The following is a 57292-nucleotide window of genomic DNA, read 5'->3' as shown; positions in this document are numbered from 1 at the left end:
ATGGGCGCCTTGGTCTTTGCCTCGCATTAAACTGTGGTGCGCAGCAACTAACGGATAAAAGTCGTTGCGACAGGCACTAAAGATTAAAATACAGCCCGAACTGGCCAAAGTATCAATGGTATTTAGAAAAACTTTGCGTTCATCATCAGCGAAGGCCGGGGATGAAAGTAAAACTTCTAGACGGTCAATAAACAGAAAGAGTTGAGGTTTAGCATATTGATAAGTTGTAGCGCCGAGCTTGTCTTCTTTGGGCGTGCCAATTGAATCCAGCGCGGCCTCGCATAGGGCTAGTACTTGATTACAGTCTGTTTGTAGTTTGCTAGCGAGCGCTTCTGCACTTAAGCCATCAAACACAGGAATATCGTTTACGTCCCAATCGAGTATTGAAGAGGCGAGATCGACAAAGAGCCTAGACTGGCCTACATCAGCGAAATCTAGGCTGGTAAAGCTGATGACACCAATGCCATCGTAGCCATTTTTATGGGTCAGGCGAGGCAAGACCCCAGCATTTACCAAAGAAGATTTACCGCCGCCACTTGGCCCAAGTATTAAGCAAAAAGCTTGTTTCGCACTCACTAGCTGTGACACCCGAGTGAGCAAGGTGGCGACCTGCTCATTACGACCGAAAAACACCTCGCTTTCATCAGGCTCAAAGGCGCTTAACCCTGGAAAGGGCGAGCCACCTCGCCATTCGTTTGTATTCGACGTATCAGCATTTATTGCATCATCATCGGGAAAATCGAGCTCGGCCACGATACGATAGCCGCGCTTACGTATCGTTTCGATGTATTTGGGGCTACTGGGTTTGTCGCTAAAGGCTTTTCGAAGCTGGGTAATGGCTTTGTGGACTGGGTTGTCACCAATTTCACTGCCCCAACACTTGTCTGCGATATCATCAGCACTTAAGACGCTCTCGTGGCCAAGCTCATGACGCTGCTGACATAGTACTAACAGCACATCCATGGCTTTAGGTTCAAGCTGCTTTACCATCTCACCGCTGCGTAGGCAGTTTGTCTTAGGGGTGACTTGCCAATCGCCGATATAAAATATATGAGTGATTCGATTCAATTTTACGTTCTTTTCGTGACCCATTCCCTTATCGCAAAAACGATAAGTAAATTGAGGTGCCAAAGGAATATGCTTTTGAGCATGACGTTTTAAAAACTGTGGTCAATAAATATACGTTATTTTGCCCGTGCTATCATCCACTAAAGTATAATCGTATGGACAGAAAATCGTTTGTTTAAAACCATCGCACGGTAATAATTCCAATAAATAATTAACCACGCAGCGAGAGTTTATTAATGCGCATTGGTATAACACAGTGTTAAACGTATTTATCAATATAAAAAAAAGCGCCCGAAGGCGCTTTTCATATTGCTCTAATAAGGTCTGAGTTATACCAATCCCATTAAATTTTCGCTAAGTTGTTAATTAATTGAATTGGTATTAACTACTTTTTATTACTTCTTGCTTACCATTTTTTCGATTAAAGAGTCGGCCGATAGCTGAAAATAATGCAACGAATAGACTCTTGATATCTTCAAGTATTAGATACAAACAAGGCACAAGCACCAAGGTGACCATAGTGGCGTACATAACAGCAAAACCTAGTGCGACCGCCATAGGGATAACGAATCTAGCCTGAAGGTTAGTTTCAAACATGATAGGTAACACCCCAGCAAAGGTGGTAATCGATGTCAGGGTGATGGCTCTGAATCGAGCACAACCTGCGTTGATTACTGCGTCTTTAATGCGTATTCCCATCGCGCGTTGCTGGTTAACAAAATCTGTCATGACGAGACTGTCGTTTATGACAACCCCAGCAGCGGCGATAATGCCGAAGGTCGACATCATGCTCAAATCGATACCAAACAGGAAATGCCCCCAAATAGCACCGGTTAAACTAAAGGGAATAACCGACATGATGATCAATGGCTGGCCGTAACTTTTAAGCGGTGCTGCCAGCAATATATAAACCATGATCAAGCCCGCAACCAAAAACATCATTTGCTGGCTTTGTTGTGCTTGCTGCTCTTCAATTGTGCCCCCTAGTTCGGTCTTGACCCCAGGATACTTTTCTTTGAGCAGAGGCAGAAGTTTTTCATCTACAGTGGCGATAACTTCATTCGGTTCAACTTCCTCTTCATCGATTGAGCCGAACACATACACACTGCGATAACCTCCTTCACGACGAATAAAATTAATGCCTGGCTTTTCAGTTAGGCTGACTACGTCACCTAACATCACCTCTCTACCCCCGGGTGTCGTGATGACGGCATATTTTAGCTCTGCAAAACGTTCACGGGTTAGTTTGGGGTAGCGCACCATTACGCGCACTTCATCACCGCCGCGAATAACCCGTTGAGCTTCGCCACCGTAAAAGCTCGCTCCGACTTGGCGCGCAATGTCGGCTAGGTTTAAGCCTAGATCGTAGGCCACAGGCAACAACTGCATCTGTACTTCTTTACTGGCAGGGTCAATTGATGAACTGATATCGAATAACCCGTCAGTTTGCTGAAGCATTGAGATAAATTCGCGTCCAGCAGCATTCAGTGTGCTGATGTCGCTGCCAAATAACATATAGCCGAATTCGCCGTCATCATTACCCCCACCGTTAATGTCATCTATGATGGTAATTGACTTCATGCCAGGAATGTCTGGCATTTGTTCTCGCCAGCGCCGTGCTAGTTCGAAGGCATCGAAATGACGCTCATCTTCATCAACTAATGGTACTTGCACGCGTCCTTCGGTGCGGCCACGGTTAAATACCATGATATCGCGCATCATGCTGCTGCCGTATTCGTCAATGATCTGTTTATCAACGTCAATCACCATGCTTTCTATCGTCACAAGTGCGTTGATTACCGCTTCATCTGATACGTTTTCATTCATCTCAAACTTGATGCCAGGGAAATCATGGGGCACCTTAGGCGACGGGATCATTCGTACATAATTAGCCGATACTAACCCCCAACTTATGGCTAAAACCGCAATGAAGACACAGAAAACAAACCAACGCCATTCGGTACACTTTTCAACAAAGCGCTTATATTTGCCGTTCACGAAGCCAAAAAAGCGCTTGTTGAAGCGAGCCCGCCAGCTAGTTTCTTTTACGGGGTTAAACTTCATGTGAGCGAGGTGAGCAGGTAGAATCAGTTTTGATTCTACTAAGCTAAAAATAAGACACAGAATCACGACACAGGCGATAACGTAAAAGAATTGCCCTTCTGGGCCGGTTGAGAATAGTGCAGGGGCGAATACCGCAATGGTGGTCAGTACCCCAAATGTCGCTGGGGTAGCCACGCGTTTTGCTCCGCGTATCACGCTTTCTGTACCACCCCCTCGTTCTTCTATTTCACTGTAGGCGCTTTCGCCAATGACAATGGCGTCGTCCACCACTATCCCTAGCACCATAATAAACGCGAATAGAGATAAGATATTAATGGTGACACCAAACAGAGGCATCATCATGATCGCGCCTAAAAAGCAGACCGGTAAACCAAGCATCACCCAGAACGCGAGCCTAAAACGCAAGAATATGGTGAGCATAATCGCTACCAAAATGGCTCCTTGGAATAAGTTGCTGAGCATCATATCAAGGCGTGCATTGAGGTAATACGTCATGTCGACCAATATACTGAGCTGCAAACCTGAAGGTAAGGTTTTGTTGCGCATCTCTATATATTCTTTGACGGTTTTAGATACCGGGATTGTGCTTTGATCTTTAGTGGCTTTAACCGACATATAAATGGCGTTCACACCTGAATACTTGTAGTAGCGTTGGCCTTCTTCGAAACCATCTTCAATGGTCGCAACGTCGCCTAAGTAAACCTTAGCACCGGTTTCACTGATCTTTATAGGAATGCGGCGGAACTCATCGCCACTGTACATTTGGTTTTCAACGCGTACCGCAACGATACCCGAGTCTGTGCGAAGCTCACCGGCCGAGATATTGGCTGAGTAGTTACGTATGGCTTGTTGCACGTCAGCTAGGGTCAGGTTGTACTTACGCAATATATCGGGTTTGATTTCAATGGCAATTTCATCTTCTGGTGCATCTACTGCAACCAATGAAATATTGTTAAGTTGCAATAGCTCATCTTCAATTTTTTTGGCAATCGGCTTAAGTTGAGTAATGGGTAAGTCACCCACCAGAGACATTTCGATAACATCTTGCTGGAACTCAATTTGTGAAATATCCGGTGGCTCCATATCGGCAGGGAAGGTCGCTATGCTATCGACCCGAGCTTTGACCTTGTCCAAAACATCTGAAAGCTCTTTGTTTTCTTGTATCTCTAGTGTCACGCGGCCACTGCCACGAAACGCTCGAGAGGTGGATCTTTTGATCTCCGTAATGTCTTTCAACGACTCTTCAATTTTAATCAGAATACTTTCTTCAATTTCTTGAGGCGAAGCACCACGATATACAGCACTGATGCTGATGTAGTTAATTTCGATGTTAGGAAACATCTGACGCTGAATGGTGAAGTAGCTAAACAAGCCCATGATAATTATGAAAATCATCATTAAGTTCGCAGCCACTGAGTTATTGGCGAAAAACGCAATCAGGCCAGTTTGTTTTTGCTCAAATGGATTGGGTAATTCAGGATCTTGATGAGGTACATCAGGACGTGGAGCGGAATCATTTATAGACATAACCCCTCCTACCTGGCTTTTTGAGCGGTTAGCTCATTCGCTTTTTCACCGCTGCTGACTTTAACTTCCATGCCGGTTTGCGGGTACTCAGGTAACGTTGTCACTATGCTGTCGTTGTCTGATAACCCTTTGTTAATAAGTAAAAACTCACCTTCTTCGCGAAGTATTTCCACTTTTTTAGGTTGCAGCTTATTGTCTTTATCTATGATCCAAACAGTTTGGTTGTTTACCAATGCTTGGGGTAGACGATAAATATGTTCTAGGGTGCGACCAGGAAAACTGACTTGCACATAGTTGCCAAATTTAAGGGCTGGCATATTACTTTTAAGACTATAAGGATCGTTTACCCGCACAACTAACTGACTCATGCGGGTAGCTTGGTCTACTACACCTAAGTCACGTGAGATTAATCCAGTGCGCTCAATAGGGTTGTAGCCATTGGTAGTGACTTTCGCTTCTTTTTCGGCCAGATTGTCAGGTAAAAACTCGCGGTCAAAACCGGCCACAGGGAAAATAATTTCAGCCGCTTCAACATTGTAAATCTCACCAACAGTCGTGCCTTGACCTATAAACTGGCCAACACCAATATTGCGGCTAACGACCAATGCGTCGTAAGGCGCAATAACATCACAGTTGTCTAGGTCACGCTGGGCTATTTTTAAGCCTGCTTGGGCTGATTTTAAATTAGCTTGAGCACTGAGTAACTGTGGTTTACGTAAGTATAAGTCAGACACTTTGCTGCTGGGCAGGCTTTTGGCTTCTCGCTCGGCCACATCCGCTCGGGCTTTCTCTTCAATCAATTGTGACTGAGCCAAACTGACATTGGCTTGCGCTTGAAGCAATGCTGCCTCGTAGGCGTCTTTTTCAATGCTGAACAACACGCTGCCTCGCAATACCAAACCACCGGCCACAAAGCTTGGGTGCCAACTGACCACTTCGCCTGATACTTGGGCTGAGATCATGGTGCGTTCGAGAGGCTGGACTTCACCGTGATTGGAGATGACCACTTGGTAGTCTTCTGCTTGAGCTGTTTCAATTGTTACGGTAGGGCGCGTATCGACAATATCTTTTTGTTCGTCTTCTGATGCGCTAACTTCTATCAATGTCATGCCACCAAAGCCGGCGGCAAGAGCTAGAAAGGGGAATAGAACCTTCATCCATCTATTGTTCATTGGGGGGTAAAACCTTATTTGTGTTTCGTTATTATTATAATGTGTTGTTGAATGTGCATCATAGTTGTACATAGCACTCAACAAGTACTGCCAATTGTAAACAAAAGTATATCGGTTAACATCTTTCATTCCCAATTAGTTATCAAATTTTTTCCCTTTGGCTGTGAATCGAATTTACCGGCAAATTCAGTGAAATTAGCATGTTAACTGTGCCAAACTAGCTAAATGTATACGAATGGATATTACCTATGAAGTGTTTAAATTTACGTCACCCGCTTTACAATTATGTTAAGGGCTTTGTCTTTTTTGTATTTGTTAGTGTCTCCGCTGATTTAATGGCAGAGGTTGAGCGAGATGGCACGTCTGAATCTCCGGTGAATTTGTCTGACGTTGCTGAGCATATTAAAACGCTGGCTTCAGATTCATTTCAAGGGCGCGGGCCATTAACTGAGGGAGAAGAGCTGACGGTCACTTATTTAGCCAAACAATATCGCGATATGGGGTTACAAGGCGCAAACCCGAAAAGCGATGACACATCCCCGCTCGGAAAATATCTACAGGCTGTGCCGATGGCGCAAATTACCCCAGATCAAAACATGCGTCTTAATATCGGCGAACTGTCTTTTGCTTCAGGCAAAGATTTCACCGCACGCACAGAGCAAATTAGCACTGAAATAAACTTAACTGACTCTGAGTTGGTCTTTGTGGGTTACGGCATTAATGCCCCTGAATACCAGTGGAACGATTACGCGGATGTTGACGTGAAAGGCAAAACGGTGATCGTGTTGGTGAACGATCCAGGCTTTGCGACCCAAGATAAAGCACTATTTACCGGCAACGCGATGACGTATTACGGACGTTGGACTTACAAATATGAAGAAGCCGCTCGCCAAGGGGCAAAAGCAGTGTTGATTGTGCACGAGACGGCACCAGCAGCTTATCCTTGGGGTGTGGTGGAAAGCTCTAATACCGGCAGCAAATACACCTTGGTCGATAGCGAAAAGAATAAATCTAAACTGCCAATTATGGGCTGGTTGCAATTAGCGGCCACTGAGCAAATTTTCGCACAGGCAGGACTTCAATATCAGCAACTTAAACACAAAGCATTGGAAAAGGACTTTGTGCCCGTGAGCTTAAAACAAACGGCGAATCTCACGCTTAAAAATACCATTAGCCGTGCGACTTCTCGTAACGTTGTGGCGAAAATAGTCGGCAGCAAATATCCAGATGAATATATTCTGGTCGGCGCCCACTGGGATCATTTCGGCACCAAGCAAACGCCTGACGGTGACATTATCTATAATGGCGCGGTTGACAATGCCTCTGGCGTAGCAGGCACGTTAGAAATGGCCCGTATATTAATGGCTAAACATAAGCGCAACCCGTTTGAACGATCTATTTTATTTATCAATTTCACCGCCGAAGAGACGGGATTGATTGGCTCAGAGCAGTTTGCAAAAGGGGAGATTATACCTACTAAAAATATGGTCGCCTTGGTTAACATCGATGGTATGAATGTGTTGGATAAAGTGGATTATATTCTGCAATATGGCGATGGCTTATCTGAAATGGAAGACTATCTCGCCACCGCCGCTAATAAGCAGCAGCGAAGTGTAAAGCTCGATCCTAGACCGCAAAACGGTTTGTTTTTCCGCTCTGATCACTTCTCCATGGCGAAACAGGGTGTACCGAGTTTATTGTTCATGAGCTTGGGGGACACGGATCCTGATTATATTGCCCATAAATACCATAAGGCCGCAGATGATTTTTCAGCAGATTGGTCGCTCGGTGGAGTAGAGCAAGATATTGAGTTAATGGTTGATATTACTGAAACATTAGCGAATTCAAGAGATTGGCCAAAATGGAAAATGTCGTCTGACTTTAAAACCAGTCGCGAAGCAGATTTGACTAAATCCGAAAAAAAATAGGCCAAGTAAGTTGTCAATATGGTCTGGGAAAAGTTAAAAAGAAAAGGGCTAAAAAAGTATGTTAAGAAATAGCGTGAAAACAGGGATGATGAACATGGTCATGCTGCTGTCGTTGACCATGGGGACTAAGGCTTTTGCTGCGGAATTTACCGATGGCCCGATCATTTGGGGTTACGGTAAACATACGCCAGTACAGCAAGATATGAAGGTAGAAAAAAACACTGAACTTAAGGTGGTTTTCGACGTGAGTCAGGCCGGTAAAGACGGTACGCCTAATCGTGGCTACGATAGCGTTGCGCGTTTTTTAAATATGCATGTGGCTAACGGCGTCGAGATTAAAAATATTAACCTCGCCATTGTCGTGCATGGTAGTGCCACTAACGAAATGCGCAGCGCCAAGGCGTACAAAGCCAAATATGGAAAAGAGAACCCCAATATTGAATTACTCTCAATGCTGATGAAAAGCGGGGTGCAAATTGTGCAATGCGGACAATCTGCGGCGTATCATCAAATGGCGAATGAAGACATGATTGACGGCGTAGAAATGGCCTTGTCGGCCATGACGGCGCATGCCTTGCTAGCCCGTGACGGCTTTAGTCAGAATCCGTTTTAGTTATACGGTACCGATGAACAAGCATGCGTTGGTCGTTTAGCTGTGAGCGAAGCCTCTATTCAAGTCGGTTTACCCTGTGCGTATCCGTTGCTGTGCCAATGGATAGGGATTGTATTAGCAGTGGCTTTCGTCGCAGGCTTGATTGCTATCATTTATGGGGTGCTAAAGGATAAAAAGCGTCAAGAAATGAAACGTGAGCAAAGACGACAGCAACGTGCACAACGGAAAAAGCATCGATGAACTATGCTGTTCAAATGAAAGACGCAGAGTTACAACTGCGTATTTATATACAACCAAAAGCCTCTCGTGACGAAATCGTCGGTATGCATGGCGATGCGCTGAAAATCGCTATTACAGCGCCACCTGTTGATGGCAAAGCGAATGCCCATCTGTGCAAATATTTAGCAAAACAGTGTGGTGTGCCAAAATCTAAAGTGGCTATCACTAAGGGGCAATTGAATCGTCATAAAACTGTGGTGGTGTGCGCGCCAGCAGTGATACCCGAAGCCATTCAAGCGTTACTGAATGAATAGCTAAGTTGAATAACCTAATTCACATTTTCAAGCAAAAGGTCACCTCTTTATGAAACGTTGCGCTTTTTTATCCACGGACAACCTTGAAGGGTACTTCGTTTATGACGAGTTACTTTATGCACCATTGAAGCAGGTGGGTTGGGACGTTGAAGCGGTATCTTGGCACGACACAAAAGTCGACTGGAACCGTTTTGATGTTGTTGTGGTGCGCAGCACATGGGATTACCAGCAACACGCAAGCGCATTTATGCAATGTTTAGAGCGTATAGATGAGTCGCAAGCTGTTTTGGCCAATAGCCTGCGCTTGTTGACGTGGAACATCAGTAAAGAATATCTAAAAGACATTGCTAGTCAGGGAATTAGCATTGTGCCGACTATATGGTTAGACACATTCGATTTAGCACAAGTCAGTGCTGGTTTTGAGCGCTTTTCCTGTGAGAAGCTCGTGGTGAAACCCTGTGTTAGTGCTAACGCGGATGATACGTATCTGCTTGATCGTGAACAGTTACTCAATCAAGGAAAGAACCTGAAAACGGTATTCAATGGGCGTGCGTTTATGGTTCAGCCCTTTATCGAGGCAGTCGTTACCCAAGGGGAATATTCGCTATTTTATTTCAATGGCCATTTTAGTCACGCCATTTTAAAGAAGCCTGAACAAGGTGACTTCCGAGTACAAGAAGAGCATGGTGGCAGCTTACAAGCTGTCGAGCCGGATGAGGAAATGCTCACCCAAGCCCGGCATGCCATGGCATCACTTCCGGATGATGCACTCTATGCACGTATCGATTTATTACGCTATAAAAATGAGTATGTAGTGATCGAAATCGAACTGATAGAGCCAAGTTTATATTTTAATATGGATGACAGCTCGCCCGCTAATTTTGTAGAGGCCTTTGTGGAATCATTCGGTAAGGGCGTTGGTGCCTAATACACCTTTGTTAAAACAATTCGTTCAAAACGCTAATTCATTTTTACGGCGCTAAGGCTCACAACATATCTGCATAAGCACCATTGTTTTTAACCATGCGGGTGGAAATGGCGGTGTTAAAGCGTTGTACGCCAGGTAATCGGCTGAGTTGAGCGCGAAGCAACTCGTCGAAAGCATCGATATCTGCGGCCAGTATTTCCAGCACATAATCTGAATCCCCGGTAACGGCGTGGCAAGAGCGCACCGCTTTATGTTCGATAATCGCCTGCTCGAATGCCTGATATTGCTCAAAATCTACCACTACATGCACTAAAGCCCGTATGGTGAGGCCCAGGGCTTTCGGGTCAAGTTGGGCACTGTAACCTTGAATAACCCCAGTATTTTGCAGTTGCTGAACCTTGTTCCAGCAAGGGGTCTTGCTCATGCCTATTTCATCCCCTAAGGCAGCAAACGACATGCGAGCGTCGCTTTCTAATGCTCTGACGATTTTTTTGCTGTTTTTATCTAGCATGCGTTCCTCGTTATTGCTTTTGAAAAGAACATCGTTCTGATCTGGTCTCTTTACGCAGTATAAATAGAACAATGTTCGAAGGCGAGTGTTCTAGCATTTAATCACAATACGTTGAGAACCCACCCAGTTAAAAGCGAGTCTTCTATGAGCCAGCAGCAAACATCGTCCAGTGAAAATACCCAAAGCGTTTTTCGGCAAAAATACCATAACTTACTCGATAACCCAGAGATGCTCGATTACGGGACTTATCTAAATTGCCAGCAGCTGTTGAGCTCGCAAAAGCCTCTCACTGAGCTGTGTAACGGTGACGAACTGCAGTTTCAAATAGTGCATCAAGTAGAAGAGTTGTGGATGAAGCTAATGATCTACACCCTAGTAGACGTACTGGAGTACATGTCACAGGAAAACACGTTACGTGTGGTATCGCTAATGAAGCGGGTGAACTTTATTCAGCGCATGATGAGCCAGCAATTGGACTTGCTGGAAACCATGTCACCTAAAGAGTACCAACAAATTCGCTTGCAACTGGGTAATGGCAGTGGGCAAGAATCGCCGGGCTTTCGTACCCTATTAAAAATGCCAGAAGATCTATGGAAGGTGTTCAATAAGGGATATGTCACCGGGCGGGGTAAAACCATTGAGCAGGTATACGATAGTCAGTATAGCCATGATGAAAGTTACATAGTCGCTGAATGCTTGGCTGAATTTGATGAGCAGTTACAGAAATTTCGTAGTTTACATATCCTCCTTATTCAGCGCTCAATCGGCCTTGAAGCCAAGTCATTGAAAGGCAGGGCCGTGACCTTATTAGAAAATGGAGCAAAACACAGGTTCTTCCCCGAATTGTGGCAGGTGCGCAGCAGCATGACAGACAGTTGGGGCCAAGCATATGGCGAAGTGCGTGACCCAATTCATCGAGAAAAAGGCCAGTCTAGCAGTGGCTGCCCATTTCACCATACCGCGAGCGAGGAGTCATAGTGCAAGACTCAAGTCAGCAGTTTTCATTACCTAAAGGCATGTATTTGCTCAGTCATTCTGTAGGGTGCTTACCTGTTCTTACCCGCAGCGAAGTGGGGCAAACGTATTTTGAACCTTGGCAGCAAAAAGGCGGAGATGCATGGCCAACATGGCTAACCGTGATAGAGCAGTTTTGCCATGAACTGAGTCACTTGTTTAATGCCAATACCGCGGATTTTTGCCCGCAGCCCAGTGTGTCTAGCGGTTTAAGTCAGTATTTACAGGCCTTGCCGACTCACAGCGAGGCATCTGCTACAGGACAAAAAAGACGAAGGGTACTGATGCATGCATCGGCATTTCCTTCTTTAGGATTTGCGGTGCAAGGTCTGCACAATATGGGCTTTGAACTCACTTTGATTGATAAGCGTTACGACCCTAACGATCTCGATGCGTGGCAAAAACACCTGAGCGATGATGTGGCCGTTGCCGTGATCACCCACGTTCATTCGAATACGGGCGTGGTGTCAAACGTGACACAAATTAGCCAGTTATGCCAAACGTATAATGCACGCGTGGTGGTCGATGTAGCTCAGTCAGCGGGTGCAGTACCCGTCGATTTACAAGAGTGGCAAGTTGATGCGCTATTTGGCTCTTGCGTAAAGTGGCTATGCGGAGGGCCTGGGGCTGGTTTTATGTGGGTAAATCCAGCGCATATAGATGAACTTGAGCCAAAACAATTGGGCTGGTTTTCTCATCAAGACCCATTTGAATTCGATATTGAGCACTTTGCATTTGCACAAGGCGCTAAACGTTTTTGGGGAGGCACACCGAGTATTTTGCCTTATGCCTGCGCACTGGTGGGCTTGCAGCAAATAAATCAAATTGGCCCACAGGCTATACACGCACACAGTAAATCGTTACAAAAAACTGTCTTAGCGTCGGCTGAGAAACATCTGTTAACGCCGCTCAACCTTGAACAAGCAGGCGGCACGTTATGCCTGCACTTGAGTCAAAAGAAGAGTGTAGCATTGCAAGATAAGTTAAAGGATGCCCATGCTTATTTTGACCAGCGAGAGGATTGTTTTCGTTTGTCTTGGCATATTTACAACTCTGCACAGGAAGCTGAGCTGGTCGCTGATATGTTTCAGCATTTACCCTAATATGAGCTAGCGACCTTTTAGGGGCAATGAAGGTTTAATTGTTTTACAGGCGGCCGGTTATTTTTCTGCTAACCGGCGCTTACAGCCATTTCAAACTCCGCAAAATGGCTAAACACCCAATCCGCTTGATGAGCAAAACCAGGTAATGCAGTTGGTGCAAAGAGGCAGGCTAACATACCTGCATTTTTGGCCGCTTCAAGGTCATACACATAGTCACCCACATACGCTAATTGACTAGGAGGGAGCTGCCAATCTTGGGCAATAGTTAATAACGCACTGGGATCAGGTTTAGGCGGCGCGTCATGTCTAGTTAATATTGGGGAGAATAAAGTACTGTGATGCTTTAGTTTTAGCTCGGTCGCAGGCAGGCTATTGCGTGTGACGATGGCAGTGGGCAAGCCCTTGTGATGCAAGGCTCGTATAAGTTGCTCAGCGCCTTCTATCCACAATGCGTCGTGGGCATCGTTTAGCTCGTAATCCTCAACAATCTTATTCGCGCTCGCCTGCTCTTTGTTTGGCAACCCGGCAATAAACTGCAAGATATCAATTGACGCAGGGCAACTTAGTTGTGTGCGTAGATATACGAAGTCGAGCTTGGAGGTGACCAAGGTGCCATCTAAATCAAATATAAAGCCGCGGATATGGGCAAGAGGGTGTGAAGTCATAAGATTATCTTTTTTAACTGCATAGCATGGGTACCGCTGTGAACTTGGTATTCAGCATTATTAGTACGCTTGTTGAACAATATAGGGTTACTGCCATGGGGCTCATGTCATTCAACCTTATTCATTGGTTATTCATCGTGTTATTAAAAATAATTTGTTAATCGCTGTAAGAAAACACGTTTAGCTCGGTCTGGTGGTGTATCTACTTTTTGGTAGTAACCATAGCCAAACGTTAATGCAGCAGGCGTGCCGCTTATTTTAAAATTAATACGCCGATTCTAACGGCCAGCTTATCATTGTTAAGCTGAATATAGTGACAATCAAGGAGTTAACATGAGTGACGCGGTATCTAACGACGTGCGTAACCGCTTACAGTGGTCTTTATTCGCCCTACGTTTAGGGGTGTTCATCGTGATGTTTATTTGGACGTTAGACAAGTTCGTCAATCCAGGCCATAGCATTGCTATTTTTGAGAAGTTTTATTCTATTCCTGGGCTAGGTGAAACAACAGCCTACATTATGGGGACGTTGCAGCTTTTATTAGTGCTTGCATTCGTGGCGGGTATCAAAAAGCGTTTAACCTATGGAATTATTTTTATTATGCATGGCGCGTCTACCTTGTCCGCTTTTAATCAATATTTTGATGCGTTTAACCATTTGTTGTTCTTTGCTGCATGGCCCATGTGGGCAGCGTGTTTCGCACTATACCTATTACGTGACCAAGACACTAAGTTCACCTTAAGTAAGTAGTTCATTTTTATCTGGCGCTACCTAGGCTTCTGAGTCAGAAGTAGCGACTCAGAGCGTAATGATGCATTGTGTATAACCGAGGCGTTTTATACCGGTTATATGCACTGTACTTGCCGAGTTAAATCGTTATTTAAGATTTATTAACCCGCGTTTTTCCCCAATAGTTACCTTCGTTTTTATGCCATCAGAGCAATATGTATTTTAAAGTGTATGGGTAAACGCATTGCTTTTGGTCTTTGTCTAAATGTAATAGTAAGAGGGCGAGGGGAGTTTTAAAATCTCCTGCATGATGAGCGTGATCATGGTAGCGTTTCACAGCACTCTTTTTAGATGGAGGTTTTATGGCACAGTGGTTAGATGCGAAAGTGACTAAAAGAATCGATTGGAACGACCATTTGTTTAGTCTGCGTTTTCAGTGCGCTGACTTTCCTGATTATACCCCCGGACAATTTACCAAAGTGGGCATTGAGCAAGACAGTGGCGTTGTGTCACGGCCTTATTCCTTGGTGAGCCACCCGAAAGATAAAGAACTTGAAATCATGGCTGTGCCGGTTGAAGACGGTGTGTTATCGCCAAAGCTGCATGAATTGCAGGAGAATGATGACTTGAAAGTCATGGCACCAGCGACCGGTTTTTTAGTGCTCAATGAGGTGCCTGATAGCGATAATATCTGGCTAATTGGCACAGGGACGGGAATTGGACCATTTCTATCTATTTTAGCCGACTCAGAGATTTGGCTGCGCTATAAAAACGTTATTTTAGTGTACGCAGCCCGTCATCAGAATGATTTAGCCTACAGTGACTTTATTCAACAGTGCCAGAGTCAGTATGCTAGCCAATTCAGCTATGTGCCCATTGTCAGTCGAGACAAGGTTGATGGCATGTTACATGGGCGTATTCCTGCGTTATTACAATCTGGGCAAATCATGCAACAGGCGGCGCAACCCCTTGATGCCGAGCAAAGCCAAGTGATGCTGTGTGGTAACCCGCAGATGATAGAAGATGCCATGGTTGTGCTCAAAAGCATGGGGCTGAAAAAGCATTTGCGTCGTTCTCCTGGGCAAATTAGCCAAGAGCGCTACTGGTAGCTATTTTCTTCAGGTAAGCGCTGCTCAGCTAAAGCTAAACCTTAATAATGTGCTAAAGTGCGCGCCACAAAAGCTTCACACCAGATTAGGCACATTATGACTCCTTGGACTCAGCTCGATAGCGCACAGATCCCCAATAACGGCGGCGAATTAACGCTACATCAGCGCGGGAGAGCGTTTTCTATTCGCATTACGGGCAAACGCGGCGAGTTGATGAATAGTCGCGAGTTTAATTCCGAGAAAGTCTTGTCACAGGTGGGGTGCGCCCATTTAAAATCAGTGGATAACGCCAAGGTGCTGGTGGGCGGTCTGGGAATGGGCTACACCCTAAAAGCAGCGTTGAATATATTAAACGACACAGCAAGCGTGACCGTGGCTGAGCTTATCCCCGAAGTGGTAAAATGGAATCAAGGCCCGTTAGGTGAATGCGCCAAGAAACCATTAGAAGACCCTAGAACGCAGGTTCATCAAGGGGATGTGTGCGATTTACTCAATAGCAAAGTCGCTCGTTATGACGCTATCTTACTGGATATCGATAACGGCCCCGAAGGACTCACCCATACTGACAACAATTGGATTTATTCTGAGCAGGGGCTAAAGGAGATTTACCAAGTGCTTCACCCTCAGGGGGTATTGGCTATTTGGTCTGCGGGCCCAGATTATCTGTTCGAAGTGCGTTTAAAACGTATTGGCTATAAAGTGGATACCCGCACGGCCTCAGCTCGAGCGGATAAAGGCACAAAACACACTATTTTCTTGGCCAAAAAGCCTTAAGCGTCTTTGCCAAACCAGTTAAGTTTGTCTCTTAAGCTAACCACAGAGCCCACAATGATTAACGCGGGTGGCTGTATACCTGCTTCTGCTACGCGTTGCTGAATATTAGCAAGGGTGCCGGTAACGACTTTTTGCTCAGCCGTGGTAGCTGACTGCACTAGGGCTATTTCTGTGCTGTTTGGTAAGCCATGTTCGATTAGTTTTTCACAAATAACGGGTAAGCCGGTTAGCCCCATATAAAAAACGGTGGTTTGTTCCGGTTGAGCCAGCATAGGCCAGTTTAAGTTAATGCTGTTGTCACGTAGGTGGCCAGTGGCGAAAACCACAGATTTGGCATGATCTCTATGAGTCAAAGGTATGCCCGCATAACTAGCGGCACCGCTGGCAGCGGTAATTCCGGGTACAACTTGAAAGCTCACGCCTTTTTCGACTAAGGTTTCTATTTCTTCGCCACCACGACCAAAAATAAAAGGGTCACCGCCTTTTAATCGCACCACGCGATTACCTTTTAAGGCTAAATCGGCTAACAATTCGTTGATTTCTTCTTGTGGTACCGTATGTAGGCTACGCGCTTTACCCACGTAAATTTTTTCTGCGTCTCGGCGTACCAATTCCAAAATTTCTTTTGATACTAGGCGGTCGTAAACTACCACATCGGCTTTTTGCATCAAGCGTAAGGCACGAAAGGTAAGTAGGTCAGGATCGCCCGGGCCCGCGCCCACTAAGTAGACTTCGCCTTTGCCTGAGTCGTGCTCTTCAAGGGCAAGTTTATCGTGCATCATCTGCTCGGCTTTGCCCTCATTGCCTTGTAGTACTTGTTCAGCAACGTCTCCGTCGAGCACGTCTTCCCAGAAATAACGACGTTTGGTGACAGAGTTAAAGCGTGCTTTTACCGTTTCACGAAACTTTTCTGAAAACTGACCCAGTAGACTGACTTTCTGCGGAATAACCGATTCGAGCTTTTGGCGTAAATAACGTAATAGCACCGGGGCCACACCGCCACTGCTCATAGCAATAATAATGGGTGAGCGGTCAACTATTGATGGTGTAATGAATTGGCATAAGGGGGTGTTATCCACCACATTGACCAAGATGTTCAGCGCTTTGGCTTGCTGATGAATATCCACATTCAACGCACTGTCATCGGTTGCGACAAAGACTAACTGCTTAGCGTTGAGGTCGCTTTGTTGGTAAACGCGGTTGTGCAGGCTTATTTTGCCTTCTTCGGCTAAGCGTAAAACAGTGTCACATGCCCACGGGGCGACAACGGTAATCTTGGCAGAGGTTTTAAGGAGTAATTCTACCTTACGGGCAGCCACTTCCCCTGCACCGACAACGAGACAGTTCAGTTCTTTAGTATCAACAAAAATGGGGAAATATTGCATGGTGCCTGTTAATGCTCAAATTGCGAAGTATAGGTGATATTTTGCGTGTTCTTCTTAGTTAAATAAAGCATTGTAATAAGAAAAGATATTCTTTTTAGTTATGAAAAGATAAGTGTTATAGCCTCGTAACGGGCACAAAAAAAGAGGCCAGTGGCCTCTTTTCAAATTTTTCGTCTTTTTATTCTTAGCGCTAGGTTAATAGCATTAAAAAGAAAGTTAACTTAGCAACCTTATTCAGGCTTACCACGACGACGTGGAGGCTGATCTGACCATTCACGCATATTCAAACGCTGACCGGCAACACGGGTTTTTTGCAATGTATCTTGAGTTGCACGAGGCATATTCTTGGGCAAATCAACAGTACTGAAGTTATCGTAAATTTCGATAGCGCCAATATTTTTACTGCTAATGTTCGCTTCGTTTGCGATTGCGCCAACAATGTTACCTGGCTTGGCACCATGAGTGTGGCCCACTTCGATACGATAGCGCTGCATGCCTTCATCTGGCGTGCTGCTTTTACGTGAACGTTGAGGTCTATCACCGCCACGATCACCACCACGCTCACGACCACGTCCACCGCGATCGTCGCGTCCGCCACGGTCACCACGAGGAGGAGCAGCGTTAAGATCTGGTCGGTCGCCTTCTTTAAGAATAAGTGGCTCGTCACCTTGGGCGATTTTAGCTAAAGCAGCCATGATCACTTCTGGTGAAGCTTCTGTTTCTGCTTGAATTGACTCAACGATAGGGATCAATGTTTCGATGCTGCTGTCGCTGATAGCTTCAATCACGCTGCTTTTGAAACGGCTCAAACGCGTTTCGTTCAACTGCGAAATTGACGGAATAGGCATAGGATCAATTGATTGGCGAGTAGCGCGCTCAATTGAGAACAACATGCGTTTTTCACGATGTGAAATAAACAAGATTGCATCACCCTGACGACCAGCACGACCTGTACGACCAATACGGTGTACATATGACTCTGTATCATACGGCACGTCATAGTTGATTACGTGGCTAACACGCTCAACGTCAAGACCACGGGCAACTACGTCTGTTGCAACTAGGATGTCGATTTTGCCGCGCTTCAAACGCTCAACAGTACGCTCACGCGAGTTTTGTGGAATATCACCGTTGAGTGGCTCAACAGCATAACCACGAGCTGACAATTTCTCAGAAAGCTCCATGGTAGCGGTTTTGGTACGTACGAAAATAATGACCGCATCAAACTCTTCCACTTCCATAATGCGGGTAAGGGCTTCAAGTTTGTGATGACCAGCCACCTGACAGTAACGCTGTTTTATGGTGCTAGCGGTGGCAACTTTAGATTCGATTTTAACCTGTTTAGGATCGCTCAAGTAACGCTTAGTAATTTTACGGATTGGATCAGGCATGGTTGCAGAGAACAACGCAGTTTGGCGCTCTGCTGGCGCGTGGCTTAATATCCATTCAACGTCATCGATAAAGCCCATGCGTAGCATTTCATCGGCTTCATCTAATACCAAGAATTTAAGGTTATCTAGTTTTAGTGTGCCTTTTTTGATGTGGTCGATAACACGACCCGGTGTACCTACTACAACCTGCGCGCCACGACGTAATTGGCGAATTTGATTGTCATAAGATGAACCACCGTAGATAGGCAATACGTTTAGTTTACGTGAGAAGCTTGCATAAACCTGAAATGCTTCAGCTACCTGAATCGCTAATTCACGAGTCGGTGCTAATACAAGTAATTGGGTGTTGCTGTTGTTAGCATCCACATTCGCCAACATAGGTAAAGCAAATGCTGCGGTTTTACCCGTACCTGTTTGCGCTGTACCAAGAAGATCGTGACCTTCCATAATAAGCGGAATACATTGGGCTTGGATTGGGGTTGGTTTTTCGTAACCTACTTTTTCTAAAGCTTGAAGCAATTCGGCAGGTAGGTTGAGGTCTTTAAAAGTCATTTCGACAGTGTCAGTCATTAATTATCCCTAGTTAGAAGCACGCAGGATTAACTTAGATTTCACAGTCAAATTCTAAAACAAACCAGCGTGGATACACAAAAGAAGTATTATATGAGAAATTGCTTCTATACACCACGTTAGGCCGCGTTTTATTTGAACTTATCTGTATTTGTTGAATATCTCTGGTGAACTTGTTATCAAGGGGTTAATGCAATGATAATTAAGCTTTAAAAAAGCACTCAATTGTCATGAAATTAAAATAATTCTGACATGTTTCTGTGTGCCACAGATTTCAGATAGTTATTTTTAGAGTATTAAATTGCCCGTGATTTGCTGGGGCAGGATAAAATTGTTCATCAAAGGCGATTCAAGCTAAAAATATTTGAGTGACAATTGCAACGATTGTCCGTTTCACTAGACCAAGTGTTCGAGTAATATATTTTTTATAGCGTATCGATTAGCCGGAAGATATTGGAAATTCGCACTACCCGTAGCGCATTGTTGCACGCTAAAAGGCCGCGCTAAAAAGAGCGAAAAAATAGGATAAGGAAGATGCATAAAATGAAAAAAACGATAATCGCACTATCACTAGGGATGTTGATCAGTTGTGGCCAGCAAACCAGTGAAGAGCATATTCAAGCAGCGCAGAAATTCATCGCGCAAAACGATAACGCTTCAGCCATTATTTCCTTAAAAACCGCTGTGCAGCTAGCGCCGAAATCCCCTGAAGCTCGTTTTGAGTTGGGTAAAGTGTATATCGAAGAAAAGCAATTTGAGAGTGCCGAAAAAGAACTCAGTCGCGCGTTAGAATACGGTTACGATGGGGCGAAAGTACTGCCGTTGCTGACCAGAGCCTACCAGCGAACAGGCGCATATGCTGCGATCAGTGAAATGGAAGATACAAACGTTAATTTGAGCAACGAAGAAAAAGCAGAAATTGGCTTTTTTAAAGTCGTTTCCTTGGTGCGCTTGAATAAGCCTGATGATGCCAGAGCGATCATTGCTGACCAAGGTCAACTGGAAACAGACTCAGTGTTTAAGTCATTGAGCCAAGTCTACAGCGATATTCTGGATAAAGCCTACCCACTTGCTCTGCAAAATATCACTCAGTTGAAAGCTGAGCATCCTGATCATCCAGAAGTGCTTAAGTTGGCGGCACAATTACATTTAAGCCTGCAGGATCCAAAAGCGGCAGCGCAAGAATTTGACCATTATGTGTCCTTATACCCAGACGATCTACAAACCACGTTTGTTCTGGCCAAGCTTTGGGTTGATTTAGGCGAGACGGCAAAAGCAGAGCCTTATGTCGATACTCTGCTAAAGGTAAATGCTAAGAATGGTTTACTCAATCAACTTAAAGCGGCGGCACGAATAGCAGATAATGATTTCCCAGAAGCGCAAAAGTACGCTGAGCTAGGCATTCAAAATGGCGTGAACGACCCTTCGTTACGGTTAATTGCCGGATATGCTGCGTATCAGCAAAAAGACTTTGAATCTGCCCAGCAACACCTCTCTTTGGTGGCCAGCAATTTGCCCGGTAATCACCCAGGTTTGAGATTACTCGCAGCCAGTCAATTACAGTTAGGATTAAACACAGAAGCGGGCGATGTGCTGGAGCGCATTGAGCAAGTGAGCGAACAAGATGCACAATTGTTTTCCAAGGCAAGTTACGAGCTACTACGCCAAGGCAATGTAAAAGAAGCGAAAGAACTAGTGGAAAAATCCTCTGGTATCAGCACCTCAGCAGAAGATTTAACCCGTTTGGGGCTACTGAAACTTTCCCTGAATAACCTAGATGGGATAGTTAATTTAGAAGAAGCGCTGGAAAAATCTCCTGAACTGGAAAGCGCAAAGAAAACCTTAGCCACGGCCTACATAACGACCAAACAGTATGACAAAGCTATAGAGCTGTCTGAACAATGGAAGCGCGAAGATCCTAACGACATCAGCGCTTATTTACTTGCCGGAGAGGTATTTAGTAAGCAGCAAGAGCGAACCAAAGCGAAGGGGGAGTTTCAGCAGGTGCTAGAAATTGATCCTGAGCACAAAGGTGCAGCTCTGGGGTTGGTCAATATCGCTATAGCTGAAAAAGACTACAGCCAAGCACAATCTGGCTTGAGCAATTTACTCAAGCGTTACCCTGATTACACGCCTGCCTTGGCGACCTCTTATTTACTTAGTAAACAACAAGGTAAAACAGAGCAAGGAATTGAGCTCATTAAGCAAGCCGTAGCCAAGGCACCTGATAATCAACAGGTCATCATGCTTTACGCTCGCGTTTTGCTGCTTGAGCAACAATATGATTTAGCCTTGCAACAATTTACTAAAGTCGAGCAAGCGTCACCGTTACCTCCCGCTTATTGGCAGGGGAAAGGCCAAGCGCTCATTCGTTCTGGCGATATGCCAGGGGCGCAAGCGCACTATGACAAGTGGTTGAGTAAAGCACCGAACGATAAACAAGCCGTGATTGGAAAGCTTTTGTTGTTAGACAACACAGGCAAATATGCCGATGGAGTCGAACTGACTGAAGGCTTTTTAGCGCTACGAAATGATACGCAAATGCAGTTGCTACATACGCATTTCTTACTCATGAACAAAGACATGGAAGCTGGCAAAAAAGCGTATGATGCTATTCCCGCTGAGTTAAAGAAAATGCCTATCGTTAAAGGCTTTTTAGCGCGTTTATTGATTGTAGATGGCAATTTTGAACAAGCAGAGCCCAATGCGCATGCGGCCTACCTTGGGCTGCCCAATGGTCGTAATTTAGTGCTTTGGGTATTCACACTTGAGCGTTTGAATAAAAAAGATGAGGCCTTAAGTGCGATTCAAGCGCACTTAGAAAAGGCACCTAATGATGGTGCGGCACTGATGATGTTGGCTGAGCGACAAATCAATAGTGGTGATGACGAGGCTATTGCAAGCTATCAAACATTGCTGCAGAAAAATCCAAATAACTTCGTCGCGTTAAACAATTTAGCTTATTTGTATTTGCAGCAAAATAAGTTAGAAGACGCTCTGCAATATGCTGAAAAAGCGGTAAAGCAGCGCCCAGATAATGCCGCAGCCGTCGACACTTATGCACAAGTACTGGTTGCCAAAAAGGAGTACAAAAAAGCGGTGCAACAATATGATGCAGTAGTGAATGGCGATATGCAGAACGAGGAAATCTATCTAAATTACGTGGAAGCCTTGTTTTTGGATGGCAGCAACTTGTTAGCTAAGCGCAAGCTCGAGCGACGTGAAATGAAAAGCGAGGAAAACATAGCTCGCCAAGCACAGCTGAAAGCGAAATACGCTGATTAGTTTCAGTGTGTAAATACAATAAAAAAGCCCGTGACGCTCAATACGTGACGGGCTTTTTTATGCTATTGGCTAGGCTAACACTTTTGTATCGCCTGCATGATCCATTGTCTCAATTGCGCTTCACCTAAAGCACCTGACACCCTGTCTATTTCTTTGCCTTGATGAAACAAAATCAATGTTGGGATACTGCGTATCCCTGCCTCGCTGCTAATTTGCTGTGCATGTTCAGTATTTAACTGCGCCAACAGGATGCTGTCAGTCTGGCCTGCTAATTTCGCGAAGACCGGGGCAAAATTTTTGCATGGCCCGCACCAACTGGCCCAGAAATCTACCAATACAGGTAAATGGTTACGTTCAATGTACCGGTAAAACTGACCTTGAGTTAATTGACACGGTTGATGGGTGTGCAATTTCTGTTGGCATTTACCGCAATTGGCTTGAGTATGTTCTTTACTCTCAGGGATGTTATTAATGGCATAGCAATGGGGGCAAACGATATGCATCTATTTTTTCTCCTGTTTGGTGGTTTGTGCACCAAGTTGCTCAACTTGTTGTTGCAGCCCCTTGATGTGCACTAACAAGTCGCTGAGTGTGGGTTCTTCCTCCAAGTCGTGTTCCGCGGCATCTTCTTTGGCTTTTTGCTTGCGCGCCAGCTCATTTTCTTGCTCCATCACACTTACGACTATGCCAATCACCATATTTAAGAAGGCAAAGGCGGTAAAGAAAATAAAGGTTAAGTAGAAAACCCAACTCAGAGGGTAGACCTCCATGGTTTCATACATGACATCGGTCCAATCCTCAAAGGTCATCACCCTGAATAGGGTTAACAAGGAAATGGCAATATCGCCCCATAAATCAGGGTTAATATTTTCAAACAAGGTGCTACCTATTGCCGCATAGATATAGAAGATAATGAACATCAGCAGCATGACGTAGCCCAGTTGAGGTAAGGCTTTAACTAAAGACACAAGCAGAATACGTAGCTCTGGAATGATTGAAATCATCCGCAGCACGCGAAATACCCTTACCAAACGGGCGATAACGGCGAGGTCGGCATCTTCTGCCGGAATAAGACTAACGATAACGATTAACGTATCGAAAACATTCCAGAAGTTCTTAAAAAAGTCTTTTTTGCGCTCTTCGGCTAAAAAGCGAATGGTGATTTCAGTTAAGAAAAACGCACTGATAAACCAATCTAAAAATTGGGTGAGGTGATACATAGTGGGAGACATTTCATAGGTTTTTGCCCCCACTAGCAGGGCTGAAAATATGATCACCGAAATCACAAAAATCTCGAACAGTTTGTTCGAGCGAATACGAATAAATTTGGCTTGTAGGGATAACGCGTTCATGGACTCACGAAGTTAGCTAGAAAATCGACGATAGAATATTGAATTCTACACTACTGTCAATTAAGGATTGGTATACAGATGTAAGAAGTGGCGCTTTATATCTATAACAAATTTTAAGCTTGATATATCACTACGATAAAGCTTGAGAGAAAAATTTCTCTGTTAGCATCAGTATTACTCATTCGCGACCAGCACGTTGACAGAGATGCAAGAGATTAATGACTTTGAGTTTAAAACCGTAGGCGATATTCGTTTTGGGGTGAATGCGGCTTTGTCTTTACCTGCACTATTGATATCTCGCTTTGATGCGAAGTCGATTCTCGTCATTACCGATAAGGGTTTACTCAACGCAGGGGTGCTTGATGCTGTATTTGCTGAGCTGGATGTCTCTGGCGTAACATTCTCAGTGTTTGATGGTGTGCAGGCTGACCCGCCAGAAGCGGTGATATTCGCTGCTGCTGAGCAAGCGAAAAATGCCGATGTCGTCATTGGCATTGGGGGCGGCAGCTCAATGGATAGCGCCAAGCTGGCCGCAGTATTAGCGATGGAGCAACAAGCACTCACTGATATGTACGGTGTGGATTTAGTCAGATCCGAGCGTAAGCCATTGGTGCTTATTCCGACGACCGCGGGAACCGGTTCTGAAGTGACGCCTATTTCCATTGTGACCACAGGCGAGTCAACCAAAGCGGGGGTTGTCTCGCCTGTGTTGTACCCTGATGTCGCTTTACTAGACCCATGCCTTACGCTAGGTTTGCCCGCCCATATCACCGCCGAAACCGGTGTCGATGCCATGGTACATGCTATCGAAGCCTTCACTAGTAAACATAAGAAAAACCCCTTGTCGGATAACCTAGCCCTCAAAGCATTAGCACTGCTGTCTAGTCATCTGCCCGCTTGCTACGTAAACGGAAAAGATATAAATCACCGAGGCGGAACGCTTTTAGGGGCGATGCTGGCGGGGCAAGCCTTCGCAAATGCTCCCGTGGCTGCAGTGCATGCCTTGGCATATCCTTTAGGGGGAATTTATCACATGGCTCACGGACTAACGAATGCGCTTATGCTGCCGCATGTTATGAGCTTCAATTTGCCAGCGGCTGAGCGAGAGTACGCCCAACTTGCCTTGGTGGTGAATCCACAATTAGCGGATCTGTCGCAAAGCGAACAGGCGTTAGAGTTCATCGAATATATGCAGCAGTTTTGTCGTGCTTTAGGGATCACTAAGCGCTTACGTGATTACGGTATAGCGCAAGAAGCGCTAACGGCGTTAGCGAGTGAGGCAATGTTACAAACGCGGTTGTTGATGAATAACCCCCGCGAGGTCACGTTTGAAGATGCATTGGCACTATATCAGCAAGCGTGGTGAAGATAGATTTGTGTAAGCGATAGTCCGTCAGTAATTGCAATATTAAGTGTTGTACTCGCTGTAGTTACCGCACTAACAGCATCTGCCGTTGCAAAAAGTTGCAGCAGAAAATGTAACACCAAGGCCGTCGCGTAAAGTGGTATCAACCGTAAAATGGAGTTATTTTAATGACAACACCAACGACAGCTAAAAAATCCCCTCCTACGCGCAGTGATTTTCGCTACTTCGATACTATCGATACACGCTGGGCCGATAATGATGTGTATGGCCATGTCAACAATGTGGCGTATTACAGCTTTTTCGATACAGTGGTTAATCGTTTATTAATTGATAATGGCTGGTTACAGCTAGATGGTAGTGGCCCTATTGGTTTGGTGGTAGAAACACGCTGCCAGTACTTTGCTTCAGTGAGTTACCCGGCTGTACTCGACATTGGTTTGACTATTTTAAAGCTGGGGAATAGCTCAGTGGTTTATCAACTAGCAGTATTTTCAGAGGGGAGTGAACAGGCAAGCGCGGTCGGACAATTCGTGCATGTTTACGTGGACCGTCCGTCGCACATGCCAACGTCTTTACCTGCAGATCTGCGCGCTGGCTTGAGCCATTATCTTAAGGACAGTGAGGAGCCTGAGTAATTCTTTAACTGCATTTTGTTCAAAGCGCTTGCTAGGCGCTTTGGCTTACACTTTTGCAGCAATGGTATTTAGCGATTACGCCCTAATGCATCGTGGCTAGTTACCCAGTCGCCAGCTAATACGGCAGCACTTAAAGACAACTCACCCGCTAATACCGTTGCTCCGATAATTTCAGCGAGTTTCTTTGCTTTCCCTTCACCAAAGCAGTCCATCATTTCTAAGCATTCTTTTTGCGTCGCGAGCGCAGTACCGCCGCCATAGGTGGCGACAATCAATGAGGGCAGGGTAATCGCAATGTAGAAGTTGCCTTGTTCATCCACATCGACAAACGAAAGTGCCGCGGAAGATTCCGCTACGTTGGCCACATCTTGTCCACAAGCGATAAACATAGCAGTGATACCGTTAGCTGAGTGTGAGCCATTGTTGATTGAGCCTGCCATAAAGCTGCCCATATTGGATATTTGCCGCATTTTAAATAACATCTGCGCTGACACACCAAGTTTCGATTCTAGAATTTCGCTGCTTATAGTTGCCTCAGCAATCACCCGTTTGCCGCGACTGTGCAGGGTATTGAGCTGAGAGTGTTTCTTGTCAGTATCCATTGCGCCGGATAAATTATAACGCTGCAAACCTGCTCCGGGGTAATTCGCCTTTATCCATTCACAAGCGGCAAATGTGGCTTTACCCACCATATTTTGCCCAGCTGCATCACCTGTGGTGAAGTTAAAGCGTAAATACAGCATACGCGCCGCTGCATACTGCTCTATGTTGCGCAGTTTACCTACACTGGTGGTGGTTTCGGCTTGTGATTTTATGTCGTCAAACTGTGCGCTTATCCAGTTTCCAAATGCGTGAGCTTGGCGGGCATCTTCAAAAATGAAAACGGGAGCTCGTTGCATGACATCGTCTACTACGGTGACTTTTACGCCACCTGCTGCGCCAAGTACGCGCATACCTCGGTTATAACTGGCGACCAAGGTGCCTTCGGTTGTCGCCAAAGGAACATAGAAGTCGCCTTTTGCATGCTCACCGTTGACTTTGACTGGCCCGGCTAAGCCTATTGGGACCTGGGCGACACCAAAGAAATTTTCAATATTACCGGCGGTTTGCTCTGGGCTTAAAGAATAATGCCCAACGTGATTAAGCTCACTTTGCGTGTACTGTTTTACAAACGCTTGGCGCTGCTCAGCCATGGTTTGGGTATGGTCATTTTCTTTGTCACGAGGAATAGACGGGGCTGCTTTGTTATCTGACATAAAGAGGGTCGACTTTGTAGATAGAAGGTGTATCTACAACTATCAACAAAGCCTGTGATATTGAAATGATTCTGTTTAATTAATGTGCAACAGTTTTAGTGATGTTTTGATTTGAGAAAGACTAGCCAGAGTTTTGTCGTTCAAGAAGAGTCAGGTTTCTAAGTACTCTAGCTTATTTGGCACGCCATCCCATTCTTTGGCATCCGCCGGAGGGGGGATAACTTCAATAATATTCGGCCAAATTTTAGAGAGCTCAGCATTGAGTTCATTGAAGGCTTCTTGCCCAGCAGGCAGCTTGTCATCTTGAAATATCGCTTTGGCTGGGCATTCAGGTTCACATAATGCGCAATCAATACAGATGTCTGGGTCGATCACCAAGAAATTTGGCCCTTCAAAAAAGGCATCCACGGGACATACGGCAACGCAGTCTGTGTATTTGCATTTTATACAGTTGTCGGTGACTACAAAGGTCATAAGCAAAATCTTGGTTAATCGATATTGGCGCCGATCATACTTATCGGCGCTATAAATACAAGAAGGCAAGAACGAAGACTCGATGTTAACTCGGTAATATATTACTGAATAAACCAGACAGGCGGCCGCGCATGGCTTAAAATGCTCAGCTTATTATTTTTGTTCTGGGCTGTGCCCCTGTGCTTACTTTTTGGATATGTCTATGCTGCGTTTAACCGATATAAAACTCCCGCTTGATCATCAAGATACGGATCTTACCCAAGCGATATTAGATAAACTGGGTTGCAGCGCAGCGCAACTAGGCCCAGTCTCAGTGTTTAAACGCGGCTTTGATGCGCGTAATAAGTTTGATATTCAATTGATTTACACATTAGACATCGAAGTAGATGACCAGCAGGCGCTATTGTCCAAATTCGATAACGATCCCCATGTCAGATTATCACCGGATACCCGCTACAAATTTGTTGGCCACGCGCCAGAGACCTTAAACGAACGCCCTGTTGTGATTGGACTTGGGCCTTGTGGCTTATTTGCAGGATTGTTGTTAGCGCAAATGGGATTCAAGCCGATTATTCTTGAGCGCGGCAAAGAAGTGCGAGAACGCACGAAAGATACGTTTGGCTTTTGGCGTAAAAAACCGCTTAACACAGAATCTAACGTGCAGTTTGGCGAGGGCGGGGCAGGCACCTTTTCCGACGGCAAACTGTATAGCCAAGTCAAAGATCGCAAACATTATGGTCGCAAGGTACTCAGCGAGTTTGTGGATGCTGGCGCACCTGATGAAATCATGTACGTGAGCAAACCCCATATAGGTACGTTTAAGCTGGTGGCTATGGTCGAGCGTATGCGTGCACAAATTATTGAGCTGGGCGGTGAAATTCGTTTCAGTACCCGAGTCGACAATGTGCATATCGAGAATGGGCAACTGACAGGGTTAAGCTTATCCACTGGCGAGCATTTGCCTTGCCGCCACGCAGTATTAGCTGTGGGGCATAGCGCTCGAGACACTTTCAAAATGCTCTATGAGCGCAATGTGTATATTGAAGCTAAGCCATTCTCAGTGGGTTTTAGAATCGAACATGAACAATCTATGATTGATGAGTGTCGTTTTGGGCCCAATGCGGGACACCCTATATTAGGGGCGGCAGATTATAAACTGGTACATCATTGTAAGAATGGCCGTGCGGTTTACAGCTTTTGTATGTGCCCAGGTGGCACAGTGGTAGCCGCGGCATCAGAAGAAGGCCGAGTGGTAACGAATGGCATGAGCCAGTATTCACGTCATGAGCGTAACGCTAACAGTGCAATTGTGGTGGGGATTGAGCCTGAGAAAGACTTTCCTGGTCACCCATTAGCCGGAATTGATTTACAGCGTAAGTTAGAAGAGCAGGCCTATGCATTAGGTGGCAGCAATTATGATGCCCCAGCACAACTGATTGGTGATTTTTTAACAGGGAAAGCCTCTTCTGAATTAGGCGAGGTAAAACCGTCGTACACACCTGGGGTAAAGCTCACCGATTTATCTAAGGTTTTACCGGATTATGCAATAAGCGCTATTCGTGAAGCGATCCCCGCGTTTGATAAACAAATTAAAGGCTTTGCCAAAGCGGATGGCTTGTTAACTGGGGTAGAAACCCGCACGTCTTCACCTATATCGATTAAGCGTGGTGCTGACTTTCAAAGTGTTAATGTCAATGGACTTTATCCTGCTGGGGAAGGCGCAGGCTATGCCGGAGGAATTTTATCGGCGGGCATTGACGGTATAAAAGTCGCTGAAGCAGTGGCCTTATCTTTATTAGGGGATAATAAATAACCCTGTGCTTAACTGACAGCAATACCCTTGCAGCAAAAACAGTAGTGTCAAAATAAAAAAAAGCAGCCTGAGCTGCTTTTTTATACGATATTTAGATTAGCCGTGATGCTACTCTTCAAGCTGGGCGGTAAGGCCTTGGTTAATATCGGTTACGTCTTCAATTGATAATGTACCTGCGGCTAGCTTGAGGTTAAGTACGCTGATCACATAGCCGTATCGGGCACTTGAAAGGTTACGACGGGCATCGAATAAGTTACGAGTGCTGTCAAGTACGTCAACTATGGTTCGGGTACCTACGTCAAAACCTGCCTCTGTGGCTTTTAATGCACTTTGAGCAGATACAACCGCTTGTTCAAAAGCTTTAATACGCGAAATAGCCGCTTTGATATCATTGTAGTTAGAGCGTACGTTGCGGATCACTGAGCGGTGAATACGTTCGCGATCTTCGCTTGTAGCAACAAATCGGTGTTTTGCCGATTCAACGTTGGCTGACACACGGCCACCTGTGTACAAAGGCACGTCAACTGATAACGTCAAGCCATATGTATTGAAACGCTCATTGCCGCCAGCACCAGGGTTGATAGCAAAACCATCCGTATCGTTACTGTTAGCACTTCCGCTTATGCCAACCGTTGGGTAATGGCCTGCGCGGGCACTTTTAATATCAAATTTAGCGATATCAACACTGGCATTTGAAACCAATAGCTCTAAATTACGTTGTTCAGCGGTTTTCAGCCAATCATTAACATTGGCTGGAGTAGGCAAGCTGGCAGAGAATTGCTCAGTATTAAGTACGTTTAGATCAGGGTGATAAATACCGGTGATTTCACGCAACGCTTCAAGGTTGGTTTCTACCGCATTTTCAGCGCTGATTTCAGCGGCTACTGAAGTATCGTATTGTGCCTGCGCTTCATGCACATCAGTAATGGCAGTTAGCCCCACTTCAAAGCGCTGCTTAGTTTGTTCGAGTTGGCGGGCGATGGCGCGTTTTTCTGCGCGGGCGAATGCCAGGTCATCTTGCGCTTGAAGTGTGTCGAAATATGCACTCACAGTACGTAAAATAAGGTTTTGCATAGTAAATGCAAGTGAGGCATCAGATTGGCTGGCTACCAGTTCTGCTCGGTCTAACCCAACCCAAAGTGAACGATCATAGATGGTTTGTGATAAATTCAACGTAACGTCGTTTGTTGAGCGGTCTAAGTCGCCATAGGTTTCAGCTGCTTGCAAACTTAGCGATACTTGAGGTAACAAACCTGCGCGGCTGATTTCAATATCAGAAAAAGCAGCTTCTCTGTTTGCTTGTGATTGCAACGTAGCCGGATCATTCTGTAATGCTTGCTGATATACGCTTAATAAGTCGTCAGCAAATGCGTGATTCGTAACGCCAAAGCCAATCAATAGCGAAAGAAGTGTTTTTTTCATGTGTGTTCCTTGATGAATTTTGCTTGTGGCAGCGAGACCATAATTTTTTACGTTTATTATATGTCGCATTTAAAGACGCTAAAGTTTAAATACATTGAGTCTGAACACGAAACATCCAGACGTAAATCTAACGCTTCAAGTGTAACAGAATATTATACGAGTCTTGAACCGCTAAATGTAGCCCCACTATATGGTGCTAAAGTGAATAATTAAAAGGGGATTTATGTCTAAAATTCAGCAGTTTTCCAGCAAAGACGTGGAAATTACGCGCAAAGAGCCACTTTATTCAGGTTTTTTTAAAATGGTTAAATATCATTTTAAACACAAGCTGTACAAGGGAGGCTGGAGTGAAACCGTAGAGCGCGAGATATTCGAAAGAGGGCATGCGGTTGCAGTATTGCCTTATGATCCCCACCTAAAAGAATTCGTCATGGTTGAACAAATTCGCATTGGTGCTTTAGCGACATCCGATTCACCATGGTTGTTAGAGATAGTCGCTGGTATTATAGACCCAGGTGAGACACCTGAAGCCGTGTGTTATCGAGAAGCACAGGAAGAAGCAGGTGTGACCATCACCCATCTTAAAAAAGCCATAAGCTATCTAGCTAGCCCAGGTGGCACCACGGAAAGGTTACATATTTATGTGGCACAAGTTGATGCCAGCCAAGCGAAAGGCGTTCATGGACTAGACTATGAAAGCGAAGACATTTTGGTACATCGAGTACCAGAAGACCAAGCGCTAGAATGGATTAATCAAGGAAAGATAGATAATGCAGCTACGTTAATCGCGCTGCAGTGGTTTGCTATGAATAAACAACGAGTACTTGATGACTGGAAAGATTGAACAAGATGTAAGACGCAAATACGTGCCGCACTTGCCGAGTATTCAGCGAGTGTGTGCGCTGAACTATGTGCGATTAATAAGGCTTTTACCTGATTGCGATACCGAAGATTTGGAATACCAATTTCAGGTAAACAAGGTTTTGAATTACAGCATCAAAATTGTTGAGTGCAGTCGTTACACCAGCACAGTGGTTATGTCTCAAGACTCCGTTATTGGGCCTGATTTTATGCACCCAGTGGTGCGTGTACGTTTATACCATGATGCGCAGTTAGCTGAAGTGATTGAAGCTCAGCATATTGGAGCCTTACAGCCTAGCTATGAATATCCGAATATCAAAATGCATCAAAAAAATGAAAAAGAGATGGTGAATTTATTTTTGAGTGAATGGTTGTTGTTTTGCTCTAAACATAAAGATCAACTTCAGGCAACGAGTGCGTAAATAGATGAGGCTCGCTTGAGTTACAAGGTAGCGCAAATATCAGATTGTCATTTATTTGCCGATAAGCACCAAGCGGGTTATCAGGGCATTAACCCGCACAATAGCTTGCAAGCTGTATTAGCTGATGTGGCGTGTCACCAACCAGATTTAGTGATACTCAGCGGCGATGTCAGTGCTGAAGACTGTGCCACCAAAGGCTTAGCCAGTTATCGGTTATTTTCCCAATTATGGCGGCAAAGTAAATTAACTGCGCCACTTTTGGTTATCCCCGGTAATCATGACCATCTTGAGCCATTAAACTCTGAGCTTAATGATTCCGCGGGCTGGCCAGTCTCTTTGAATGCAGGGGCTTGCTGGCAAGTCCATGGTTTGAATACTAAAACCGATGACACCTGTGGGGAAATATCAACCTCAGAGCTTGCGTATCTCACAGAACAAGTCCAACTTAACCCGGCGCTACACCATTTGCTGGTGGTGCATCATCATCCCCATGCTTGTGGCGGGTGGATGGACAATCACCCGTGGCGCAACAGTGAGGTCTTTTTGCAACGTGTTGCCCAGCTTCCTCAAATTAAAGTGGTGCTGCACGGGCATATACATCACGCCAGTCAAATGCAAAGTGAGCAATGCGTTTTTATGTCAGCTCCTTCTACGTGTTGGCAATGGGCGAATACAAAAGAATTTGCCGCCAGTCACGAAGTGCCTGGCTATCGCATGCTCGAACTGAATGATAACGGGCGAGTTGAGACCCGTATCATTAGAATTTAATGGAATATTCATGACAGTTAGTAAACGTGAACAAGTAGTTATTTATTTACACGGCTTTTTGAGCTCACCTCAATCGGTTAAAGCCCAACAGACCAAAGCCTTCGTGGACGAGTACTATCCAGATTTAACCTTTTATATTCCCCAATTGGATAATCACCCTAAGCCAGCCGCTAAAGCCTTAGATGAGCTAATTGCTCAACACCCGAATGCCGATTTTGGTTTTATTGGTAGTTCAATGGGGGGCTACTTTTCAAGCTACTTGCTTGAACGTTACGGGGGCAAAGCAGTATTAATTAACCCAGCGGTGCAACCCTACAATTTATTAGCTGATTATTTAGGGGAGCATGTTAACCCCTACACAAAGCAAAAATTCAGCTTAGATGAATCGCATACACGTGATTTAACCAGCTTTGATACTAAATCTCTGGCAAGCCCGCAAAACTACTGGGTATTATTGCAAACTGCTGATGAAACCTTAGACTATCGACAAGCAGAGAAAAAATACATGGGAGCGAAGCTGACCATCGAGGAAGGCGGAGATCATAGCTTTCAAGGGTACGAACGCTTTTTGAAAGATATTTTTCAGTTTCTGCTGCACGACTAATTGTAGATTGGTATAACATGAGCATATTGGCTCTTACCTATTGCCTAATCATTTTTATCAACGGCCACAACAAAAATAAGAACTATGTCTAATCAATATAACGCAGATGCAATTGAAGTTTTAAATGGCCTTGACCCGGTCAAGCGTCGCCCAGGTATGTATACCGACACCACGCGACCGAACCACCTTAGTCAAGAAGTCATTGATAACAGTGTCGATGAAGCCCTTGGAGGCTTTGCCAGTTCAATTAAGGTGGTATTGCATCCTGACCAGTCCTTGGAAGTCACTGATGATGGCCGAGGCATGCCAGTGGATATTCACGCAGAGGAAGGTATCTCTGGCGTTGAATTGATCATGACCAAGTTACACGCTGGTGGTAAATTTTCTAATAAAAATTACCAGTTTTCCGGTGGTTTACACGGGGTGGGAATATCCGTGGTAAATGCCTTATCAAAGCGGGTTGAGGTGAGTATCCGCCGTGAAGGTAGCGTGTATCAAATCGCCTTTGAGAATGGCGAAAAAGTTGAAGATTTAAAAGTAGTCGACACCTGTGGCAAACGAAACAGCGGTACCCGTGTGCATTTCTGGCCTGATGAACAATATTTTGATTCGGCTAAGTTTTCTGTCACCAAGTTACTTCATGTGCTGCGGGCAAAAGCCGTATTGTGCCCCGGGCTGCGTATCCGTTTTGATGACAAAGTCAGTAAAGAAACCCACGAATGGTACTTTGAAGACGGCTTAAAAGACTACTTATATCAATCGACCGGTGAGAGTATCACGCTGCCTGCTGATACCCCTTTTGTTGGCGCGGTCAGTGGCAACACAGAAGCGGTTGATTGGGCGGTTATTTGGTTGCCCGAGGGCGGTGAGATGATCACCGAAAGTTACGTCAACCTTATCCCTACGGCGCAAGGTGGTACTCACGTAAACGGCTTACGCCAAGGTTTGCTTGAAGCCATGCGTGAGTTTTGTGAATTCCGTAACTTGCTGCCAAGAGGCATCAAGTTAACCCCAGAAGATATCTGGGATCGCTGTAGTTATGTGCTGTCCACTAAAATGCAAGACCCGCAATTTGCTGGGCAAATTAAAGAGCGCCTGTCGTCACGTCAAGCCGCTGCTTTTGTATCAGGGATCGTCAAAGATGCCTTCAGTTTGTGGTTAAATCAGCATACTGGTGTCGCAGAGCAGTTGGCTGAAATGTGTATTAGTAATGCACAGAGTCGTTTACGCCAAAGTAAGAAAGTGGCGCGTAAGAAAGTCACTCAAGGCCCGGCCTTACCTGGCAAATTAACCGATTGTTCAACCCAAGACACTGGTCGCTCGGAACTGTTTTTGGTGGAAGGAGACTCTGCGGGGGGCTCGGCTAAGCAAGCTAGAGACCGAGAGTTTCAAGCTATCATGCCACTAAGAGGTAAAATCTTGAACAGCTGGGAAGTCGACTCTTCTCAGGTGCTTGCCTCACAAGAAATACATGATATTTCCGTAGCACTAGGGATTGACCCAGATTCTGAAGACTTAAGCGGCTTGCGCTACAACAAAGTGTGTATTCTTGCCGATGCTGACTCCGATGGGTTGCACATCGCGACGTTATTGTGTGCCTTATTCGTTAGGCATTTCAGAGCCTTAGTGGAGAATGGACATGCTTATGTTGCCATGCCACCTTTGTTCAGAATAGACGTAGGAAAAGAAGTCTTTTACGCCCTAGATGAGGGTGAAAAACAAGGTATTCTTGATCGCATCGCAGCTGAGAAGAAGCGCGGTAAGGTGAATGTGCAGCGCTTTAAAGGTCTTGGGGAAATGAACCCATTACAATTGCGTGAAACCACTATGGATCCCAACACCCGACGTTTGGTGCAGTTGACGATAGAAGAGCCAAGCGAAATGTTAGAAACCATGGATATGTTGCTCGCTAAAAAGCGTGCTGGGGATCGTAAGTCTTGGCTAGAAAGTAAAGGCAATATGGCAGACGTTTAATTATCTGTTGGTCGCTAGGTTTACTCTTTAATTATGCAAGGACCTAATTTGCTGCGTTTTTTTAAATTTTTATTGATAGTGGTCGTGTTACTTGTTGGCTTTATTGCAGCATTGTTTATAGCCAGCGTTGAGGAGCAGCCTTTGGTTGTTGCAACCAGCGCCACCCAAGTAAATGACGCTGAATCAGTACAAGAGCTCATTGCGCAAATTAAACAAAGTGTGCAAGACCGCACCTTAGATCAGCAAATACCCCTAACTGAAAACCAGCTAAATAGCCTAGTAGGCTTTTTGCAGCGCGCGAAAGCGCAATTTCATGGCCAGGTTAATATTACGCCTGTTGCTAGTAGCATTTCTGCCAGTTACCAACTCCCCCCAAATCCGCTAGGGCGCTACGTAAACTTCAGTGCCTTGGTTTTGCCTGGTGAAGGCTTGCAGCTAGATGAAGTGCGTCTTGGTAGTATCGTTTTGCCAGGTAAGAAAACATTGGCTACCTTAGTGTGGTTAGCTGATTGGTGGACAGATAGCGACATTGCCAGCCAGTTTGTGCAACAGATTGATAGTATTCGAATGTTTCAAGGCAGTATGATTATTGCTATGCGCCCATTGGATGCATTTTTGCGCAACTTAAAAGAGCTTAAGCGAGACATTGGTGAAGAAAGTGCGTTAAGTATTGCTACGGCACATTATTTACGCTTTTTAGCCAACTTAGAAGTAGGGCGACGCCCGACTGCCCAATCTTTAGGGCGCTATATTCAGCCGTTATTTGCCGAAGCATTGAGTCGCTCCACTGAAGATAGTGCAGATGAAGAAAATGAAGCGGCCATAATGGCACTCGCCACCTATGCTGGGCATCATCGTTTTGCGAATTTCGTCGGCGATGTACAACCTGTGCCTAAGCGTATCGCTGCGCCTTTAAAATTACCGACTTTGATGAACAGAGGGGATTTAAGCCAGCACTTTATATTCTCAGCCGCTATAAAAGTATTGTCTGAGCAGGGCTTAACTGCAGCAATTGGTGAATTTAAAGAGTTAATGGACCGAGGTGCGGGTGGCAGCGGTTACAGTTTTGTGGACTTGGCCGCCGACCACGCAGGTGTGAAATTTGCGCTTGTCGCCACTGACGATAAAACAGCTTTCTTATTGCAAAAATTACTGGCTAAGAGTGTGAGTGAAAGAACATTTTTCCCGGAGACACAAGGGCTTCCTGAAAACTTAAATAAAGCCAGTTTTACCCAGCAGTTTAAGCAGGTTGATAGCCCACAATACAAAGAATTACTTAACCAAATTGATCAGCGCATTGCATCACTGCCTATGAGCCAATTAAAAGGCTCTGAGTAACCTAGATCCAGAGCTTTTAATGGCCAGAGGTTTTCGAAAATATATTGATCACAAGCACGCCACTTAGGATTAAGCCCATACCGAGCACGGCAGGCAGGTCAGGTAGCTCTTTATAGATCACGGCACTGATAACCGCGATCAAGACAATCCCCATACCCGCCCAAATTGCGTAGGCGACCCCTACGGGGACGGTTTTTAACACCAAAGAAAGAAAGTAAAACGTTGTTGCATAGCTCACAACGCAAATTGTACTAGACACTAGGTGGGAAAAACCATTCGAGGCCTTTAGGGCCATTGTACCAATCACTTCTGCCACGATAGCAACAGACAAATACCAATATCCCATTTTACTGTCCTTAAATTATCGCTAATTTCTATGTCATCGCTAATGCATATGTCATCGGTAACACCTATGCCATCGGTAACACCTATGCCATAAATAAATGCCTGTTACCGATTGCGCTAAAATTAGTCTTTTACGCTTACCTGAAATTGATTCAGTGTGGTTAGCAGCAATTCAATTTTTTTAACGACTTTAGGCAGGGCCTGCTTTTGTTCGTCACTATCGAGTTGACTTAGGCTGGCAATATCCATGGCTAACTCTTCGACATAGGGTTTAAAAAAGCGGCCGCTGGCAGTGAACCCTGCATCTTCAGGAAATATCGCTTGAAACTTTCCCTTGCCAGAGCTTTGTAACTTAGCAATCGTTGCGTCTGCATCAATTGACTTGCGATAAATTAGTTGGGCATTTTCAGTTAATTTTTCAATAATAGTTTGCATGAATAAGACTTAATCAGTAGATGGGTTAAAGTTTTGGGCTAAGTGGCCGATAACAGCGAAGAGTTGGCGATTTTGCCTGCTTTTCAACTTTGCTACAAGCAATAGGGGTTCTGGTATGGAAATTCAAGGAGGCGCAGCCTCTGGAACATCCGGTGCGACGCTAGAAATCAAATCGTTACAGATGGCTAAATCCCAACAGGAACGAGATGGACAAGCGACGCTTCAGCTGCTGGAATCAGCAGCTGACGTACCATCATCTTCAGCAAATCCAAATTTAGGTTCAGTGATCAACACATTTGCCTAATTAAGGATGAAGATTTAAATCAATTGGCGTTTTACCGGGTTGGCCGCCTATCTCTCGTACGAGTTTAGGTACCAGAAATCCCGGTAGGCGCTTTATCATTTGTGCCATGATCTCTTTCGCAATTTTGTCTTCATGATCAAAATGCTGCGCCCCTTGTACTTTGTCCATCACATGCAGGTAATAGGGCAACACGCCAGCGTCAAATAAGCTTTCACTCAGGGCGACTTGTACATCTGCACTGTCATTGATGTCTTTCAGCAGCACACCTTGGTTCAGTAAGGTGACACCTGCTTGGGTGAGTTTTTGCAATGTATCACGTAAAGACTGATCAATTTCTTGTGGATGGTTGATATGCAGCACCATAATGGGTTTGAGGCGCGTCTGGGTAAACCATTTGATCAGCTCTGGCGTTATTCTTGAAGGGATCACCACCGGCAAGCGAGTATGAATACGAATGCGTTTTATATGATCGATTTGAGCGATTTCATCCGTTAACCAAGCTAAAAAATCATCTTTGGCCATAAGCGGGTCACCACCAGAATAAATCACCTCATTGATCTTGCTGTCTTGGCGAATGTAGTCGAGCGTTTCTTGCCATTCTTGTTTATTTAAATGGTTATCTGAGTAAGGAAAGTGACGTCGAAAACAGTAGCGGCAGTTCACCGCACAGCCGCCACGAACCAGCAATAAAACTCGGCTTTGGTATTTATGTAATACCCCTGGGTTGCTATTTGATTGCTCTTGAAGCGGATCAAGCAGGTAATTGGGGTCAGAGTTGAATTCTTTTTTGCTTGGAAAAACTTGGCGAAAAAGGGGATCATCAGGGTTACCTTTTTCCATTCGCTTGGCGAACGGAGTCGGTACACGCATAGGAAATAAGCGGCGTGCAGCGATATCATCGGTAAACTTAGCTGGATCTAACGCGAGGTACTTTAATAAAGCAAGCGGATCAGTAAAGGCACTTGAAAGCACTTTTTGCCAGTTATTCTCTACAGCAATGAGTTTTTTAGGTATTATTTGTGTCAACTAGATACTCTACACAGTTAATTGATTACGAGGAAACATGGCTAATATCAGCACTAATGAGTTCAAAGGCGGCGTTAAAATTATGCTCGACGGAGAACCTTGCAACATTCTTGAGAACGAATACGTCAAACCTGGTAAGGGCCAGGCCTTTAACCGAGTTAAGCTAAAGAAGCTTGTTTCAGGCAAAACCATTGAGAAAACCTTTAAATCAGGTGAGTCTTTTGAAGGTGCAGATGTCATGGATATGGAGCTGTCATATTTGTATACCGACGGTGAATTCTGGCATTTTATGAATAATGAGTCGTTTGAGCAAATCGCAGCAGACGATAAAGCGGTTGGCGACGCTGTTAAATGGTTGGTTGAAAATGACAGTTGCACCATTACCTTGTGGAATGGTACACCGATAGCGGTCACTCCTCCTAACTTTGTTGAGTTAGCAATCACTGAAACAGACCCAGGTTTAAAAGGTGATACGGCTGGCACAGGCGGCAAACCCGCAACATTAAGCACAGGTGCAGTGGTTCGTGTACCTTTGTTTGTGCAAACTGGCGAAGTAGTAAAAGTGGATACCCGCAGCGGCGAATACGCGTCACGCGCACAGAAATAAGTTACTAATATTGAATTAAAAGCTCACATTTATGTGAGCTTTTTTATGCCCGCTATTCAAGGAACTATTATGCCTTATGAGCCTAGCAATGATTGGCAGCCTACGGCTGACATTGCCACACTGAAGCAAAGAGCGAACATCATTGCTGACATTCGTCAGTTTTTTGCCCAGCGTAATGTGATGGAAGTAGAAACTCCCCAGTTAAGTAATGCGTCAGTAAGCGACTTTCATATGCGCGTTTTTGAAACCGAATTTAACGATCCCACTTCCCCTCATGCGCGGACAATGTATCTGCAAACTTCTCCTGAATATGCCATGAAGCGCCTATTGTGTGCAGGAAGCGGCCCGATTTATCAAATTGCTAAGGCGTTTCGTAATGAAGAGGCGGGGAAGCACCATAACCCAGAATTTACCATGCTTGAGTGGTATCGTCCTGATTTTAACCACAGCCAATTAATGGATGAGCTTGACGATTTGATGCAGCAAGTTGTGGGCTGTGAAAAAGCGCAGCGTATGAGCTATCAAGCCGCATTTATATTGTATTTATCGATTGATCCGTTAACCGCTTCACTTAGCGCCTTACAGCAAAAAGGAAGTGAATTAGGTTATGAGCATATTTGTCAGCATGAACTAGACAGAGATACCATTCTGCAATTGTTATTTAGCCATGAAATTGAACCGAAGATAGCGAACGAAAGACCGTGTTTTATCGATGGATTTCCTGCGAGTCAGGCTGCTTTGGCTAGGATCAGTAAGGAAGATGAACGCGTTGCTGAACGTTTTGAACTTTATTTTAAAGGAATAGAGTTAGCCAATGGCTTTCATGAACTCGCACATGTTGAAGAGCAGCGGCAGCGATTTAATGCTGATAATAGCCTACGAAAGAACAATGACTTGCCTAGTGTTGCTATTGATGAGTTGTTTTTATCTGCGTTAGAAGTTGGTTTACCAGATTGTGCAGGCGTGGCTGTGGGCATTGATAGATTGGTGATGTTAGCGCTAGATAAGCCCAATATTTCACAGGTGCTAGCATTTAATCATCGTAATGCGTAAATATATGCCATAACGGGTTCGTAAACTGTGTATGTCGACTATAGTTATTTGAAGGAAGCCGTAAAGACATATAACAGAATTCATATGCAGATAGTACCCAAGCCCGCCACGAACCAAGCTTTTGCCTATAAGAATGCATCGATTAAAAGTAATTTAACCTTGGTTTGGTATTTTTCCATTGTGGCTTTGATAGGCTTCGGTGTACATCTAATACACCATCTACGATTGGGCACAGGGGCATTTAGCCCCGAAATGCTGCCCTATCTCGCCGTCTATTTAAGCAATGTATTGTACGCGTTACTTAACTTGTTGCTGCTGCCCTCGGCCAGAGTCAGTAACTCAGCGTCTTGGAGAGTGTCACTGCTTGAGTTGATGTACCCCGCCTTTTTAGCATTTATGGCGACGGTATTGTCTATTTACACCAGTATGCAAGGCCACGGACCTGTACCTTTTATCATGGGGATGATGGTCATTGCGATGTTGGTACAAGGGCATTTGTTGTTTCTTTTTGGCTTATTATTATGCTGTTGGTTGGCCGTCAGTGCTGGTTTACTTTATATGTTGCCGAGTGGGCAGGCGTCATCACCTATTCTTACCTGCTTCACGACTATGCTTATTGCTTTTTTTATCGCGCGACTGGCGGAAAAAAACCGAGTGGGGCAATTTACTGTTCTGCAAGAGCTACATGATAAAAACCAACTACTTGAAGAACTAGCCGTACAAGACCCGCTAACAAAATTATATAACCGGCGCTATTTTACTAACAAACTTGAAATAGAAACGGCTCGAAGTCTTCGCTACCAACATCCATTGAGTCTACTGATAGTCGATGTAGATGACTTTAAACAGATTAATGACAATGATGGTCATTTAGTCGGAGATGAAGTGCTGGTTGAAATAGCTAATTTGATCACTCAGCAGATGCGCGCAGACGATGTTGTATGCCGTTATGGTGGGGATGAGTTTGTTATTTTGCTAGTAGAGGCCTGCGCCGAGCAATCAAAAGAGATTGCGAATCGAATTTGTGAGTCTATTGAGCATTGTAGTTTCAGTCGTGCTAACACAAAGGTAACAGTGAGTATTGGCTATGCCCAATATGTCGGCCAGCCTTTGGGTGATTTTATGCAACAGGCGGATCAAATGATGTATATGTCGAAAAAGCGCGGTAAAAATCAGGTGGCATTTTTTGGTTGCGATTTTGAAACTGAGGCCGAGACCGAATCGCTTGAATAGGGCGTTTGCTTCAGTCGCGATATATGCATACCATAGCGTGAATATTTATTGCTTAAGATAATATCATGCAAGCCGTATGTTGCCATGTCGATTCTGCTCTTAGACAAGAATGGAGTGTTCTTCAAAATCAATATGATCATTATGAGACGTTTGCAGCCATCATCAAGTTGGTCTGTATTGCACTTGTAGTATCCATTTTCTGTTTTAGCGACGCCCATCTTCTTAGCATTGCTGTTGTTTTGCTGCTTTGGTTACAAGAAGCAATGTGGAAGACCTTTCAAGGGCGCATAGAAGCGCGTTTGTTAGTCGTTGAAACTTTGTTGTCTCAGCCAAGTGGAACTGAGCAAAGCGACACAGCGATGCAATTTAATCGTAATTGGTTGGCACAAAGACCAAGTGTAGTGGGGTTACTGATTGAGTACGCCAAATCAGCGCTTCGCCCTACAGTGGCGTTGCATTACATCTTGCTGCTATTGGTAATATTGATTGCTTGTTTCACACTTAGCGGTTAGACAACAAGATGCGTGAAATTTCCTCCCAAGCACGACTTTTACCCAATGCAACGCCTCGTTTAAACTTTCGTTTACTTAACGACAGTGACGCTGAATTTATTTTAGCGTTGCTGAACGAGCCTGATTGGCTTAAGTACATAGGTGACAAAAATGTACACACATTAGAAGATGCTCTGGCGTATATCCACACTGGGCCTTTGGCCATGTTTGCGCAACAAGGCTTTTGTTTGAGCTTAGTGGAACGTATACAAGATGGTGTGCCTCTAGGTTTGTGTGGCTTATTGCAGCGAGAATCATTGCAATGGCCCGACATCGGTTTTGCTTTTGCCCAGCGTTATCATGGAAGAGGTATTGCTTTCGAAGCCGCCACAGCAACGCTAAAACATGCTAAAGAGACACTCGGGCTCACTAAAGTGGCAGCAATAACCGCCTTGAATAATGAAGCATCTATGGGGCTGTTATCTAAGCTTGGTTTCACTTTACAAGACAAAACCGCATTGCCCGGCCACGATGAGCCGAGCAATTTATTTCTGAAAATACTTTAAAACATTAAACGGGTGGTAGCACTGTCACCCGCTTGATGATGACTGGTTCAACCGGCACATCAGCCCAGCCCCAAGTAGTATCGTAATCTGTTTCCACCAAAGATATGGCATCTAGGGCATCTGTGCCTTCTACGACATAACCAAAAACCGTGTATCCCCAATCTCGGCCCGGGTCGAGGCTAACGTTATCGTTCATATTGAAGAAAAACTGACGATTTGAAGAGTGAGGATCTTTCTGACGGGCCATGGCAATGGTGTACATCTCATTTTTCAACCCGTTACCCGATTCATTAATGATATCGGGAAAAGAAGGTTTCTCGTTGAAATCAACGTCGTACCCACCGCCTTGTACGACAAAGTTAGCTACGATGCGATGAAAAATGGTGTCTTCGTAACTGCGTTTGTCCACGTAACGTAAAAAGTTATTCACTGCTATCGGGGCTCTTGAGCGGTCGAGTTCGACCGTGATGTCACCCATAGAGGTTTCAATTTTTACTCTTGGATAAAAATTATCAGCTTGAATTTGACTGCCGTCGTCCTTTTGCTTAGCAACGGCTGGCAAACAGATAAGAAAAATACTAATACACAGGGCGCGCAACATACTGGCCTCCTAATTACTTTTTAGTTGCTGACAAAATACTGAATTTTCGGTCACTTGCAAGTACCTTATAATGACCGAAAAGACGTTTAATCGTTTGCGGGTAGTCTAGATGGCGATTACCCACGACGCGCAGTTCTCCGCCATGCTTGAGAATACGCTTACTGTCTTTGAACATTTGCAGCGCAATATGATCGGTGATGGTATTTTGCTGATGAAATGGCGGGTTGCATAAAACAATATCCACTGAGGCGTCATTTGCCGGCGTGCGTAAATACTCATCCAAACAATTACTGACGATGAACTCGCATTGCTTGAGCTTATCCGGCATGTTTTGCTCGATGTTCATTTTTGCTGACGCTATCGCCATAAAAGACTCGTCGACGAAGATCACGTGAGCATCAGGAGATTGATGCAATACATGTAAACCTAAAACGCCGTTGCCACAGCCTAAATCGATGATACGTTTATGCTTGGCATCGGGCAGATGCGCAAGCAGTACTCTAGCGCCGATGTCTAACTGTTGACGTGAAAAAACGTTAGCGAGGTTATTCATAGTAAATTGGGTAGTATCGGTTTTCCATTTTGTAGGGTAGGGACTTATGCTTTTTTTCGTCCCCTCGTATTGGCAAAATATCAAACGCGACTTTTTCTTGGCCAAAGAGGTGGTGGTTATGCCTAGGTGTTTTTCAAACAGAGCAAGGGTCGATTTTTGAATAGCATTGACTTTCCCCGCTGCGATTATCTTTGTTTTAGGTGAAATACAAAGCTGTAAGTCAATAAGCTGCTGTTCTAATAAAGCTAATGTTTTTGGTATTTTGATGAGTACCACATCGGCAGTTTTTTGCGCCTGATACAAACTGTGATGTGCACTGACGCTGTCTGCGTCAAGATGATTGCGCTCAAGGTTTAGCGCTAAAGCTTTATGAGCAACGAATGAATCGCTGACCCAGATTGGTGAATGGTTTGCAAACCAAACACCTAATACGCCAAAGTCGTCATTGTAAATATGAACATTAAGCCCATTGAGATCCGTGATATTCTGCTCAACGTATTGTATTAGATATTCGTCTGCAGCGTCCCACGCTTGCCAACTAACGTGTTGGTTCTGTGCAGGGTATCGCAATAATTCATAGCTGCGGTCTAAAAGCGTAAGTTCTGTTTTCATGTCATTCTTATATATCGAGGTTGGTTTGCAACAAGCTAGTTTATTCTCATCATCTTCTGCCAGCGAAGTTCAGATTTTACCTTTGCCTGACGGTGATTTTCGGCACTTTCAACATTTTTTGTCTAATCAAGAAGCAGATGCGTATTATCAACAACTTTTAGCCTCTTTGGCGTGGCGACAAGATGATATCAAAATGTACGGTAAACAGGTTAAAATCCCGCGCTTGCAAGCTTGGTATGGTGATGAAGATGCGTTATACCAGTACTCAGGGCTTAATTTACCGCCGATTCCATGGACTGAAGCGCTATATGAACTAAAAGTAAAATGTGAAAAAGCATGTGATACCCAGTTTAACTCTGTTTTAGCAAACTGTTATCGTGATGGCAGAGACAGTATGGCATGGCACAGTGATGATGAGCCTGAACTAGGCGAGCGTCCAGTTATTGCGTCCCTAAGTTTAGGCCAGATGCGTAACTTTGATTTAAAGCACCGCACCAGTGGCCAAAGACATAGGTTGCCATTAGAGCACGGAAGTTTGCTCGTTATGGCAGGTAGCTCGCAAACACACTGGTTGCATAGCGTGGCAAAAACCACCAAAGCGTTGGCACCGAGGATTAACTTAACCTTTCGTTTGATTACGCCAAGTTTACGAGCCTAGTAAGGTTTACTGATATCATAGAAATACTCAAACACAGGACAAAAAATGACAGTACAACAGACAATTGAAAACAAATTATCAACAGGGTTTACGCCTATTCATTTAGAAGTCGTAAATGAAAGCTTCATGCATAATGTTCCTGATGGGTCAGAAAGCCATTTTAAAGTCGTTATTGTTAGTGATAAGTTCGCTGGGAAACGCTTAATTGGGCGACATCGTGCAGTGAACCAAGTTTTGGCGGACGAGCTTGCCAATGATATTCATGCTTTGGCTATTCATACCTACACAGAACAAGAGTGGCATACTTTGCAACAACAAGCCCCTGATTCACCAAATTGTATGGGCGGCTCTGGGAAATAGCAGCGGTTAAGCAGCGGAAAAATGACGAATTTTTAATCTTGATGTATGGTTATTGCGTAATATTCCACTAAAACAACAATCTATAAGGTTCTTTATTATGCAAAAGGTCAACCCACTTAATTTAATCTTGGCTATTTTCTTACCGCCGTTAGGGGCATTACTTCAGGTCGGTTTGAGCGCTCACTTTTTCTTAAATATTTTATTGACCCTGTTCGGTGTGCTGCCGGGGGTTATTCATGCCGTTTGGCTGGTGTTAAAAAATAAATAACCAGCCAATAATATCATTGCGCTTGATCTGCTCAGAGTTGTTTAATTATTCTGGGCATTTACAATGTGCACTGCTCTTTTTATAGGAAAAATGAATATGGTTATTAAGCCCAAGATCCGTGGCTTTATTTGTACAAATGCTCACCCAGATGGTTGTGCAGCCAGTGTTGCTCAACAAATTGAATATGTTTCCTCTCAGGGTGATCTTGGAAGCGGACCTAAAAATGTTCTCGTTATCGGTTCGTCAACCGGTTACGGATTGGCTTCTCGTATCGTGTCAGCCTTCGGTTATGGCGCGAAAACTTTAGGTGTTTGCTTCGAAAAAGCACCGACTGAACGTAAAACAGCAACGGCTGGCTGGTACAACACAGCCGCTTTTCATAAAGAAGCGAAGGCTAAAGGTTTATTTGCCGAAACAATTAACGGTGATGCCTTTTCAAATGAGATAAAAGCCCAAGCGCTAGAAACGATTAAACGCGAAATGGGTCAAGTTGACTTAGTTATTTATAGCTTGGCATCACCCAGACGCACTGATCCTGAAACAGGTGAAGTGTTTAAGTCTACCCTTAAACCGGTAGGGCAAGCGTACACCACCAAGACATACGACACTGATAAAGATCGTATTCACGAAATTGCACTTGAGCCAGCCAATGAAGATGAGATTGCTCAAACCATCAAAGTGATGGGCGGTGAAGATTGGGAATTATGGCTTGAAGCTTTGGCTGACGCTGACTTACTCGCTGATGGCTGTAAAACCACTGCTTATACTTATATAGGTAAAGAGTTAACTTGGCCTATTTATGGTCAGGCCACAATTGGCAAAGCGAAAGAAGATTTAGATCGCGCGGCAGCTGCGATTGTCAGCAAAAACAAAGCTAAAAACGTTGAAGCCTATGTATCTTCATTAAAAGCACTTGTGACTCAAGCCAGTTCAGCGATTCCGGTTATGCCTTTGTACATCTCGCTAATTTATAAAGTGATGAAAGAAGAAGGTACGCACGAAGGCTGTATTGAACAAATTAAAGGATTGTTCTCTGAGCGTTTGTTTGCTGAATCACCAGAGTTAGATGAACAAGGCCGCTTGCGCATGGACGGCAAAGAAACGAATGAAGCGACACAAGCGAAGATCAAAGCATTGTGGGACCAAGTGACACAAGAAAACTTTCACGAGTTAAGCGATTATGCTGGCTATCACCATGAATTTTTAAAGCTTTTCGGTTTTGATGTTGAAGGTGTTGATTACGAAGCAGAGCAGAACCCATTAGCAGAATGGAAATAACGTGTCGTTAAGCATGTAATAGAAAACCGCCCGAGACTGGCGGTTTTTTTATGTTCAGCTTTGAGATGCAAATAAGAGCTATTCGCATGTACTGCGGCAGGGAATGTAAACAGTATGTTGCAATTTGCCTGTGTGTGGATAAGAAGCGGATAATGACGATAAAATACGCTAAAAAAATTGTGCTTAAGCACATTTGGCATGGCAGAACCGGCTAGGATAATGTTAAAATTCCGGAGTTAGATTAACTGGAAACTTCATATCCAATTAATTTCTTCAAAATAAAATACAAAACATATAGCGGCTAATTAAAATACTTGAGTGAAATTATCATGTGGTTAATTAGGCGATTACATTTACAAAATAACATCAATAATACTCATCACGAATAGGTTTTTTGTCAACAAGTTGCTTACTTGGGTGGCATGTAGCTGAAAGGCTAACCGTGATGTGTATTGACTTTAGAGTAGTGCTATTGCGTATGATTAAAATCAAGAAAGGGTTAGATCTTCCGATTACGGGAGCGCCAGAACAAAAGATTCATGACGGCCCAGCGATTACTAAGGTTGCTGTGTTAGGTGAAGAGTACATTGGTATGCGTCCAACTATGCATGTGCAGGTTGACGATAAAGTGCAGAAAGGCCAGATGCTTTTCGAAGACAAAAAGAACCCAGGTGTGAAGTTCACAGCGCCTGCTTCTGGTACTGTCATCGAAATCAACCGCGGCGCAAAACGTGTTTTGCAGTCAGTGGTGATTCAAGTTGAAGGCGATGACGCGATAGAATTCGACAAATATGCCGAATCTGAGTTGTCATCTATAGCGGCTGACAAAGTGCAAAAAAATCTAGTTGAATCTGGATTATGGACTGCACTGCGTACACGCCCTTATAGCAAAACTCCTGAACTTGACAGTAAGCCGCATTCGATTTTCGTGAACGCCATGGATACCAATCCATTGGCTGGCGATCCAGCTGTTATTATTGCACCGCGCAGTGCTGACTTTATCAACGGTTTGCGTGTTATTTCATGCTTAACCGAAGGTAAGGTCTTTGTTAGCAAAGCGGCTGGTTCAGACGTTCCTGTTGGTGATGTAAAAGTTGATGTAAATGAGTTTGCTGGGCCTCACCCTGCAGGCTTAGTCGGCACGCATATACACCATTTAGACACTGTGGGCGCAACCAAGAAAGTTTGGCATATCAACTACCAAGATGTGATTGCTGTTGGTGCGTTGTTCACAACTGGTAAGCTAAATAACGAGCGCGTGTTCGCTATTGCTGGCCCTGCGGCCAAAAAACCTCGCCTAGTGAAAAGTGTTTTAGGTGCAAGTGTCGCTGAGTTGACTTCAGGGGAGACCACTGAAGGTGAAGTGCGTACAATTTCAGGCTCAGTATTACAAGGTAATAACGCCCATGGCGTGCATGGTTATGTGGGTCGTTACCACGTACAACTTTCACTTGTTAGTGAAGGCCGTGAAAAAGAATTCCTTGGTTGGATCAAGCCTGGTGCTAACCAGCACTCTGTGACCCGTGCATACCTTGCACACTTTAGCCCTAAGAAATTATTCAACATGACAACCACAACTAATGGTTCTGATCGCTCTATGGTGCCAATCGGCAACTATGAACGTGTAATGCCGTTAGATATTTTACCAACTTTGTTGTTGCGTGATTTGATTTCTGGTGACACTGATGGCGCTCAAACATTAGGTTGTTTGGAGCTAGACGAAGAAGATTTAGCGCTTTGTACCTATGTTTGCCCTGGTAAATATAACTACGGGCCGATCTTGCGTGAGAGTCTAGACAAGATTGAGAAAGAGGGTTAACTCATGGGTTTAAAAGCTTATTTAGAAAAAATTGAACCTAACTTTGAAGCAGGTGGTAAATACGAAAAATGGTATGCGCTTTATGAAGCAGCAGCGACTATTTTTTACACGCCTGGTAAAGTTAACAAAACAGGTACTCACGTACGTGACAGTATCGACTTAAAACGTATTATGATCATGGTTTGGGCTGCTACTTTCCCAGCTATGTTTTACGGTATGTATAACATTGGTCAGCAGGCTCACAACGTTATTCTTAACGGTGGTGCTTCTCTGCCAGATATGTGGCAAGCGGCTTTATTTACTGCGCTAGGCGGTCAAATTGGCCTTGAGTCTACTGGCGGGTTAGCCATGTTCCTATACGGAGCGTGCTTTTTCCTCCCTATCTATGCAGTGACCTTTATTGTTGGTGGCTTCTGGGAAGTGCTTTTTGCATCTGTGCGTAAACACGAAGTCAACGAAGGTTTCTTCGTTACCTCAGTACTTTTCGCATTAACCTTGCCTGCAACCATTCCGTTGTGGCAGGTGGCTCTAGGTATTACCTTTGGTGTCGTTATTGCTAAAGAAGTCTTTGGCGGTACAGGCCGTAACTTCTTGAACCCAGCGCTTTCTGGTCGTGCTTTCTTGTATTTTGCCTATCCTGCGCAAATTTCAGGTGATGCTATTTGGACTGCCGCTGATGGCTTCTCTGGTGCGACTTGGTTAAGCCAAGCAGCTGCAGGTAACGTAACTGACTGGTCTTTAAATGCAGATTGGTGGGATGCGTTCTTCGGTAACATTCAAGGCTCGGTAGGTGAAGTATCAACCCTGGCTATTTTGCTAGGTGGTTTATTCATTATTTATATGCGTATTGCCTCATGGCGCATCGTTCTCGGTGTGTTGCTAGGTGGAGCGGTATTCAGTACTTTGCTTAATTTTATCGGTAGCGACACCAATTCGATGTTTGCTATGCCGTGGTACTGGCATGTGGTCACAGGCGGATTTGCGTTTGGTATGTTCTTTATGGCAACCGACCCTGTTTCAGCGTCATTCACCAATAGTGCTAAGTGGGCTTACGGTTTCTTAATCGGTTTGATGTGTGTATTGATTCGTGTGCTTAACCCTGCTTTCCCTGAAGGCATGATGTTGGCAATTTTGTTTGCGAATTTATGGGCTCCACTATTCGATTATTTCGTCGCTCAAAGCAATATTAAACGGAGGATGGCACGTGTCGGCTAAAAAAGAAACATTAGGCAAAACGGTCGGCGTAGTGATCGCCGTGTGTTTGGTTTGCTCGGTTATTGTATCTACGGCGGCGGTAAGTCTTCGTTCTCTACAACAAGCGAATGCAAAACTAGACAAACAAACCAATATCTTAGAAGCAGCTGGCTTACTTGAAGCCGGTCAAAGCAAAGATCAAATCGCTGCGACTTATGCCAAGCGCGTAGAGCAAAGATTTGTCGACTTGGCAACGGGTCAGTATGTTGAAAAAGACGCTGATTACGATATGTACAAAGCGGCACGTAATCCTGATGAGAGTATCAAGCCTCAGCCTGATACAGCCGGTATATTACGTCGTCCTAATGTCGCAAGTGTGTATTTAATTTCTAACCCTGACGGTGAAGTGACACGTATTGTATTGCCTATCAACGGCAGTGGTTTATGGAACTTAATGTACGCCATGCTCGCAGTCGACTCTGACGGTAATACCGTTCGTGAACTTGTTTATTATGATCAACAAGAAACCCCAGGTCTTGGTGGTGAAGTTGAGAATCCTGAATGGAAAGCGAAGTGGGATGGTAAGAAATTGTATAAAGATGGTGAAGTGGCAATTGACGTAACTAAGGGCGCTAAAGCAAGTGATCCTTATGAAGTTGACGCTTTATCAGGTGCTACGCTAACCAGTAACGGCGTGCAAAATACACTTGATTATTGGCTGGGTGAGAATGGCTTTGGCCCTTACCTTAAAAACCAACCATGGAAATCGTAAGAGACTAGATAATGGCTGATACTAAAGAAATGAAAAAGGTATTGTTTGGGCCAATCCTAGACAATAACCCAATAGCACTGCAAATTCTCGGCGTATGTTCGGCACTTGCAGTAACCACTAAGTTAGAGACGGCACTAGTAATGTCACTTGCCCTTACTGCGGTAACGGCATTTTCTAACTTGTTTATCTCATTGATCCGCTCACAGATACCTTCATCAGTACGTATTATCGTGCAGATGACGATTATCGCGTCATTGGTAATCGTGGTGGATCAGGTGTTAAAAGCCTATTCCTACGAGATATCTAAACAGCTCTCGGTATTCGTTGGTTTGATTATCACCAACTGTATCGTTATGGGACGTGCGGAAGCCTTCGCCATGAAGAGCCCGCCGTTTATCAGTTTCCTTGACGGGCTGGGTAATGGCTTGGGTTATTCATTTGTATTGATAGTTATCGGTACAATTAAAGAGTTGTTTGGTTTCGGAACTATTCTAGGTTTTGAAATTCTGCCACTTGTTCAAAATGGCGGTTGGTATCAAGGTAATGGTTTATTGATTTTACCTTTCAGCTCGTTCTTCTTAATCGCGGGTTTAATTTGGTTCATTCGTACCATTAAGCCTGAACAAGTAGAGCCTAAGGAGTAATTTCGTGGAACATTATATTAGTTTATTTATCCGTTCTATCTTCCTAGAAAACATGGCGTTGTTCTACTTCCTAGGTATGTGTACGTTTTTGGCTGTATCAAAGAAAGTTAAAACGGCTATGGGTCTCGGGGTTGCGGTTATCGTGGTACTAACGATATCTGTACCAGTGAACCAACTGGTTTATGCCAATATTCTTGCGCCTGGCGCTTTGGCCTGGGCTGGTTTCCCTGAAACTGATCTGAGTTTCTTAAGCTTCTTAACCTTTATCGGTGTTATTGCGGCTTTGGTTCAGATTCTAGAAATGACCTTAGATAAGTTTTTCCCTGCGCTATATAACGCTTTGGGTATTTTCCTGCCTTTGATTACTGTTAACTGTGCAATCTTCGGTGGTGTAGCGTTTGCGGTGCAACGTGACTACTCATTTACCGAAAGTATTTTCTACGGTGCAGGTAGTGGTGCAGGTTGGGCATTAGCGATTACATTGCTAGCCGCTGTACGTGAAAAACTTAAGTATGCAGATATGCCTGACGGCGTGCGTGGTTTAGGTTCCGTATTTATGATTGCAGGATTAATGGCATTGGGCTTCCAGTCATTTTCTGGCGTATCAATTTAATCGAAACCGAATAGGAGTAATTAGATGTTAGACATTTATCTTGGCGTAGGAATGTTTATTGCCATCGTTCTAGCTTTGGTTTTGATCATTATGTTTGCCAAATCCAAGTTAGTGCCAGAAGGCGAAGTCACGATTTCTATCAATGGTGACCCAGACAAAGCAATTACTGCTCAGCCTGGTGACAAATTATTAGGGGCCTTAGCAAACTCAGGCATTTTCGTATCATCAGCTTGTGGTGGTGGTGGTTCTTGTGGTCAATGTCGCGTAGACATTAAAGACGGTGGCGGTGAAATTCTGCCTACTGAGCTTGACCACATCAGCAAACGCGAAGCGAAAGAAGGCTGTCGTTTATCTTGTCAGGTTTCTATCAAACAAGACATGGACATTGAGCTTCCTGAAGAAATCTTTGGTATTAAAAAGTGGGATTGTGAAGTTATTTCTAATGATAACAAAGCAACCTTCATCAAAGAGCTTAAGCTTAAAATACCTAATGGTGAAAGTGTTCCATTCCGTGCCGGTGGTTATATTCAAATTGAGGCTCCACCTCATCATGTTAAATACAAAGACTTTGATGTACCTGAAGAATATCGTGGTGATTGGGAACGTTTCGGTTTCTTTGATATTGAATCAAAAGTAGACGACGAAACCATTCGTGCATATTCGATGGCTAACTACCCTGAAGAAGAAGGCATCATTATGTTGAACGTGCGTGTGGCTTCGCCGCCGCCGAACAACTTGTCGTTACCTGCGGGTAAAATGTCGTCTTATATTTGGAGTTTGAAAGAAGGTGATAAAGCCACTATTTCAGGCCCATTCGGTGAGTTCTTTGCTAAGAAAACCGATGCAGAGATGGTCTTTATCGGCGGTGGTGCAGGTATGGCGCCAATGCGTTCGCATATCTTCGACCAACTTCGTCGTCTTAAGACAGATCGTAAAATTTCTTTCTGGTACGGTGCACGTTCTCTACGTGAAATGTTCTATGTTGAAGATTTCGATATGTTGCAAAAAGAGAATGATAACTTTAATTGGCATGTTGCTTTGTCTGATCCACAACCAGAAGATAACTGGGAAGGCCTGACAGGTTTCATTCACCAAGTGTTGTTAGAAAACTACCTTAAAGATCACCCAGCTCCAGAAGACTGTGAGTTTTATATGTGTGGTCCACCTATGATGAACGCAGCTGTTATCAGCATGTTGAAAGACTTAGGTGTTGAAGATGAAAATATCATGCTTGATGACTTTGGTGGTTAATTCCTTATCGCAAGATAGAAAACCAAGTTAACAACGCATGTAGAAAAGGGACTTCGGTCCCTTTTTTTATAGAGGTAAGAAAACAATGTTTAACCTAGGATACGTGACTAAACTGATTGGTTTATTTGCTTTCGCTTTACTACTTACAAGTTGCACGCAGGCGCCGAGTGAAAGTCATTTAACCGGTCATACCATGGGCACTACGTACAATGTGAAATTCGTTAATTCTGGCGATGTAGATGAGCAACAGTTACATGATGATATCGATGCTGCGTTAGTCAAAGTAAATGCGCTGATGTCAACGTATGACACTCAATCTGAGTTATCACGCTTTAATCAGTGGCACAGCGAAGCACCATTTGCATTATCCCCTGAAACGTTAAAAGTGATGCGAGAGGCGAAAAGATTAGGCAAGCTAAGTCACGGGGTGCTAGATGTCACTGTGGGGCCTTTGGTTAACTTATGGGGGTTTGGACCTGACGCAAAGCCCGACAAGCGCCCGAGCAAGCAAACCATTGCTGAAGTTCAGGCGCGCACTGGACTAGATAAACTCATTTTACTTGACGATAGTGCAAAAAAATCTGAAAACGATTTGTACGTTGACTTGTCTACTATTGCTAAAGGGTATGGCGTCGATGTTGTGGCAGAGTTACTCGATGCACAGGGCTTACATGACTACCTCGTTGAGGTGGGCGGTGAAATGCGTGTGTCAGGGCACAAGGCAAGTGGTATCGAGTGGCGAATTGCCATTGAAAAGCCGGTGTCCACAGAGCGAGCAGTTCAGGAGGTTATTTCAATAGGGACGAATGCGATTGCGACCTCAGGAGATTATCGTAACTATTTTGAAGAAGATGGTGTGCGTTATTCTCACCTGATTGACCCGCGTACTGGTGCGCCAGTTACCCATAACTTGGTAGCAGTGACTGTGGTGCATCCTTCGTCAATGACAGCTGACGGTCTCGCCACGGCGCTTATCATACTAGGTAAAGACGAAGCCCTTAACGTGGCGTTACAGAATGATTTAGCGGTATTGATGATCACGCGAGAAAACGGCGAATTTAAAGAGTATACTACGCCGAAATTTGAACCATTCATTGATCGCCAATAGTAATTATCGGAAATGACCAATTCGGAGTGATATTTTGAGTACTTTTATTTTAGCATTTGTATTTTTCATCGTGGTAGCTATAGCAATGTCCTTGGGCTACTTGGTACAACGCAAAGCTATAGCTGGTAGTTGTGGCGGTTTGGGTGCTTTGGGGATTGATAAAGCATGCGATTGCCCTGAACCATGTGATCGTAAAAAAGCGCGCTTAGAGCGTGAAGAAGCTCGCCAAGCTAAGCTGAACGAGTGGAAACAAAACCAAATACTATAGTTTGAGATATGCTCGTTTCTCCGCTGGTAAATATTGAGCAATATTTACATTGACTCTGGCGGAGAATTGCGCAAAATAACTGTTTTTAAATACAGTTGTTTGTTAGATGCGTAAGATCATACACATCGATATGGACTGCTACTATGCTGCAGTCGAAATGCGCGATAACCCCCGGTATCGCGCAGTGCCTTTAGCTATAGGCGGCAGTGCTGATCGTCGTGGCGTTATCTCTACCTGTAATTATGTCGCTCGTAAATATGGTGTGCGCTCAGCAATGGCAACCGCGTATGCCCGTAAATTGTGCCCTGACTTAGTGTTGATACCGGGGCGCATGGCACTGTACAGCGAAATTTCTCAGCAAATTCGTAAAATCTTCCTACGTTATACTGACAAAATAGAGCCATTATCGTTAGATGAAGCCTATTTAGATGTGAGCGATAGTGACCTGTTCAGTGGCAGTGCAACTCTTATAGCCGAAGACATCCGACGCGCAATTTTCGAAGAAACCCAACTTACTGCTTCAGCCGGCGTGGCGCCTTGTAAGTTTGTCGCTAAAATCGCCAGCGATGAGAATAAACCGAATGGTATTTGTGTCGTTACTCCCGAAACCCAAGACAGCTTCGTAAAGAACTTACCACTGGGCAAAATACCTGGAGTGGGCAAGGTCACCTTACAAAAACTCAATAACATGGGCTTGTACACGTGCCAAGACGTTCGGGAATATCCCATCGATGCATTCGTTAAATCGTTTGGTAAATTTGGCCCCGTCATTTGGGATCGTAGTCACGGTATCGATGAGCGTGAATTAACTGTCAGTCGCAAACGTAAATCTGTTGGTGTAGAGCGTACCCTAGCGCAGGATATTACAACTGATGAAGACTGCCTGGCCATGCTCGATAGCTTATATCCTAAGTTGCTCAGCCGATTGGAAAAAGCCAGTCCTAAATTGGCGATTCAGAGTCAGGGGGTTAAGCTGAAATTTAATGATTTCCAACAAACCACTGTTGAGCACCGACACCAAGTACTCGACAAGAACTACTTTAAAACGTTGCTAGCACAGGCACTAGAGCGACGGGGAAACAGAGGTGTTCGATTGGTTGGGTTATCGGTCGGATTACCCGATAGTAGTGACGTTCAACAGATGGTATTTGACTTTGAGAATCTACACTAGCCAAGCAGCAAGTGGCGATGCCATATCATCCTCTTATCGATACTCAATATGCCTAGTTACACCTTGCTCTAGGTGAAGGTATACTGGCAGCATCAATTATTTCGTAAGGAACCGTATGAGCATCAAAGTGGGAAAATACCGTCATTACAAGGGGAATGACTATGAAGTCATTGGGGTTGCCACACATTCAGAGGACGAGAGCGAATTGGTGGTGTATCGCCCTATGTATGGCGAACGAGGTTTGTGGGTCAGGCCATTATCCATGTTTAATGAATCTGTTGTGGTCAATGGTAAAAGCGTTCCGCGATTCCAGTTTATTGAAAATTAACACGTTATTATCGCTTATGTCGATGAACTAAAATAGCTCTATCGTCGTTCATGTATGAACAACTCATAAACACAGGAAACACCATGATGATAAAAAGAATAACAATGCTTGGTTTGATGTTCATCGCATTGAGTTGCTCTTTAAAGGCAATTGCAGATGATAGGTTCGCTAATGTAAAAATAAATAGTCAATCAGTGAATGGCTCGACGTATATGCTAACTGGGGCCGGCGGTAACATTGGTGTGTCAGCGGGAAAGGACGGAATTTTAATCATAGATGACCAATTTGCTCCTCTTGCAGATAAAATTGCTAAAGCCTTAAGTGATATTGCCGAACAACCTACAAAGTACGTGATCAATACTCACTATCACGGCGATCACACGGGGTCTAATGCATACTTTAAAGAAGTGCAAGACAGTACGATTTTTGCCCACGATAACGTACGTAAGCGCTTAAAAGCCAACAAAGCGCATACGCATGCTGCGTTACCGGTTGTCACTTATGGGCAAGGTCTCACATTTCATTTCAACGACGACACCATTAAGGTTACCCACCTTCCTGCTGGGCATACTGACAGCGACAGTGTGGTCTACTTTGAAAAAGCAAATGTGTTACACGCAGGCGATCTGTTTTTCCAAGGACGTTTCCCTTATATCGACTTGGAGGGAGGTGGCACCGTTAGCGGTTACATAAGCAATGTAGCGACCGTACTTGAGATGATTGATAGCGACACCAAAATCATCCCTGGGCACGGCAAATTGACAGATAAATCAGCCTACCAAGCCAGCCTTGAAATGATGCAGCAAACAGCCAAATATGTAGCAGATAAAAAATCTGACGGTGCTAGCCTTGCAGCGGTTCTCAAAGACGGCCTCGATAAGCGATGGAAGGATTGGGCCTGGAATTTTATAACTGAAGAAAAGTGGATAACCACCCTCTATAACGGCCAATAAGCTGGTTTATCGAAAGAGTGCGTTTATACCTGAGCCATTATACGTCACTCTTTCGATAAAATTTGTAAGACATCCAACCGGCACTGCGTTTTTACCTAGACATACTTATTATAAAGCACTGTCATAG

59 protein-coding genes (2 of these 59 running past the window's edge) are annotated in these 57292 nt (G+C 44.5%); 41 read left to right on the top strand and 18 right to left on the bottom strand.

What is annotated here, in order from left to right; genetic code table 11:
- The 3 genes from GCHA_RS17130 to GCHA_RS17120 all read right to left on the bottom strand — a co-directional run.
- Positions 1-1092: the beginning of an nSTAND1 domain-containing NTPase gene (locus GCHA_RS17130; RefSeq protein WP_039992690.1), read on the bottom strand. Its footprint begins 2319 nt before the window's first position; only the first 1092 of its 3411 coding nucleotides appear in the window; the start codon lies at positions 1090-1092; its stop codon lies off the left edge, out of view.
- A gap of 357 nt (positions 1093-1449) precedes the next feature.
- The gene (locus GCHA_RS17125) at positions 1450-4659 is read right to left on the bottom strand and encodes an efflux RND transporter permease subunit (RefSeq protein ID WP_007990493.1); all 3210 of its coding nucleotides are present in this window, start codon (positions 4657-4659) and stop codon (positions 1450-1452) included.
- 8 nt (positions 4660-4667) lie between these two features.
- On the bottom strand, positions 4668-5831 hold the full coding sequence (locus GCHA_RS17120) for an efflux RND transporter periplasmic adaptor subunit (RefSeq protein ID WP_013752767.1): 1164 nt from the start codon (positions 5829-5831) through the stop codon (positions 4668-4670).
- Positions 5832-6166: 335 nt separating this feature from the next.
- On the opposite strand from GCHA_RS17120, the gene GCHA_RS17115 reads away from it, so the two are divergent.
- The 5 genes from GCHA_RS17115 to GCHA_RS17095 are packed head-to-tail and all read left to right on the top strand — an operon-like array spanning position 6167 to position 9833.
- A complete protein-coding gene (locus tag GCHA_RS17115) occupies positions 6167-7759 on the top strand; it encodes a M28 family metallopeptidase (RefSeq protein ID WP_318249009.1) in 1593 nt (530 codons plus the stop codon).
- 58 nt (positions 7760-7817) lie between these two features.
- Entirely contained in the window at positions 7818-8372 is a 555-nt protein-coding gene (locus GCHA_RS17110) for a DsrE family protein (RefSeq protein WP_007990486.1), read from the top strand.
- Positions 8373-8414: 42 nt separating this feature from the next.
- A complete protein-coding gene (locus GCHA_RS23065) occupies positions 8415-8612 on the top strand; it encodes a hypothetical protein (protein ID WP_039992687.1) in 198 nt (65 codons plus the stop codon).
- Entirely contained in the window at positions 8609-8905 is a 297-nt protein-coding gene (gene yggU, locus GCHA_RS17100; protein WP_007990483.1) for a DUF167 family protein YggU, read from the top strand. The genes GCHA_RS23065 and yggU overlap by 4 nt, the downstream gene beginning before the upstream one ends.
- 49 nt (positions 8906-8954) lie before the next feature.
- Positions 8955-9833 carry an ATP-grasp domain-containing protein gene (locus GCHA_RS17095; RefSeq protein WP_007990481.1) on the top strand — a complete coding sequence of 293 codons (879 nt, stop codon included), beginning with the start codon at positions 8955-8957 and terminating at the stop codon, positions 9831-9833.
- A gap of 58 nt (positions 9834-9891) precedes the next feature.
- On the opposite strand, the gene GCHA_RS17090 is transcribed toward GCHA_RS17095, so the two are convergent.
- Positions 9892-10344, bottom strand: a complete 453-nt coding sequence (locus GCHA_RS17090; protein ID WP_007990479.1) for an Lrp/AsnC family transcriptional regulator — start codon at positions 10342-10344, stop codon at positions 9892-9894.
- A gap of 144 nt (positions 10345-10488) precedes the next feature.
- Between GCHA_RS17090 and GCHA_RS17085 the strand changes: the two genes are divergently transcribed.
- Both GCHA_RS17085 and GCHA_RS17080 read left to right on the top strand, forming a co-directional pair.
- Entirely contained in the window at positions 10489-11322 is an 834-nt protein-coding gene (locus GCHA_RS17085; protein ID WP_007990477.1) for a tryptophan 2,3-dioxygenase family protein, read from the top strand.
- Positions 11322-12461: an aminotransferase class V-fold PLP-dependent enzyme gene (locus tag GCHA_RS17080; RefSeq protein ID WP_007990475.1), complete on the top strand. Its 1140-nt coding sequence runs from the start codon at positions 11322-11324 to the stop codon at positions 12459-12461. Before GCHA_RS17085 ends, GCHA_RS17080 begins: the two co-directional genes overlap by 1 nt.
- Before the next feature lie 68 nt (positions 12462-12529).
- On the opposite strand, the gene GCHA_RS17075 is transcribed toward GCHA_RS17080, so the two are convergent.
- Positions 12530-13126 carry an HAD family hydrolase gene (locus GCHA_RS17075; protein ID WP_007990472.1) on the bottom strand — a complete coding sequence of 199 codons (597 nt, stop codon included), beginning with the start codon at positions 13124-13126 and terminating at the stop codon, positions 12530-12532.
- 333 nt (positions 13127-13459) lie between these two features.
- On the opposite strand from GCHA_RS17075, the gene GCHA_RS17070 reads away from it, so the two are divergent.
- The 3 genes from GCHA_RS17070 to GCHA_RS17060 all read left to right on the top strand — a co-directional run bounded on the left by GCHA_RS17070 (position 13460) and on the right by GCHA_RS17060 (position 15738).
- Positions 13460-13876 carry a hypothetical protein gene (locus GCHA_RS17070; protein WP_007990467.1) on the top strand — a complete coding sequence of 139 codons (417 nt, stop codon included), beginning with the start codon at positions 13460-13462 and terminating at the stop codon, positions 13874-13876.
- 341 nt (positions 13877-14217) lie between these two features.
- Positions 14218-14964 carry a ferredoxin--NADP reductase gene (locus GCHA_RS17065; RefSeq protein ID WP_007990465.1) on the top strand — a complete coding sequence of 249 codons (747 nt, stop codon included), beginning with the start codon at positions 14218-14220 and terminating at the stop codon, positions 14962-14964.
- Between the two features lie 96 nt (positions 14965-15060).
- The gene (locus GCHA_RS17060; RefSeq protein ID WP_007990462.1) at positions 15061-15738 is read left to right on the top strand and encodes a spermine/spermidine synthase domain-containing protein; all 678 of its coding nucleotides are present in this window, start codon (positions 15061-15063) and stop codon (positions 15736-15738) included.
- On the opposite strand, the gene cysG is transcribed toward GCHA_RS17060, so the two are convergent.
- Together cysG and GCHA_RS17050 are read right to left on the bottom strand one after the other, a co-directional pair.
- Complete coding sequence (cysG, locus tag GCHA_RS17055; RefSeq protein ID WP_007990460.1) at positions 15735-17123, bottom strand: siroheme synthase CysG; 1389 nt, start codon at positions 17121-17123, stop codon at positions 15735-15737. The genes GCHA_RS17060 and cysG overlap by 4 nt on opposite strands.
- Before the next feature lie 230 nt (positions 17124-17353).
- The gene (locus GCHA_RS17050) at positions 17354-19084 is read right to left on the bottom strand and encodes a DEAD/DEAH box helicase (protein ID WP_007990457.1); all 1731 of its coding nucleotides are present in this window, start codon (positions 19082-19084) and stop codon (positions 17354-17356) included.
- Between the two features lie 543 nt (positions 19085-19627).
- Between GCHA_RS17050 and prsT the strand changes: the two genes are divergently transcribed.
- Entirely contained in the window at positions 19628-22369 is a 2742-nt protein-coding gene (gene prsT, locus GCHA_RS17045) for an XrtA/PEP-CTERM system TPR-repeat protein PrsT (RefSeq protein WP_007990454.1), read from the top strand.
- A 74-nt stretch (positions 22370-22443) separates the two neighbouring features.
- Here the strand turns inward: prsT and trxC are convergent, their stop codons facing one another.
- Both trxC and GCHA_RS17035 read right to left on the bottom strand, forming a co-directional pair.
- A complete protein-coding gene (trxC, locus tag GCHA_RS17040) occupies positions 22444-22872 on the bottom strand; it encodes a thioredoxin TrxC (RefSeq protein WP_007990453.1) in 429 nt (142 codons plus the stop codon).
- The gene (locus GCHA_RS17035) at positions 22873-23721 is read right to left on the bottom strand and encodes an ion transporter (RefSeq protein ID WP_007990451.1); all 849 of its coding nucleotides are present in this window, start codon (positions 23719-23721) and stop codon (positions 22873-22875) included.
- A gap of 205 nt (positions 23722-23926) precedes the next feature.
- On the opposite strand from GCHA_RS17035, the gene GCHA_RS17030 reads away from it, so the two are divergent.
- The gene (locus GCHA_RS17030; protein ID WP_007990449.1) at positions 23927-25087 is read left to right on the top strand and encodes an iron-containing alcohol dehydrogenase; all 1161 of its coding nucleotides are present in this window, start codon (positions 23927-23929) and stop codon (positions 25085-25087) included.
- 167 nt (positions 25088-25254) lie between these two features.
- Positions 25255-25722 carry an acyl-CoA thioesterase gene (locus GCHA_RS17025; RefSeq protein WP_007990447.1) on the top strand — a complete coding sequence of 156 codons (468 nt, stop codon included), beginning with the start codon at positions 25255-25257 and terminating at the stop codon, positions 25720-25722.
- A gap of 68 nt (positions 25723-25790) precedes the next feature.
- Here GCHA_RS17025 and GCHA_RS17020 read toward each other — a convergent pair whose 3' ends face one another.
- Both GCHA_RS17020 and fdxA read right to left on the bottom strand, forming a co-directional pair.
- Positions 25791-26978 carry a hydroxymethylglutaryl-CoA reductase gene (locus GCHA_RS17020; RefSeq protein ID WP_007990444.1) on the bottom strand — a complete coding sequence of 396 codons (1188 nt, stop codon included), beginning with the start codon at positions 26976-26978 and terminating at the stop codon, positions 25791-25793.
- A 150-nt stretch (positions 26979-27128) separates the two neighbouring features.
- Complete coding sequence (gene fdxA / locus GCHA_RS17015; RefSeq protein WP_039992684.1) at positions 27129-27452, bottom strand: ferredoxin FdxA; 324 nt, start codon at positions 27450-27452, stop codon at positions 27129-27131.
- Between the two features lie 202 nt (positions 27453-27654).
- On the opposite strand from fdxA, the gene GCHA_RS17010 reads away from it, so the two are divergent.
- Entirely contained in the window at positions 27655-29265 is a 1611-nt protein-coding gene (locus tag GCHA_RS17010; RefSeq protein WP_007990442.1) for an NAD(P)/FAD-dependent oxidoreductase, read from the top strand.
- 108 nt (positions 29266-29373) lie between these two features.
- Here the strand turns inward: GCHA_RS17010 and tolC are convergent, their stop codons facing one another.
- Positions 29374-30687 (bottom strand): outer membrane channel protein TolC, encoded by a 1314-nt coding sequence (gene tolC / locus GCHA_RS17005; RefSeq protein ID WP_007990440.1) that lies wholly within the window; start codon positions 30685-30687, stop codon positions 29374-29376.
- Between the two features lie 223 nt (positions 30688-30910).
- Between tolC and nudF the strand changes: the two genes are divergently transcribed.
- The 6 genes from nudF (at position 30911) to GCHA_RS16975 (ending at position 36654) form a co-directional block, all read left to right on the top strand.
- Positions 30911-31531, top strand: a complete 621-nt coding sequence (gene nudF / locus GCHA_RS17000) for an ADP-ribose diphosphatase (protein WP_007990438.1) — start codon at positions 30911-30913, stop codon at positions 31529-31531.
- Positions 31515-31970 (top strand): DUF1249 domain-containing protein, encoded by a 456-nt coding sequence (locus GCHA_RS16995; protein ID WP_007990436.1) that lies wholly within the window; start codon positions 31515-31517, stop codon positions 31968-31970. The genes nudF and GCHA_RS16995 overlap by 17 nt, the downstream gene beginning before the upstream one ends.
- 15 nt (positions 31971-31985) lie before the next feature.
- Positions 31986-32738 carry a metallophosphoesterase gene (locus GCHA_RS16990; protein WP_007990434.1) on the top strand — a complete coding sequence of 251 codons (753 nt, stop codon included), beginning with the start codon at positions 31986-31988 and terminating at the stop codon, positions 32736-32738.
- 10 nt (positions 32739-32748) lie between these two features.
- Positions 32749-33342: a YqiA/YcfP family alpha/beta fold hydrolase gene (locus GCHA_RS16985; protein ID WP_007990432.1), complete on the top strand. Its 594-nt coding sequence runs from the start codon at positions 32749-32751 to the stop codon at positions 33340-33342.
- Between the two features lie 84 nt (positions 33343-33426).
- Positions 33427-35316 (top strand): DNA topoisomerase IV subunit B, encoded by a 1890-nt coding sequence (gene parE, locus GCHA_RS16980; RefSeq protein WP_007990429.1) that lies wholly within the window; start codon positions 33427-33429, stop codon positions 35314-35316.
- A 33-nt stretch (positions 35317-35349) separates the two neighbouring features.
- A complete protein-coding gene (locus GCHA_RS16975) occupies positions 35350-36654 on the top strand; it encodes a YfiM family lipoprotein (RefSeq protein ID WP_007990426.1) in 1305 nt (434 codons plus the stop codon).
- 16 nt (positions 36655-36670) lie between these two features.
- Here GCHA_RS16975 and GCHA_RS16970 read toward each other — a convergent pair whose 3' ends face one another.
- Positions 36671-37000 (bottom strand): DMT family transporter, encoded by a 330-nt coding sequence (locus GCHA_RS16970; protein ID WP_007990424.1) that lies wholly within the window; start codon positions 36998-37000, stop codon positions 36671-36673.
- Positions 37001-37122: 122 nt separating this feature from the next.
- The gene (locus GCHA_RS16965; protein WP_007990422.1) at positions 37123-37434 is read right to left on the bottom strand and encodes a hypothetical protein; all 312 of its coding nucleotides are present in this window, start codon (positions 37432-37434) and stop codon (positions 37123-37125) included.
- A 115-nt stretch (positions 37435-37549) separates the two neighbouring features.
- On the opposite strand from GCHA_RS16965, the gene GCHA_RS16960 reads away from it, so the two are divergent.
- Entirely contained in the window at positions 37550-37738 is a 189-nt protein-coding gene (locus tag GCHA_RS16960; protein ID WP_007990420.1) for a hypothetical protein, read from the top strand.
- On the opposite strand, the gene epmB is transcribed toward GCHA_RS16960, so the two are convergent.
- Complete coding sequence (epmB, locus tag GCHA_RS16955; RefSeq protein WP_007990418.1) at positions 37739-38764, bottom strand: EF-P beta-lysylation protein EpmB; 1026 nt, start codon at positions 38762-38764, stop codon at positions 37739-37741.
- 37 nt (positions 38765-38801) lie between these two features.
- Here epmB and efp point away from each other — a divergent pair, with 37 nt between their 5' ends.
- From efp to GCHA_RS16930, 5 genes are all read left to right on the top strand, one after another.
- A complete protein-coding gene (gene efp / locus GCHA_RS16950; RefSeq protein WP_007990415.1) occupies positions 38802-39371 on the top strand; it encodes an elongation factor P in 570 nt (189 codons plus the stop codon).
- A gap of 69 nt (positions 39372-39440) precedes the next feature.
- Positions 39441-40424: an elongation factor P--(R)-beta-lysine ligase gene (gene epmA, locus GCHA_RS16945; protein WP_007990413.1), complete on the top strand. Its 984-nt coding sequence runs from the start codon at positions 39441-39443 to the stop codon at positions 40422-40424.
- Positions 40425-40508: 84 nt separating this feature from the next.
- Positions 40509-41657: a GGDEF domain-containing protein gene (locus GCHA_RS16940; protein WP_007990411.1), complete on the top strand. Its 1149-nt coding sequence runs from the start codon at positions 40509-40511 to the stop codon at positions 41655-41657.
- 65 nt (positions 41658-41722) lie between these two features.
- The gene (locus tag GCHA_RS16935; RefSeq protein WP_007990409.1) at positions 41723-42169 is read left to right on the top strand and encodes a hypothetical protein; all 447 of its coding nucleotides are present in this window, start codon (positions 41723-41725) and stop codon (positions 42167-42169) included.
- Positions 42170-42177: 8 nt separating this feature from the next.
- On the top strand, positions 42178-42714 hold the full coding sequence (locus tag GCHA_RS16930) for a GNAT family N-acetyltransferase (RefSeq protein WP_007990407.1): 537 nt from the start codon (positions 42178-42180) through the stop codon (positions 42712-42714).
- Between the two features lie 4 nt (positions 42715-42718).
- Here GCHA_RS16930 and GCHA_RS16925 read toward each other — a convergent pair whose 3' ends face one another.
- Positions 42719-43315, bottom strand: coding sequence for a peptidylprolyl isomerase (locus GCHA_RS16925; protein ID WP_007990405.1), 597 nt, complete (start codon positions 43313-43315; stop codon positions 42719-42721).
- Between the two features lie 13 nt (positions 43316-43328).
- Positions 43329-44480 (bottom strand): methyltransferase, encoded by a 1152-nt coding sequence (locus tag GCHA_RS16920; protein WP_007990403.1) that lies wholly within the window; start codon positions 44478-44480, stop codon positions 43329-43331.
- Here GCHA_RS16920 and GCHA_RS16915 point away from each other — a divergent pair.
- From GCHA_RS16915 to GCHA_RS16845, 15 genes are all read left to right on the top strand, one after another.
- On the top strand, positions 44479-45138 hold the full coding sequence (locus GCHA_RS16915; RefSeq protein ID WP_007990401.1) for an alpha-ketoglutarate-dependent dioxygenase AlkB family protein: 660 nt from the start codon (positions 44479-44481) through the stop codon (positions 45136-45138). The genes GCHA_RS16920 and GCHA_RS16915 overlap by 2 nt on opposite strands.
- A 45-nt stretch (positions 45139-45183) precedes the next feature.
- The gene (gene bolA / locus GCHA_RS16910) at positions 45184-45498 is read left to right on the top strand and encodes a transcriptional regulator BolA (protein WP_007990399.1); all 315 of its coding nucleotides are present in this window, start codon (positions 45184-45186) and stop codon (positions 45496-45498) included.
- Between the two features lie 97 nt (positions 45499-45595).
- A complete protein-coding gene (locus GCHA_RS22695) occupies positions 45596-45766 on the top strand; it encodes a YqaE/Pmp3 family membrane protein (RefSeq protein ID WP_007990397.1) in 171 nt (56 codons plus the stop codon).
- 96 nt (positions 45767-45862) lie between these two features.
- Entirely contained in the window at positions 45863-47044 is a 1182-nt protein-coding gene (gene fabV, locus GCHA_RS16900) for an enoyl-ACP reductase FabV (protein WP_007990395.1), read from the top strand.
- A gap of 478 nt (positions 47045-47522) precedes the next feature.
- Positions 47523-48863, top strand: coding sequence for a Na(+)-translocating NADH-quinone reductase subunit A (locus tag GCHA_RS16895; RefSeq protein WP_039992696.1), 1341 nt, complete (start codon positions 47523-47525; stop codon positions 48861-48863).
- Between the two features lie 3 nt (positions 48864-48866).
- Positions 48867-50078, top strand: coding sequence for an NADH:ubiquinone reductase (Na(+)-transporting) subunit B (locus GCHA_RS16890; RefSeq protein ID WP_007990390.1), 1212 nt, complete (start codon positions 48867-48869; stop codon positions 50076-50078).
- Positions 50068-50829: a Na(+)-translocating NADH-quinone reductase subunit C gene (locus GCHA_RS16885; protein ID WP_007990388.1), complete on the top strand. Its 762-nt coding sequence runs from the start codon at positions 50068-50070 to the stop codon at positions 50827-50829. The genes GCHA_RS16890 and GCHA_RS16885 overlap by 11 nt, the downstream gene beginning before the upstream one ends.
- A gap of 11 nt (positions 50830-50840) precedes the next feature.
- Positions 50841-51473: an NADH:ubiquinone reductase (Na(+)-transporting) subunit D gene (locus GCHA_RS16880; RefSeq protein WP_007990386.1), complete on the top strand. Its 633-nt coding sequence runs from the start codon at positions 50841-50843 to the stop codon at positions 51471-51473.
- Positions 51474-51477: 4 nt separating this feature from the next.
- Positions 51478-52086, top strand: coding sequence for an NADH:ubiquinone reductase (Na(+)-transporting) subunit E (gene nqrE, locus GCHA_RS16875; RefSeq protein WP_007990384.1), 609 nt, complete (start codon positions 51478-51480; stop codon positions 52084-52086).
- 24 nt (positions 52087-52110) lie between these two features.
- A complete protein-coding gene (gene nqrF / locus GCHA_RS16870; RefSeq protein ID WP_007990382.1) occupies positions 52111-53337 on the top strand; it encodes an NADH:ubiquinone reductase (Na(+)-transporting) subunit F in 1227 nt (408 codons plus the stop codon).
- An 85-nt stretch (positions 53338-53422) separates the two neighbouring features.
- A complete protein-coding gene (locus tag GCHA_RS16865; protein ID WP_007990380.1) occupies positions 53423-54445 on the top strand; it encodes an FAD:protein FMN transferase in 1023 nt (340 codons plus the stop codon).
- Positions 54446-54479: 34 nt separating this feature from the next.
- Positions 54480-54713 carry a (Na+)-NQR maturation NqrM gene (gene nqrM, locus GCHA_RS16860; RefSeq protein ID WP_039992679.1) on the top strand — a complete coding sequence of 78 codons (234 nt, stop codon included), beginning with the start codon at positions 54480-54482 and terminating at the stop codon, positions 54711-54713.
- 106 nt (positions 54714-54819) lie between these two features.
- Entirely contained in the window at positions 54820-55884 is a 1065-nt protein-coding gene (gene dinB / locus GCHA_RS16855) for a DNA polymerase IV (protein WP_083881859.1), read from the top strand.
- Between the two features lie 115 nt (positions 55885-55999).
- A complete protein-coding gene (locus GCHA_RS16850; RefSeq protein WP_007990375.1) occupies positions 56000-56212 on the top strand; it encodes a DUF1653 domain-containing protein in 213 nt (70 codons plus the stop codon).
- Positions 56213-56316: 104 nt separating this feature from the next.
- Entirely contained in the window at positions 56317-57165 is an 849-nt protein-coding gene (locus tag GCHA_RS16845) for an MBL fold metallo-hydrolase (RefSeq protein ID WP_007990373.1), read from the top strand.
- 108 nt (positions 57166-57273) lie between these two features.
- On the opposite strand, the gene GCHA_RS16840 is transcribed toward GCHA_RS16845, so the two are convergent.
- On the bottom strand, positions 57274-57292 hold the 3' end of the coding sequence (locus GCHA_RS16840) for an amidohydrolase (RefSeq protein WP_007990372.1). Its footprint extends 1631 nt past the window's final position; the window shows 19 of its 1650 coding nt (coding positions 1632-1650); the start codon falls outside the window, past its right edge; it ends in the stop codon at positions 57274-57276.

Origin of the sequence: Paraglaciecola chathamensis S18K6, from assembly GCA_000314955.1 — a bacterium.
Classification (GTDB): Bacteria; Pseudomonadota; Gammaproteobacteria; order Enterobacterales; family Alteromonadaceae; genus Paraglaciecola; species Paraglaciecola chathamensis.
This window is presented reverse-complemented; position numbering and strand designations above follow the sequence as displayed.

What these genes read in the sequence shown, in the direction of transcription:
- GCHA_RS16935 (WP_007990409.1), top strand. Translation starts at nt 41,723, where the DNA reads ATGCAAGCCGTATGTTGCCATGTCGATTCTGCTCTTAGACAAGAATGG.
- GCHA_RS17095 (WP_007990481.1), top strand. Translation starts at nt 8,955, where the DNA reads ATGAAACGTTGCGCTTTTTTATCCACGGACAACCTTGAAGGGTACTTC.
- GCHA_RS16845 (WP_007990373.1), top strand. Translation starts at nt 56,317, where the DNA reads ATGCTTGGTTTGATGTTCATCGCATTGAGTTGCTCTTTAAAGGCAATT.
- GCHA_RS17115 (WP_318249009.1), top strand. Translation starts at nt 6,167, where the DNA reads ATGGCAGAGGTTGAGCGAGATGGCACGTCTGAATCTCCGGTGAATTTG.
- GCHA_RS17075 (WP_007990472.1), bottom strand. Translation starts at nt 13,126, where the DNA reads ATGACTTCACACCCTCTTGCCCATATCCGCGGCTTTATATTTGATTTA.
- GCHA_RS17010 (WP_007990442.1), top strand. Translation starts at nt 27,655, where the DNA reads ATGCTGCGTTTAACCGATATAAAACTCCCGCTTGATCATCAAGATACG.
- parE (WP_007990429.1), top strand. Translation starts at nt 33,427, where the DNA reads ATGTCTAATCAATATAACGCAGATGCAATTGAAGTTTTAAATGGCCTT.
- GCHA_RS16930 (WP_007990407.1), top strand. Translation starts at nt 42,178, where the DNA reads ATGCGTGAAATTTCCTCCCAAGCACGACTTTTACCCAATGCAACGCCT.
- fabV (WP_007990395.1), top strand. Translation starts at nt 45,863, where the DNA reads ATGGTTATTAAGCCCAAGATCCGTGGCTTTATTTGTACAAATGCTCAC.
- GCHA_RS16960 (WP_007990420.1), top strand. Translation starts at nt 37,550, where the DNA reads ATGGAAATTCAAGGAGGCGCAGCCTCTGGAACATCCGGTGCGACGCTA.
- GCHA_RS17025 (WP_007990447.1), top strand. Translation starts at nt 25,255, where the DNA reads ATGACAACACCAACGACAGCTAAAAAATCCCCTCCTACGCGCAGTGAT.
- cysG (WP_007990460.1), bottom strand. Translation starts at nt 17,123, where the DNA reads ATGCAATATTTCCCCATTTTTGTTGATACTAAAGAACTGAACTGTCTC.
- GCHA_RS16925 (WP_007990405.1), bottom strand. Translation starts at nt 43,315, where the DNA reads ATGTTGCGCGCCCTGTGTATTAGTATTTTTCTTATCTGTTTGCCAGCC.
- GCHA_RS17050 (WP_007990457.1), bottom strand. Translation starts at nt 19,084, where the DNA reads ATGACTGACACTGTCGAAATGACTTTTAAAGACCTCAACCTACCTGCC.
- GCHA_RS17030 (WP_007990449.1), top strand. Translation starts at nt 23,927, where the DNA reads ATGCAAGAGATTAATGACTTTGAGTTTAAAACCGTAGGCGATATTCGT.
- prsT (WP_007990454.1), top strand. Translation starts at nt 19,628, where the DNA reads ATGAAAAAAACGATAATCGCACTATCACTAGGGATGTTGATCAGTTGT.
- GCHA_RS22695 (WP_007990397.1), top strand. Translation starts at nt 45,596, where the DNA reads ATGCAAAAGGTCAACCCACTTAATTTAATCTTGGCTATTTTCTTACCG.
- tolC (WP_007990440.1), bottom strand. Translation starts at nt 30,687, where the DNA reads ATGAAAAAAACACTTCTTTCGCTATTGATTGGCTTTGGCGTTACGAAT.
- GCHA_RS16895 (WP_039992696.1), top strand. Translation starts at nt 47,523, where the DNA reads ATGATTAAAATCAAGAAAGGGTTAGATCTTCCGATTACGGGAGCGCCA.
- GCHA_RS16995 (WP_007990436.1), top strand. Translation starts at nt 31,515, where the DNA reads ATGACTGGAAAGATTGAACAAGATGTAAGACGCAAATACGTGCCGCAC.
- GCHA_RS17065 (WP_007990465.1), top strand. Translation starts at nt 14,218, where the DNA reads ATGGCACAGTGGTTAGATGCGAAAGTGACTAAAAGAATCGATTGGAAC.
- GCHA_RS16880 (WP_007990386.1), top strand. Translation starts at nt 50,841, where the DNA reads ATGGCTGATACTAAAGAAATGAAAAAGGTATTGTTTGGGCCAATCCTA.
- epmA (WP_007990413.1), top strand. Translation starts at nt 39,441, where the DNA reads ATGCCTTATGAGCCTAGCAATGATTGGCAGCCTACGGCTGACATTGCC.
- nqrF (WP_007990382.1), top strand. Translation starts at nt 52,111, where the DNA reads ATGTTAGACATTTATCTTGGCGTAGGAATGTTTATTGCCATCGTTCTA.
- GCHA_RS16865 (WP_007990380.1), top strand. Translation starts at nt 53,423, where the DNA reads ATGTTTAACCTAGGATACGTGACTAAACTGATTGGTTTATTTGCTTTC.
- GCHA_RS17020 (WP_007990444.1), bottom strand. Translation starts at nt 26,978, where the DNA reads ATGTCAGATAACAAAGCAGCCCCGTCTATTCCTCGTGACAAAGAAAAT.
- GCHA_RS16890 (WP_007990390.1), top strand. Translation starts at nt 48,867, where the DNA reads ATGGGTTTAAAAGCTTATTTAGAAAAAATTGAACCTAACTTTGAAGCA.
- GCHA_RS16965 (WP_007990422.1), bottom strand. Translation starts at nt 37,434, where the DNA reads ATGCAAACTATTATTGAAAAATTAACTGAAAATGCCCAACTAATTTAT.
- nudF (WP_007990438.1), top strand. Translation starts at nt 30,911, where the DNA reads ATGTCTAAAATTCAGCAGTTTTCCAGCAAAGACGTGGAAATTACGCGC.
- GCHA_RS17125 (WP_007990493.1), bottom strand. Translation starts at nt 4,659, where the DNA reads ATGTCTATAAATGATTCCGCTCCACGTCCTGATGTACCTCATCAAGAT.
- bolA (WP_007990399.1), top strand. Translation starts at nt 45,184, where the DNA reads ATGACAGTACAACAGACAATTGAAAACAAATTATCAACAGGGTTTACG.
- efp (WP_007990415.1), top strand. Translation starts at nt 38,802, where the DNA reads ATGGCTAATATCAGCACTAATGAGTTCAAAGGCGGCGTTAAAATTATG.
- GCHA_RS17035 (WP_007990451.1), bottom strand. Translation starts at nt 23,721, where the DNA reads ATGAACGCGTTATCCCTACAAGCCAAATTTATTCGTATTCGCTCGAAC.
- GCHA_RS16915 (WP_007990401.1), top strand. Translation starts at nt 44,479, where the DNA reads ATGTCATTCTTATATATCGAGGTTGGTTTGCAACAAGCTAGTTTATTC.
- GCHA_RS17060 (WP_007990462.1), top strand. Translation starts at nt 15,061, where the DNA reads ATGACTCCTTGGACTCAGCTCGATAGCGCACAGATCCCCAATAACGGC.
- GCHA_RS16850 (WP_007990375.1), top strand. Translation starts at nt 56,000, where the DNA reads ATGAGCATCAAAGTGGGAAAATACCGTCATTACAAGGGGAATGACTAT.
- GCHA_RS16940 (WP_007990411.1), top strand. Translation starts at nt 40,509, where the DNA reads ATGCAGATAGTACCCAAGCCCGCCACGAACCAAGCTTTTGCCTATAAG.
- GCHA_RS16985 (WP_007990432.1), top strand. Translation starts at nt 32,749, where the DNA reads ATGACAGTTAGTAAACGTGAACAAGTAGTTATTTATTTACACGGCTTT.
- trxC (WP_007990453.1), bottom strand. Translation starts at nt 22,872, where the DNA reads ATGCATATCGTTTGCCCCCATTGCTATGCCATTAATAACATCCCTGAG.
- GCHA_RS17090 (WP_007990479.1), bottom strand. Translation starts at nt 10,344, where the DNA reads ATGCTAGATAAAAACAGCAAAAAAATCGTCAGAGCATTAGAAAGCGAC.
- GCHA_RS17110 (WP_007990486.1), top strand. Translation starts at nt 7,818, where the DNA reads ATGTTAAGAAATAGCGTGAAAACAGGGATGATGAACATGGTCATGCTG.
- GCHA_RS17085 (WP_007990477.1), top strand. Translation starts at nt 10,489, where the DNA reads ATGAGCCAGCAGCAAACATCGTCCAGTGAAAATACCCAAAGCGTTTTT.
- GCHA_RS17120 (WP_013752767.1), bottom strand. Translation starts at nt 5,831, where the DNA reads ATGAACAATAGATGGATGAAGGTTCTATTCCCCTTTCTAGCTCTTGCC.
- GCHA_RS17070 (WP_007990467.1), top strand. Translation starts at nt 13,460, where the DNA reads ATGAGTGACGCGGTATCTAACGACGTGCGTAACCGCTTACAGTGGTCT.
- fdxA (WP_039992684.1), bottom strand. Translation starts at nt 27,452, where the DNA reads ATGACCTTTGTAGTCACCGACAACTGTATAAAATGCAAATACACAGAC.
- dinB (WP_083881859.1), top strand. Translation starts at nt 54,820, where the DNA reads ATGCGTAAGATCATACACATCGATATGGACTGCTACTATGCTGCAGTC.
- GCHA_RS16970 (WP_007990424.1), bottom strand. Translation starts at nt 37,000, where the DNA reads ATGGGATATTGGTATTTGTCTGTTGCTATCGTGGCAGAAGTGATTGGT.
- yggU (WP_007990483.1), top strand. Translation starts at nt 8,609, where the DNA reads ATGAACTATGCTGTTCAAATGAAAGACGCAGAGTTACAACTGCGTATT.
- GCHA_RS16975 (WP_007990426.1), top strand. Translation starts at nt 35,350, where the DNA reads ATGCAAGGACCTAATTTGCTGCGTTTTTTTAAATTTTTATTGATAGTG.
- GCHA_RS16920 (WP_007990403.1), bottom strand. Translation starts at nt 44,480, where the DNA reads ATGAAAACAGAACTTACGCTTTTAGACCGCAGCTATGAATTATTGCGA.